We start from the raw sequence: 57,446 nt of genomic DNA, 5'->3' as shown, positions 1-57,446 counted from the left end.
GACCCGCAAGATGCCGACCGGCTGGTCCATGCGCCTGCTGGGCCTTGGCGCGCTTGGCGGGCTGCAGGGCGCCGTGGGCTGGTGGATGGTCGCCTCGGGCCTGACCGGAGAGATGCTGGATGTGGCGAGCTACCGGTTGGCCACCCATCTGGGCCTCGCCTTCGTCATCCTCGGGCTCATCGCCTGGTATGTCTTCCAGCTGGGTCAGCCCGAGCGGGTGCTGATGCAGACGCGCCGGTCGCGCGAGGGCAAGCTGTTCGGCATGTCCACCGGGCTTTTGCACTTTGCCTTTCTGCAGATATTGCTGGGCGCGCTGGTTGCGGGGATCGACGCCGGGCGCAACTATACCGACTGGCCGCTCATGGGCGGCGGGTTCTTTCCGCCGACGCCCTTCGAGATCGAGCCGCTCTGGCGCAATTTCTTCGAGAACGACGCGCTGGTGCAGTTCCTGCACCGCATGGCGGGCTACCTGCTGCTGATCTTTGGCGTGGTGGTCTGGGCACGGTCGCGCAAGTCGCCCAATGGTGACACGCGGTTCCGCTTCAACGCGGTGCTGGCGATGCTGCTGCTGCAGATGGTGCTGGGCATCGTCACGGTGATGTACGGCGCGCCCTGGCACATCGCGATCCTGCACCAGGTGGGGGCGGTGATCCTCTGGGTGCTGATCCTGCGCGCGCGCTTTGGCGCGGGCTATCCCAAGGCGCAATCGGTTCGGGGGGCTGCGGCATGAACGCATTCGACGATCTCATGCGGCATGCCCGCGACACCGCCGCCCTTGGCCAGGTGGCCGGGCGGCTGGGCTGGGACCAGGAGACGATGATGCCGCGCGGCGCCGCCGGCCAGCGGTCGGACGAGATGGCGGCGATGGAGGGCGTGCTGCACGCGCGCCGCACCGATCCGCGCATCGGCGACTGGCTGGCGGCGATCGACGGGGAAACGCTCGACGATGCGGGCCGCGCGCAGTTGCGCGAAATCCGGCGGTCCTTCGAGCGCGCGAACAAGGTGCCGGCGCGGCTCGCGGCAGAGATTGCGCGCGTCACCAGCCAGGCGCAGGGTCAATGGGCCGAGGCGCGGGCGGCGGACGATTTCGCCGCCTTCGCGCCGATCCTGCGCGAGGTGCTGGCCCTGCGCCGCGAAGAGGGGGCGGCGCTGTCCGACGGTGGCGACGTCTACGATGCGCTGCTCGACGATTACGAACCGGGGGCGAAAGCGGCGGAGCTTGAAGCGATGTTCGGCGCGCTGCGGCCGCGGCTCGTGGCGCTGCGCGAGGCGATCCTCGACAAACCCGCGCCGAAGGGGCTGGAGGGCACCTTCGACGAAGGCGCGCAGATGAAGCTGACGCGGCAGATCGCCAAGGTCTTCGGCTACGACATGAGCCGAGGACGGGTCGACAAGGCCGTGCACCCGTTCAGTTCGGGCTCTGGCAACGACGTTCGGATCACCACGCGGACCGCGCCCGAGGATCCGTTCAACTGCCTCTATTCCACCATCCACGAAGTGGGCCACGCCTGTTACGAACAGAACATCGACCAGGCTTACCTTCTGACGCCTCTGGGGCAGGGCGTGTCGATGGGCGTGCATGAAAGCCAGAGCCGGATCTACGAAAACCAGCTGGGCCGCAGCCGGGCCTTTACCGGCTGGCTCTTCGGTCAGATGCGGGACGCCTTCGGGGATATCGGGGTGGCCGACGAAGAGGCGTTCTATGCCGCCGTGAACCGCGTGCACAACGGCTTCATCCGCACCGAATCCGACGAGGTGCAGTACAACCTGCACGTCCTTTTGCGGTTCGACCTGGAACGCGCGCTGATTTCCCGCGCGCTCGAGGTCGAGGACCTGGAAGCCGCCTGGAACGACCGTTTCGCGGCGGATTTCGGCTTTCCGGTCACGCGGCCGTCGCAGGGCGTGCTGCAGGACGTGCACTGGTCGGTGGGACTTTTCGGCTACTTCCCGACCTATACTCTGGGCAATGTCTACGCCGGCTGCCTGCATGCGGCGCTGCGCGACGCGGTGCCTGAGCTCGATGCGCAGCTGGCCCGCGGAGAGTTGGCGCAGGCGACGGGCTGGCTGCGCGACACCGTGCAGCAGCACGGCGGGCTCTGCACGCCGCGCGACCTGATCGCGCGCGCCTGTGGGGCGGAGCCGTCTGAGAAACCGCTGCTGGAGTATCTCGAGGCGAAGTTCGGCGCGCTTTACGGGCTCTGATCCCGGCGTGCGAAAAAAAGGCGCGCCACTCGGGCGCGCCAGTCACGGTGTTCGCATGATCTCCGGCCGCGGTCCGGACCGCCGTTCAGAGATAAGGAGCGGAAAGGTCGCGCCGGGTCGAAGGGACGGGCCAGGGAAACCATTCCGTCCAGACGCAGGCGCCGGGGGTAGAGACCGGCGCCGGGCGTAGCTTTCCTATGCCAAGCCAGAAGGACACACCTTTAACGTGTAGACAATGCGCGATCTTTACAAATCCGCTTTTGCGGAAATGTCGCTAGGCGCAGGTTCGCACGGCCGTGGTTTCGGGCAGATCGTCTGCGGCATCCTGGAAACATTGAAGAATCCAGTCGGCGGTGAGGCGAATGCCGGGATCGGTGCGGCGCGACTCGTGGTACAGCATCCAGATTTCCGCCACCTGCGGCGCCAGGTCCGGATCGAGTTCCGCTAAGTCGGGATCCTGCGCCGCGGTCTGCTCTGCCATCAGACCCGGCAGCCGGGTCGCCTGCATGATGCTGCTGAGCGCGTGCAGGCTGTCGGTGCGGTACCGGGGCGGTTTGCCGAAATAGGCCTGTGCGGTCCGCATGATCGGATGGGCGTCATGCTCTTCGGTCAGTCCGACCCAGTCCGAGCCGGGCGCCGCCTTGCCGTAGCCGTAGACCCGGACGGTGAAGGCGCCGACCTTTCGCGTGATGACCCGCCCCGACGAGGGCGCGCCGAGTTGCAGGACGATGTCGTGGTCGCCAAGCCCGTCGCCGAAGATGCGGTCGTGGAACGAGATCGAGATGCCGGTGAGCGCCTTGGCGTGCCGCTCCAGCCCCGGGACAAGGATTTCGCGGGTCACGATCGGGAAGCAGCCCAGCTTGATCTGCACCGGCGCCGCCTCGGAATGGGTGCCGCGGGCATTCAGGGCCGATTGCAGCAAGCCGTCGAAGTTCTGTGCCAGCTGGATCAGCTTGGCGACCTGCGGCGACGGCTGCCAGCCGTCCGCTGCCTTGACAAAAGCGGGGGTGCCCAGCGTGTCCGACAGCCGTTCTATACGGCGGGACACGGTCGCGGTGTTGGTGCCCAGAAGCCGTGCCGCACCCGACATCGTGCCGGCTTTGGAGACCGCGACGAGGAACCGAAGATCATCCCAATTGGTCATTATTCCGCACCTGTATCGTTTGCTCCGAAGCTTCCATGCTGCGGAGACAGGAAGCAAAAAGAGCGGATCGACATCCGCTCTACGGATACAAGGAAAAGTTGTTTCTAACATAAATCTCTACATCAATCGGAGCCGCTGCACAATACGCGGTGCCTTAGACAAACGTGTAACCCAGCGTAATGAGGCGGTTTTCTGCCCTGTGCCAAAAGGCCTTCTAGACGCGCTATGCGCAGCAGTTCCGACCGGGCCGGAGCGGCCAAGGCCTGCGGATCACCCGATTTTCTGCGCAGTCACGCCACATTGTCGTGCCACGCTCTGCGCGCAGCAGAGGAAAGCCGCATGACCAAACCCGCCACGATGCATCCACCCGTCCACCCCGTTTCCGCAGCGGCGGCAGTCACGACCGTTCGAGAACTTGCCGCCTTCGATGCACTCCGGCCCGCCTGGGACCGGCTGCATGCCGAGGATCCGGATGCCGGCGTTTTCCTCGGTTTCGGCTGGTTGCGGCGGCTCTTTGCGGAAAACCCCGGCGACTGGTGCGTCAAGCTGCTGACCGATCCCCACGACCCGTCCCGGCTGCTGGCGGCGCTGCCGCTGCGCGTGCAACTGCGCTGGAGCCGGTCGCAGAAACGCTTTCAGACCCATTTCGCCGCCGCCGGACGGCTGTGCTTTACCGAGTATACCGGGTTTCTCTGCGCGCCCGATCGCGAGGCCGAGGCGCTCGACGCGCTTGGCCATCATATGGCGGCGCAGCCCTGGACCTCCTTCGCCCTGCGCTATGAGCCGACCGGTCGGCGCCTGCGCGGCTTTGTCCGTGCGATGGAGGGGCAGGCGGCTTTCGATGTGACCTGGCCCGACCACCGGATCAACGGCGGCGAGACCGATCAGCTGATCTGCCCGCAGATCGCGCTGCCCGGCGATTTCGACACCTATCTCGAAGGCCAGAGCCGCAACACCCGCAAGAAGATCCGCAAGACCATGCGGCGCTATTTCGACAGCGGCGAGGTGACGCCGCGGGTATTGGAAGAGGTGCCCTATGAAGAGGTGCGCGATGCGCTGCTGTCGCATTGGGCGGCGCGCTGGCGCGAGGCCAACAGCCCGGAACGGCTGGAGACGGTGGGGGCCAAGTACCGGCGGATGCTGGACCGCGCCCGCGACCTCGGCCTGCTGTACATGCCGTCGCTCTGGCACCAGGGCCGCGTCGTGGGCGCGCTGGGGTTCGTGATCGACCCCGCGAGCGGTGCCTATCACTGCATGGTCACCGGGCGCGACATCGAGGTTCAGGCCATCGACCTCGGCCTGCTGATGCATGCACATGCCATCGAGGATGTGATCGGTCGCGGCGGAACGCTCTACGACTTCGGCCACGGCACCGAGCCCTACAAGTTCCACTACGCCACCTCGACTCTGGAACTGGGCAACCTGGTGATCGAACGCCGCGCGGGCGGGGTCTTCGATCCGGCCATGACCGGCGCCGCGCTGGCCCGCTGCGAACAGATGCTGCGGCGTGGCCAGACCGAAGACCTGGCCCGGGCCCTGCGCCAGCTGCGCAAGGCCGGGGCGGCGGTGGGTTGAAAACCCACCCTACGGGGTGCGCTTGGCCAATGTGACCGATCAGGCCTCTGGCGTCGGCAGATCCTCTTCGTCCGGATCGCCCTGATCGGCGATCCAGGCGACCGACACGACCTCTTCGCCCTTGCCGGTGTTGAACACCTTGACGCCACCCGCACTGCGCGAGCGGAACGAGATGCCGTCGACCGGCACCCGGATCGACTGGCCTTTGGACGTGGCCAGCATGATCTGGTCGTCCATCTCGACCGGGAAGCTGGCGACAATGTCGCCGCCGCGCATGGATTTCTCCCAGGCGGTCACACCCATGCCGCCGCGCCCGCGCACGGGATAGTCATGGCTCGAGCTGAGCTTGCCCAGCCCGCCCGCGGTGACGGTCAGGATCAGGTTCTCGGCCGCCGACATCTCGGCATAGCGTTCGGGCGGCAGCGGCGCGTTGGCATTGCCTTCCTCTTCATCCGTCTCTGTCGTCTCGGCATCGTCGGCAAGACCCGCCATGGCCCGACGCATCTTGAGGTACGAGGCGCGTTCGTCGGATTCCGCGGTGAAGTGCCGGATCACCGACATCGACACGACCTCGTCGCCATTGGACAGCTTGATCCCGCGCACGCCGGTCGAGTTGCGCGAGTTGAACACACGCACGTCCGGCACCCGGAAGCGGATCGCCCGGCCGGAGTTGGTGACCAGCATCACGTCGTCATCCTCGGAACAGATGCGCGCGTTGATGAGCCGTGTGTTCTCGTCCTCGCCTTCGAATTTCATGGCGATCTTGCCGTTGCGCATGACGTTGGTGAAATCCGACAGCCGGTTGCGGCGCACCGATCCCTTGGAGGTGGCGAAAACGATCTGAAGGTCGTCCCAGTCTTTCTCGTCCCGGTCGACCGGCATGATCGCCGCGATCGACACACCCGTGGGAATGGGCAGGATGTTGACGATGGCCTTGCCCTTGGACGTGCGACCCCCCTGCGGAAGGCGCCAGGTCTTGAGCTTGTAGACCATGCCCTCGGTGGTGAAGAACAGCAGCTGCGTGTGGGTGTTGGCAACGAAGAGCGTGGTGACCACGTCGTCCTCTTTCATGCCGCCGCCCGACAGGCCCTTGCCGCCGCGTTTCTGGCTGCGGAACTCCGCCAGCGGCGTGCGCTTGATGTAGCCGGACTGGGTCACGGTCACGACCATGTCCTCGCGCTCGATCAGGTCCTCGTCTTCCATGTCGCCGGACCAGTCGAGGATTTCCGTCCGCCGCGGCACGGCGAAAAGCTCGCGCACCTCGCGCAGCTCGTCGGAGATGATGCCCATGATGCGCTCGCGCGAGCCCAGGATCTCGAGATATTCCTTGATCTTGCCGGCCAGCTCTTCCAGCTCGTCGGTGACCTCCTTCACGCCCAGCTGCGTCAGGCGCTGCAGCCGCAGGTCAAGGATGGCGCGCGCCTGGATTTCACTCAGGTTGTAGGTGCCGTCCTCGTTGGCGGTATGGGTGGGATCGTCAATGAGCTTGATGTAGGGCAGGATCTCCTGCGCGGGCCAGCGCCGCTCCATCAGCTTTTGCCGCGCCTCGGCGGCGTCGGCCGAGGACCGGATGGTGCGCACCACCTCGTCGACGTTGCTGACTGCCACGGCCAGGCCGCACAGCACATGGCTGCGCTCGCGCGCCTTGCGCAGCAGGTAGGCGGTGCGCCGCGCCACGACATCCTCGCGGAAGTCGATGAAGGCGGTGAGGAAGCGGCGCAGCGTCAGGGTCTCGGGGCGGCCGCCGTTCAGGGCCAGCATGTTGCAGCCGAAGGAGGTCTGCATGGGCGTGAAGCGGAAGAGCTGGTTCAGCACCACCTCGGCGGTGGCGTCACGCTTGAGTTCGACCACGACGCGCACGCCGTTGCGGTCGGATTCGTCCTGCACATGCGAAATGCCCTCGATCCGCTTCTCCCGCGCCGCCTCGGCGATGCGCTCGATCATCGTGGACTTGTTCACCTGGTAGGGGATTTCGTCGATGACGATGGCCCAGCGGTCGCGGCGCAGCTCCTCGACCCGGGTCTTGGCGCGGATGATCACCGATCCGCGGCCCTCGAGATAGGCCTTGCGCGCACCGGAGCGGCCCAGCATGTAGCCGCCGGTGGGAAAGTCGGGGCCGGGCACATACTCGATCAGCTGTTCGGAGCTCAGGTCCGGATCCTCGATCAGCGCGAGACAGGCATCGACCACTTCGCCCAGGTTGTGCGGCGGGATATTGGTCGCCATGCCGACGGCGATGCCGCCCGCGCCGTTGACCAGCATGTTGGGAAAGCGCGCGGGAAGGACGGTCGGCTCTTTCTGCTTTCCGTCGTAATTGTCCTGGAAATCGACGGTTTCCTTGTCGATATCGGCCAGAAGATAGGCGGCGGGCTTGTCCATGCGCACTTCGGTGTATCGCATGGCCGCGGCGTTGTCGCCGTCCATGGAGCCGAAGTTGCCCTGGCCGTCCAAGAGCGGCAGAGACATGGAGAAATCCTGCGCCATCCGCACCAGCGCATCGTAGATCGCAGAGTCGCCATGCGGGTGATACTGACCCATGACGTCGCCCACGGGGCGGGCGGATTTGCGGTAGGGCTTGTCGTGACTGTTGCCGGTCTCGTACATGGCGTAGAGGATGCGCCGGTGCACGGGTTTGAGCCCGTCGCGCAGATCCGGAATGGCGCGGCTGACGATCACGCTCATGGCGTAATCGAGGTAGCTCGACTTCATTTCCTCGGTGATGGAAATGCTCGGCCCGTGATGCCGGGGCGGCTCGGGCCGGTTTTCGTCCATGTTCTCAGGGGGTTCTGGCGTGTCGCTCACGTGGCCTGTCCGTCCGTCGTTTTGCTATATCTTGTTGAATTGCTTATATCAGAGGCAGGATATGGGGCGCAATGCCGGGGCGGGCCGCATTTCTGGCAGCCACCGGGAGGGGCTGCTAACATGCTGTTTTTGTTGAAAAGTAAATCTCCGCTTGCCATGATTCCAGCGGGAGGATCCTGAAACAGCGAGGATGCGCGATGCAGGTAAGTGAAACGGAACTGATGCTGCGGGGCTACGGGCTCACCACCGCGGAGTTTTTTTACCGGATGCCCGACTACAAGAACGTCCTGAACACCTTCGTCTGGCAGGAATACGACCTGGCGCCGGATCACCCGAAACTCTTCGAATTCATCGAGTTCTGGCAGGACAGCATCGACGGGCCGCTGCATTCCGTCCGCTACACCCACCGCAAGATGCTGTCGAGCGGCGAGTGGCGCAACATCGTGGGAGAGTTCCACTATCACTGAGAGGGTCGCGGGGGCTCTGCCCCCGTCGCGGCAGGCCGCGTCTCCCCCGAGGGTTATTGGAAACCGGAGAAGGACAAGGCGCCGCGCCCCTGTCTTCTCTGGTTCTCAATACCCCTCGGGGAGCCCGAGGGGCTGGCCCCTCGGTCCGACAGTACCCCCAGGGTTAAAGGTCAGGGAATGATGCGGGTGTATTTCACGCCTTCGAGCGTCGCCCCGGCGCGCAGGCCGGACTGGCCGAAGATCACCGCGATGATCGGCGCGAGCTGCGTGGTGGTTTCCGCTGCCAGCGTCTCGCCCCGGTCCGGGAAGGCGTATTCGATGTTCGCGCCCGCGGCCCAGCCCGGCGAGCGCCGGAAGTTCATCAGCGCATCGTCGGTCATGAAGAACAGCACATGGGCATATTGCTGCGCGCCGATCTGGATGCCGGCGCTGGCCTTGGTGGTGGAGTAGTAGTCCACCGTCGCGCCGCCCACGCGCAGCGCGCCGCGGCCGTAGCCGCCGCCGAGGCCCAGGCCGGCTTCGGTCACCAGCGGCATCACCAGCATGCCTGTGGATTTCGCCTGAAGCGCGCGGGTGTTGGGATATTGCGTGAAGAGTTGCGAAAGGGTGCTGTCGACCCGCGCGTCGATCGTGGCCGGGCCACGGCTGCCGATGCCGTTGCCGCAGGCGGCGAGAAGGGCGCTGCTGCCCAATGCGAGCGTCAGCCCGCGTCGTGTGAATTCTGTCATGGAACCGCTCTTTCGATTGGGTGTCGTCAAGGCCTCGGATCCGGCTGTCCCGCCGGTTGTCCCGTGACAATACCCCCAGATGCGGGGGTTGTCACGCCTCAACGCCCCCATAGGCGGGGGATCGCACAGACGTGAGCCGCTGTGCGGTGCCCGGCCCGCGTCCTCAGCCGTTCAGGAGCCGCGCCGCGGCCGGGGCGAAATAGGTCAGCACGCCGTCGCAGCCGGCGCGTTTGAACGCCATCAGGGACTCCAGCATCACCGCGTCGCCGTCGACCCAGCCGTTCTGCGCAGCACCCGCCAGCATCGCGTATTCGCCCGATACCTGGTAGGCGAAGGTCGGCGCGCCGAAGGTGTCCTTGGCGCGGCGGCAGATGTCGAGATAGGGCATGCCGGGTTTGACCATGACCATGTCCGCGCCTTCGGTCAGGTCGCGCTCGATCAGCCGCAGCGCCTCGTCGCTGTTGGCCGGGTCCATCTGGTAGGTCTTCTTGTCGCCCTTGAGCGCCCCGGAGGCGCCCACCGCGTCGCGGAACGGCCCGTAGAAGGCCGAGGCATATTTCGCCGCATAGCTCAGCAGGCAGACATGGCTGTGGCCCGCCGCCTCGAGCGCCGTACGCAGCGCGCCGATGCGGCCGTCCATCATGTCCGACGGGCCGATGATGTCGGCCCCGGCCTCGGCCTGACTCAGCGCCTGCTGGACGAGGGCGGCGACGGTGGCATCGTTGACCACCTCGCCGTCCACCACGAAGCCGTCGTGTCCGTTGATGTTGTAGGGGTCGAGCGCCACGTCGGTCATCACCGCCATGCCCGGCACCGCAGCCTTGATCGCGCGGGTGGCGCGGTTCGAAAGGTTCTCGGGGTTCCAGGCCTCGGCGCAATCCTCGGTCTTGAGCGCCGGATCGGTATAGGGAAAGAGGCAGATCGCCGGGATCCCCAGCGCATGCGCCTCGACCGCCGCTTCGGCCACCTTGTCGACCGACCGGCGCAGCACGCCGGGCATGGAGGGGATCGGCTCCTCGACGCCTTCGCCATCGCGCACGAAGACCGGCCAGATGAAGTCGCCCGGGCTCAGGGTGGTTTCGCGGACCAGGTCGCGCAGGGCCGGGGTGCGGCGTGGACGCCGCAGCCGCGTGGCGGGATAGGGGGCAATGGTGGGTTTCATCGGCTTGGTCCTTGTAAACGCGATCTTTGGGTGGCATGGAATGCCGAACTTCTCAAGGGCTGCCGCGCCATGGCACCCGGAGTTCCGCAGACGGCGGCCCCCGTGGCGCCGGTGAGTACCTGAAGGGCCGCGCGTTGGACTGGCATCTCATCGTTTTCGAAGTGATCGACATGCGGTCGTTTTCGAACCTGTGGTTCTGGATCGCGCTGGCGGTGATGTGGTCGAGCGCCAGCCACTGGGTACTGGGCGTTCCCTTCGACATGGTGGGCCGTGCGCGCAAGCATGGCGGCCAGTCCGAGATTGACCTCGAGGATATGGTGCGCATCAACGTGAACCGCATCCTCTTCATCGCCTCGGAGGCCGGTTCGGTGGTGCTGGCGCTGGGGTTCTTCGTGGTGACCAGCCTTGCGGTGCTGGGGTTCTATTACTGGGTCGAGATGGCGCAAGCGGTGTTCTTCCTGCTGTTCCCGATGTCGATCGTCGGCCTGCTGAGCGTGTCGACCGCGCAGCGCATCCGCGACGAGGGCGCGCAGGGAGACGCGCTCTGCAAACGGCTCTCGCGGCAGCGCGTCGCGACCCAGATCATCGGCATGATCTCGATCTTCGTGACCTCGCTTTGGGGGATGTACCAGAATCTGTCGTCGAGCTTCCTCGCGATGTGACGTAGCGCCGCCTTGGGGCTGCTTGACGCGCCGGGCAAAGGACGCCATGTGACCCGCCATGCCCGAGACCAAGCCCATTCTGCTGGGCGGCGCGCCCGAGGGGTTCGACGCCCGCCTCATCCTCAAGGAAGCCGCCCGCGCGGGAGGGCCGGTCGTGCATGTCGCCCGCGACGACAAGCGGCTGGTGCAGATGCAGGCGGCGCTCGCGTTCTTCGCCCCCGACATGCCGGTGGTGACCTTCCCAGGCTGGGATTGCCTGCCCTTCGACCGGGTGTCGCCCAATGCCGACATCTCGGCGTCGCGGATGGCGACGCTGGCCGCGCTGGTGCACGGTATGCCGTCGCAATTCGTGCTGCTGACCACGCTCAATGCCGCGACCCAGCGGGTGCCCGCGCGCGAAGTGCTGCGCGAGGCTGCCTTCACCGCCACGGTGGGCGGGCAGGTAAACGAGGAGGCGTTGCGCAACTTCCTGGTGCGCATGGGTTTTTCGCAGGCGCCGACGGTGCTGGAGCCCGGCGACTACGCCATTCGCGGCGGTATCATCGACATTTATCCGCCGGGCGAGGGCGGGCCGGTGCGGCTCGACCTCTTCGGCGACGTGCTGGACGGCGCGCGCCGCTTCGACGCCGCCACCCAGCGCACCACGGAAAAGCTCGAGGTGGTGGAACTGGCGCCGGTCAGCGAGGTCATCCTCGACGAGGCGGCGATCACCCGGTTCCGGCAGACCTACCGCATCGAATTCGGCGCCGCGGGCACCGACGATCCGCTCTACGAGGCGGTGAGCGCCGGACGCAAGCACCAGGGGATCGAGCATTGGCTGCCGTTCTTCCACGAACGGCTCGAAACGCTCTTCGATTACCTGCCAGACGCGCCGGTGTTCCTCGACGATCAGAGCGCGGCGCAACGGCAGGCGCGCTGGGACACCATCGCCGACCAGTACGAAACGCGGCGGCTTGCGATGATGTCCAAGGGTCGGATCGACACGGTCTACAAACCCGCTCCGCCGGGTCTGCTCTACCTTGACGACGCCGCCTGGCAGGCCGCTCTGGGCGCGCGGCGTGTGCTGCAACTGAACCCGCTGCCGCAGGCGCCGGGACCGGGGGCCGTGGATGCGGGCGGCCGGATCGGGCGCAACTTCGCGCCGGAACGGCAGCAGGAAAACATCAGCCTTTTCGGCACCTTGGCGTCCCATGTGAAGGCGAAGCTGTCCGAGGGGCCGGTGCTGATCGCCTCCTATTCCGAAGGCGCGCGGGAGCGTCTGACCGGGCTGATCGAGGACGAGGGTCTGGCCGAGGCCATACCGGTGCCCAACGGCACGCGCATTGGCAAGCGCGGATTGCATCTGGCGGTCTGGCCGCTGGAGCACGGTTTCGAGGGACCTTGGAGCGAGGATGGGAAGCAGCGCCTGACCGTGATCTCGGAGCAGGACGTGCTGGGCGACCGGTTGATCCGCGCGCCAAAGAAACGCCGCCGCGCCGAGAACTTCCTGACCGAAACGCAATCGCTGTCGCCGGGGGACCTTGTGGTGCATGTGGACCACGGCATCGGGCGCTACCAGGGCATGGAGGTCATTACCGCCGCCGGGGCCGCGCATGAATGCCTTCTGCTGGAATATGCCGAAGGATCAAGGCTTTACCTGCCGGTCGAGAATATCGAACTGCTGAGCCGCTACGGTCACGAAGAGGGGCTTCTGGACAAGCTCGGCGGCGGTGCCTGGCAGGCCAAGAAGGCCAAGCTCAAGCAGCGCATCCGCGAGATGGCCGACCGGCTGATCCGGATCGCCGCCGAACGGGCGCTGCGCAAGGCGCCGGTCATGGACCCGCCGCCGGGGTCCTGGGATGCCTTCGCCGCGCGCTTCCCGTACCAGGAAACCGACGACCAGCTGCGCGCCATCGAGGACGTGATGGCGGACATGCAGTCGGGCCAACCGATGGACCGGCTGGTCTGCGGCGACGTGGGCTTCGGCAAGACCGAGGTGGCGATGCGCGCGGCCTTCGTTGCCGCCATGTCCGGCGTGCAGGTGGCGGTGATCGCGCCGACGACACTGCTGGCGCGGCAGCATTACAAGGGCTTTGCCGAACGGTTCCGCGGATTTCCGTTGCAGGTCAGACCCTTGTCGCGCTTCGTCTCGGCAAAGGACGCGCAGGCCACGCGCGATGGCATGGCCCGCGGCACGGTGGATATCGTGGTGGGCACGCACGCGCTCCTGTCCAAAGGGACGCGATTCCAGAACCTTGGGCTGCTCATCATCGACGAGGAACAGCACTTCGGCGTGACGCACAAGGAGCGGCTCAAGCAGCTGCGCACCGACATCCATGTACTGACCCTGACCGCGACGCCGATCCCGCGCACGCTGCAGCTGTCGCTCACCGGCGTGCGGGACCTGTCGATCATCGGCACGCCGCCCGTGGACCGGCTGGCGATCCGCACCTATGTCAGCGAATTCGACGCGGTCACGGTGCGCGAGGCGCTCTTGCGCGAGAAATACCGCGGCGGGCAGGCGTTCTTCGTCGTGCCGCGGATAAGCGACCTGCCCGAGATCGAGGACTTCCTGCGCGACCAGGTGCCCGAGGTCAGCTACCTCGTGGCGCATGGCCAGATGGCGGCGGGCGAGCTCGACGACCGGATGAACGCCTTCTACGACGGCAAATACGACGTGCTGCTGGCCACGACCATCGTGGAATCCGGCCTCGATATCCCCACGGCCAACACGATGATCATCCACCGCGCCGACATGTTTGGTCTGGCACAGCTCTACCAGATCCGCGGGCGCGTGGGCCGGTCCAAGACCCGCGCCTATGCCTACCTGACCACCGAGCCGCGCAAGAAACTGACGGCGACGGCCGAGAAACGCCTGCGGGTGCTGGGGTCGCTCGACACGCTGGGGGCGGGCTTCACCCTGGCATCGCAGGACCTGGACATTCGCGGCGCCGGCAACCTGCTGGGCGAGGAACAGTCCGGGCAGATGCGCGACGTGGGATACGAACTCTACCAGTCGATGCTGGAAGAGGCGATCGCCAAGATCCGCTCGGGCCAGATGGAGGGGCTGGCGGAGGCCGACGAGCAATGGGCGCCGCAGATCAACCTGGGCGTGCCGGTGCTGATCCCCGAGGATTACGTGCCCGATCTCGACGTGCGGCTTGGGCTCTACCGGCGGCTGTCCTCGCTGACCACCAAGGTGGAGCTCGAAGGCTTCGCGGCGGAGCTGATCGACCGCTTCGGCACGCTGCCGCGCGAGGTCAACACGCTGCTGCTGGTGGTGCGGATCAAGGCGATGTGCAAGCGCGCGGGCATCGCCAAGCTCGACGGCGGACCCAAGGGCGCGGTGATCCAGTTCCACAACAACAAATTCGCCTCGCCCGAGGGGTTGGTCGCGTTCATCAAGGATCAGAACGGGCTGGCCAAGGTCAAGGACAACAAGATCGTGGTGCGCCGCGACTGGAAAAAGGATCGCGACAAGATCCAGGGCGCCTTTGCCATTGCCCGCGACCTGGCCGAGAAGGCAGGCGCGATCAAGATCCGCAAGGACGCGTGAGGGGCGCAAAGCTTTTCAGAAAAGCTTTGCCGAGAGTTTTCTGAAAACTCTCGGCCCTGCGCGATCCGCGGGGGCCCGTTTTTCTCGAGAAAAACGGGCCGGAATTCTCGAGAATTCCGGCTCCGACCGGTCAGGCGCGGCGGCGGCGTCCACCGGCGCGACGGCCCCCGGCGCCGCCCTCGGCCGCCCCCGGCAGGCGGTTGAACTTGATCCAGTCGGCGCCCGAAGGATCGTTGTCAGTGAGGAAGTTGGCGGCGCGGATCGCCTCCATCTCCTTGCCCGCGGTGGGTTTGGTCGAACCGAGGCCGAACATCTGGCAAAACGCCTCGTCGTCCATGTCGGGCGGCAGCACGATGCCCGCCGCTTCGACCTGGGCGCGCTTCTCGGCGATCTTGGTGGGGCCGACGGGCAGGGCGATGGGGTTCATGATGGCCGAAGTCATGCCGCAGGCCATGGCCATCGGCAGGAAGGCGTTGTTGATGCCATGCCGGTTGGGCAGGCCGAAGCTGATGTTCGACGCGCCGCAGGTGGTGTTTACGCCCAGTTCGTCGCGCAGGCGCCGCACCAGGGTAAAGACCTGCAAACCGGCTGTCGACATCGCACCAATCGGCATGACCAGCGGGTCCACGACGATGTCATGGGCGGGAATGCCGAAATCCGCGGCGCGTTCGACGATCTTCTTGGCGACGGCAAAGCGCACCTCGGGATCTTCGGAAATCCCGGTGTCGTCGTTCGAGATCGCCACCACCGGCACGTTGTATTTCTTGACCAGCGGCAGCACCAGTTCCAGCCGCTCTTCCTCGCCGGTGACGGAGTTCAGCAGCGGGCGGCCCTCGCAGGCCTCGAGCCCGGCTTCCAGCGCGCCGGGGACCGAGCTGTCGATGCAGAGCGGCACGTCGACGACGGACTGCACGACCTTGATCAGTTGCGGCATCAGCATCGGCTCGACGAAGTTGTTGTCGGCGTAGCGCGGGTCTTCGGCCATCTTGTTGGAGAAGACCGCGCCCGAGTTCACGTCGAGCACCGTCGCACCTGCAGCGACCTGCGCGATGGCATCGGCTTCGACGCGGGAAAAGTCGTCCTGCTCCAGCTCGGCCGCCAGTACCTTGCGGCCCGTCGGGTTGATGCGTTCGCCGATCACGCAGAAGGGTTGATCGAACCCGATGATGGCGGTTTTCGTTTTCGATTCAACGGTGGTGCGGGTCATGCGGTGCGTGCTCCTTGGGTGGTGTCGCGCCGGGCTATGAGGCCGGGCAGCGTGGGGTCGGCGAAATCGGCGATGCTGGCGTCGGCGCCCGCGCGGCGCAGGGCGGCGTCGTCCAGCGACGAACGCAGCCCGATGGTGAGCGCGCCCGCGGCTTGCGCGGCTTTTACCCCGGATGGGCTGTCTTCGAAAGCGATGCTTTGGGCGGCATCGACGCCAAGCGCCGCCATCGCCGCTCGGTAGGGCGCCGGGTCGGGTTTGCCGCGTTCGCATTCGTCGCCGATGATCAGCACCTCGAACCGGTCGCGCAGGCCGATGGCCGACAGCATCGCCTCGGCATTGTCGCGCGGAGCGTTGGTGACGACGGCGCGCGGCCAGCCCATCGCATCGGCGCGGTCGAGCAGATCAACGAGACCCGGCATCGGCTCCGCCTCGGTGCCAAGGCGCTCGCGAAAGGCGGCTTCCTTGGCGTCCGACATCTCTTGCGGATCCGCGTCCGGGAAAAGTTCGGCGAAGATGTCGAGGTTATGCCGGCCGTGGATTTCGCGCATGTAGAACGCCTCGTCGATCTCGCGGCCGCGCTCTGCAAAGAGGTCGATGAACACCGCCACGTGCAGCGGGTCCGACTTCAGCAGCGTGCCGTCGAGATCGAAGAGCAGGGCAGGCGACATGCGGCGGCTTATCCTTGCGCCGCTGCCGGGCGCGCCGCGGCGCCGCCGTTGGCGATGGCCCATTCGGCGCAGGTCTTGATGCCGCCCAGCGGGAAGAAGTGCACCGATTCGATGTTGAAATCGGGATGTGCGGCCTTGTGCGCGGCCAGTTGCGACAACACCTCGGTCGGCTCGTAGGGCAGCAGAAGTTTCGACACGTCCATGGCGCGTTTCTGCAGCACCTTGAGCGAGGGGCCGACGCCGCAGGCGATGGCGAACTTGATCAGCGTCTGCAGCTTCGCCGGGCCGGCGATGCCGATATGCACGGGCAGGGCGATGCCTTCGGCGCGCAGCCGGTCGGCCCAGGCGATGATCGGGCCGGCGTCGAAGGCGAATTGCGTGGCGAGCGCCATCTGCGCATCCGTGCGCTCGGAGAAGGCCTGCTTCCAGCGCAGCGCATCCATCACGTTGGTGTCGGTGCCGTCGAGGTCGATGTCGCGGTTGCCCTCGGGGTGACCCGCGACGTGCAGCCGCTCGAACCCGGCTGCGTCGAAAAGCCCGGTTTCCATGAGCTGCATGGAGGAATGGAAGTTGCCGTGCGGCTGCGACACGCCGCCGGCGAGCAGCAGCGCCTGGCGCACGTCGGCCTCGCCCTGGTAGCGGGCGATCCAGTCCGCCAGGGTGGCGCGGTCCTTGATGATGCGGGCGGGGAAATGCGGCATGACCTTGAAGCCGTCGGCGTTCAGGCGCTTTGCGGTGGCCACCATGTCCTCGATCGGGGTGCCGTCGATATGGGCGATGTAGACGCGGGTGCCTTCGGGCAGCAGGGCGCGGAAGTCCTCGACCTTCTCGGCGGTGCGCGGCATCACCTCGATGGAATAATCCTGCAGGAAGGCGGGGATGTGACCCGAGCCGGTCTGCTGCGGCGCCTCACGTTTCTTGAAGTTCAGAAGTCCCATCACATTCTCCCACAGTCGCATCGGGCGCTCAGGCCCAGCCATCGTTCGCGATCAGGGCCTTGATCCGGTCCTGGTCGTATTCCGCATCCAGACGGGCGGCCTCGGCTGCGGCCACGTCGTCGGGATCTCCTTCGACCGGGTAAGGAGCGGCCTTGCGCCACTCCGCCAGGTAGTCGTCCGTGCCCGCGGCGCCGGTCTTCATGGCGGCGCGGTCGATGGCCTGCTCGAAACGCTCGGGCAGTTGCACTTTCGATCCACGGCGACCCTTGCCCACGATGACCTGGGCCGGGATGTCGCGCCAAAAGACGATGGTGACGTCGGGCATGGATGATTCCCTAAATTCCGGTTCCCGCATCTCTAGGGGTTTGCGAGGCAGGGCCGGGGTTGATTTTCGACTTGTGCGAGGCGTCTTGCGACCTCGGGGCACCATAGGCGGCGCCGCGCCCCGGCGCCACCGCCGCGAAGGTCCAAAGTTCTAACGCAGAATATGAGCGGCATTCATGCGGAACCCGGCGTTGTGCCGTGCGGCCGGCGCGGCTATGCTGCGCCCCACAATCAAGAATGACCAGAGCAGTCCATGGTTATCGCCGTCCACGCCCACAAGATCGCCTACATGGCGCTGCCCAAGGCCGGGTGTTCGACCGTCAAGGCGGCGCTGGCCCAGGTCGATCCCAAGGCCAAGCTGCCGCCCGCCGACAAGATCGACGTGCACACATGGCACGCGCTCTATCCCACCCGCCGGTTCCGCCCGCACCGCTGGGCGCAATATCCCGACTACTGGCGCTTTGCCGTGGTGCGCGATCCGGTCCGGCGGCTGATGTCGGTCTATACCAACCGCGTGGTGGAGATGCAGGACCTGCACAACTGCCGGTCGATCCTGCGCGGCCAGGTCGATCTGCCCAAGGACCCGGACCCGGATTTCTTCTTCTCGCACCTCAAGGCCTACATGAAGGCCTCGTCGATCATCCGGCACCACGTGCTGGGGGCCGAGCTGTTCCTCGGGCCGAAGCCGATGAAATTCGACCGCGTCTACAAGACCGAGGAACTGGGCACCTTCGCCGAGGACCTGTCGCGGATCACCGGGCAGCCGGTCGACCTGCCGCACGAGAACCGCAGCGATCAGCGGCTCAGGCTCGACGATCTGAAATACGGCACCGTGCGCGCCATCCGCGATCTGCTCGAGACCGAGTACCGGTATCTCTCGGGTTTCTACGACAACCCCCTCTGAACGGACCGATGCGATCGGAGGGATCGGACCGGTGCGAACAGGTTCGATGCACTCGGAACTTGCAGGGGGGGCTGCGCCTGCGTATCCTGCCGACAACTTAGACATCGGAAAAGGCGCAAAGAGATGGCGCCAGAGCGTCCCATAGGTGCGGGCGCCTTCCCGAAACCGGTTGAGAGCCCCGCGCCCGACACCCCCGATCCGGGCCAGCTGTACGCAGCGCTGGATCTGGGCACGAACAGTTGCCGCATGCTGATTGCCCAGCCCAAGGGCAACCAGTTCCACGTGGTCGACAGCTTTTCCAAATCCGTGCAGCTTGGCGCGGGTCTGGAAAAGACCGGACGGCTGAGCCGGTCGTCCATGAACCGCACCATCGCGGCCCTGAAGGTTTGCCAGCAGAAGCTCAAGCGGCACCAGGTCACGCGCATGCGGCTGGTGGCGACCGAAGCCTGCCGCCGCGCCAGGAACGCGCGCGACTTCATCCGCCAGGTGCGGCGCGACACCGGACTGCAACTCGAAATCATCCAACCCGAGGAAGAGGCGCGGCTGGCAGTGATCTCCTGTGCGCCGCTGGTCAGCACGAAGACGGATCAACTTCTGGTTGTGGACATCGGCGGCGGATCGACGGAGCTGGTGTGGATCGACATCTCTTCGGTCCCGAACCGCGACCGGCCCAAGGCGATCATGCGGCTGCATGCCGGGTTTCATCCGCCCGAAAGCCCGTTTCCGGCCGCCAAGGTGGTCGACTGGATCTCGGTTCCGCTGGGGGTGGCGACGCTGCGCGATCAGTTCTCTGACGTGGAGGACGACGCGGCGCGCTACGCGCTGATGTCGTGGTTTTTCGAGGAAAACCTCGCCGAATTCGCCCCCTACAAGGACGAGCAGACCCGCGAGGGGTTCCAGATCGTCGGAACCAGCGGGACCGTGACCACCGTGGCGGCCTCACACCTGGGCCTGCGCCGCTACGACCGCACCAAGGTCGACGGGCTGCGCATGACCTCGGACCAGATCGAGACGGTGATCGCGCGCTACCTGGAGCTTGGCCCCGCCGGGCGCCGCCGCGACCCGCGCATCGGTCAGGACCGGCAGGCCCTGATCATGTCCGGCGCGGCCATCCTGCAGGCGCTGCTGCGCTGCTGGCCCACGGACCGGCTGAGCGTGGCGGACCGCGGTCTGCGCGAGGGATTGCTCTATGCGCAAATGTCGGCGGACGGGGTTCTGGAAGACGGGCCGTTCTGAGGGCTTTTGCGTCGGATGCGAGGGGCGCTGCCCCTCGCGCTCCCCGGAGGTTTAATTGGCAAGATGAAGCGGAAATTGGTGGGAACGGCGGCGCGCCGGTGCCGGAGACTATTTGCGCGCGGAGGGCGCCAAGACGGATTGCCCAAGCGCATTCTGGGGGAGCGCTTGCGGCCGGCAACAGGATCGGATCAGGCGCGGGTGACAAGCATCTCGGAAAAGCCGCCGAACATCATGCGTTTGCCGTCGAAGGGCATGTCTCCCATGTCGTCGGCCTCCATCATCTTCGCCCAGCCGGCGTCGCGCACCTCTTTCGACGGCCAGATGACGTAGCCGGCGGCGACGCTCTCGCCGGGCTTCAGCTTGACCGAGAGCGGCAGGGAGGTGACCGTGCCATCGGGCACGTCGTCGCCCCAGAGATCGACCACCTCGAGCGCGCCCAGGTCGCGCATCATCTTGTGCGAGACGTCCAGAAAGGCCGCATAGTCGGCGCGCCTGTCGTCGGCCACGGGGGCCAGGAAGATATCGAAATAGGCCATCTGGCCGGTCTCCTGAAATCGGGTATGACGGGCGCAGCGTAACACGATATTCTCGGATTGCAGCACCACTTCTTGCCGGTCGCCGCGCGCCTCTGGCATCCGGGCGGTTTGGCGCGTATATCCCCCTGAACCCAAGCCGGAACGGACTCATGGCCAAGACACCCAGCGGCAAGAACACCTCGGGGCGCGGGCAGCGCGACCTCAAGGTCAAGGTGAAATCGGCGCGCGGACGCAAGCTCAGCTCGACGCGCTGGCTGCAGCGGCAACTCAACGACCCGTATGTGAAGCGCGCCCAGGCCGAGGGCTATCGCGGCCGCGCCGCCTACAAGATCCTCGAACTCGACGACAAGTTCCGCTTCCTCGTGCCCGGCGCGCGGGTTGTCGACCTGGGTTGCGCGCCCGGCGGCTGGTGCCAGGTGGCCGTCAAGCGCACCAACGCGCTGGGAGAGAAACCGGGCAAGGCGCAGGGCCGCATCCTCGGAATCGACCTGCAGGAGGTCGAGCCGATCGCCGGCGCCGAGATCCACGTTCTGGATTTCCTCGACGACGGCGCCGACGACCAGGTCAAGGAATGGCTGGGCGGTCCGGCGGATGTGGTGATGTCGGACATGGCGGCGTCGTCGTCGGGCCACAAGCAGACCGATCACCTTCGGATCATCACGCTCTGCGAAACCGCCGCCTATTTCGCCTTCGACGTGCTCGAAGAGGGCGGCACCTTCGTCGCCAAGGTGCTGGCGGGCGGGGCCGAGGGCGATCTGCAGAAACTGCTGAAACAGCGGTTCGAGAAGGTCGCGAACGTCAAGCCGCCGGCGTCACGCTCCGACAGTTCCGAGAAATTCGTCGTGGCTACGGGGTTCCGCGGCGCGTCGTGACGGCTCCGGGCGCAGCGACGCGATGGCGCGGCGCTGGAACTGATTTTCAGCCTCGGCCAGAAGCTGCGGAGCGGTTTCGGCGCACATCGCCTGCACCTGCGCCTGGCGGTGCAGTTCGAAGAGGCGCTTGCGCCGTGCGTTGCGGCTTTGCCCGGGTCCGGGCTGGGGAAAGGGCCACATCGGCGACTCCTTGATGTCTGCCCCCGAAGATGCCCGGAGATTGCGGCGGCAATGGCCCGGGTTCGGGGCCATTTTCGACGGCGGAGGTCGCGCGGGCGGTCGCGTCTTGCCAGGACGCTGGCCATGCGGCAGGGTCGCGCGCATGACCGGCGTCGAAGCCGCGTCGACCCCGGAGAACGCCGCCATGCCGCTGACCATGAGCCAAGACGTCTTCATCACCTGCGCCGTGACCGGGTCGGGTGCCACGCAGGACCGCAGCCCGCACGTGCCACGCTCGCCGCGGCAGATTGCCGAGAGTGCCATCGCCGCGGCCAAGGCGGGGGCGGCGATCGTGCATTGCCACGTGCGCGACCCCGAAACCGGCGCGCCGTCGCGCCGCCGCGACCTGTTTCGCGAGGTCACCGACCGCATCCGCGACAGCGGCACCGACGTGGTGCTGAACCTCACGGCGGGCATGGGTGGCGACATCACCTTCGGCCCGGTCGAGTCGCCTTTGCCGGTGTCCCAGGCGGGCACCGATATGGCCGGCGCCACCGAACGGGTGGCGCATATCGCGGAGTGTCTGCCGGAGATCTGCACGCTCGACTGTGGCACGATGAACTTTGCCGAGGCCGACTACGTGATGACCAACACGCCCGGCATGCTGCGCGCCATGGGCCGGATGATGACCGATCTCGGCGTCAAGCCCGAGATCGAGGCCTTCGACACCGGGCACCTTTGGTTTGCCAGGGAACTGGTGAAGGAGGGCGTGCTGGAGGCGCCGGCGCTGGTGCAGCTTTGCATGGGCGTGCCCTGGGGCGCGCCGGACGACCTCGACACCTTCATGGCGATGGTGAACAACGTGCCGCCGGACTGGACCTTTTCGGCGTTTTCGCTGGGGCGGCACCAGATGGCCTATGCTGCCGCCGCGGTGCTGGCGGGCGGGCATGTACGCGTCGGGCTCGAGGACAACCTGTGGCTGGGCAAGGGTCAGCTGGCCACCAATGCAGAGTTGGTGGAGCACGCGGTCGGGATCGTCGAACGCATGGGCGCGCGGGTGATGACCCCTGCCGAGGTGCGGGCCAAGCTGGGCCTTGTCAAGCAAGCGCCGGTGGCGCTGTGATCCGCGCCGGCTGCCTGGTCGCGGTGCTGGCCATCGCCGGCTGCGCGCGTCCTGCGGATCCGGTTGCGGCACCGGTGCCGCTGCGCAATCCGACCGCGCCGGTGGCCTCGCAGGCCGACGTGACCGCGGCGCGGCTGCAGGGCGACTGGATCGTGGTGCAGGGCGCGGGCATCGCGCCCGGGACGGTTGTGCGCGGGACGGCGGACGGGCTGACGGTGCAGGGGGTGGAGTACATTCTCACCGCGCCGGGGCGGCTAAGCAACGCGGACGGACGGCTCTGGGTGCATTGGCTGGACATCGGCGACCGAACGGCGGCGGTGGGCGATCCGGACGGTGGCCGCGTCTGGATCATGGACCGCGAGGCTGGCAGCAGCCCGGACCGGCTGCGCGCGGCACGCGAGATCCTCGACTGGTACGGCTACGACCTGCGGCGCCTGGCGGGCCTGGGTAACGGGATGGGGTCATGAGAACGGCAGCGATCATCGGCGGCGGTGTCATCGGCGGCGGCTGGGCGGCGCGCTTTGCGCTGATGGGATGGCGGGTGCGGGTCTACGATCCCGACCCCGAGGCCGCGCGCAAGATCGGCGCGGTGATGGAGGGGGCCGCACGGGCCTTGCCGATGCTCTACGACGTCGCCCTGCCGCCGCGGGGCGAGATCCGCTTCTGCGAGACCCTGGCCGAGGCGGTCGCGGAGGCCGACTGGGTTCAGGAATCGGTGCCGGAGCGCATCGACCTCAAGACCCGCGTCTTTGCCGAGATTGGTGTCCATGCCCGACCGGACGCGCTGATTGGAACCTCAACATCCGGTTTCAAACCCTCGGAATTGCAGGATAATGCAGGCGCGATCGCGCCGCGCCTGATGGTCGCGCATCCGTTCAACCCGGTCTACCTGCTGCCACTGGTCGAGCTTGTGCCCGGGTCGAACGTTGCGCCGGATATCGTTGAAAAGGCGAAAACTATTCTGACCGGGATCGGCATGTATCCGCTGCATGTGCGGGCCGAGATCGACGCGCATATTGCCGACCGGTTGCTGGAATCGGTCTGGCGCGAGGCGCTCTGGCTCGTGAAGGACGGGATCGCGACCACGGAAGAGATCGACAATTCAATCCGTTACGGCTTTGGCCTCAGGTGGGCGCAGATGGGTCTGTTCGAAACTTACCGCATCGCGGGCGGCGAAGCGGGCATGGCGCATTTCCTCGACCAGTTCGGTCCCTGCCTCGCCTGGCCCTGGAGCCGTCTGACAGAGGTGCCCGACTTCACGCCCGAGCTGGTGCAGTTGATCGCCGGTCAGTCCGACGCGCAGTCCGGTCACCTGGATATCCGCGCGCTCGAACGACAGCGCGACGACAACCTGGTCGCGCTGCTGCGGGCGCTTCGGCAGCAGGGAACGGCGGCCGGCAAGCTGTTGATCGCGCATGAAAAGACGCTGCGGACAGCGCCGTCTTCCTCGGTGCCGATGGTCACACAGACGCGCCGCGTGCCGGTCGACTGGACGGATGTGAACGGACATATGAACGAAGGCCGTTTCGGCCAGGTCTTCTCGGACGCATCCGAAGAGTTGATGCGGAGAATCGGGGCGGACGAGGACTATATCGCCGCCGGGCACAGCTATTTCACGGCGGAGACCACGATCAAGTATCTCGCCGAATGCCACGCCGGCGATGCGGTCCAGGTCACCACGTGCGTGACACTGGGGGAAGGTAAAAAGCTGCGCCTTTTCCACGAGATGCGCCGCGATCCTGAAGGCGATCTGCTGGCCACTTGCGACCAGTTCCTGCTGCATGTCAGCCTGAAGACCCGGCGCAGTTGTCCGCCCTTGCCGGAGGTCGCCGCCCGCCTGGAACGGCTTGCCACGGAGCACACGGGCGCCTGAGCGGCCCTGCGGCCCGCCATCGGTGTCTGGCTCGGTGAGGGCAGGGCATTAATTGCGACGTGTAACATGCTAAAATAAATCGAAAATCGGTTTTGGGTCGCCGATAATCTTACCGCGAACCGGCCTCGTTTTCTTGAGCGTACCGGCCCTCCCGGACGCCATGGCCCGAGACCGGCAACCGTTATCACGGGGCCGCGCGGCGCGCCTCAGAACTCCTTGACCAGGCGGATGTCGAGGTCGGTCTTTGTGGTGTCGTGGAAGGCTGCGTTCGACCTGGTGCGCGTCGCGCGCAGGGACACCTGCGGGGCAAATCCCGCGACCACGAGGTCGCGCTTCGTCACGGTCACGCCAAAGCTCAGCCGCTCGTCCCGGCGCGGGTCGCTGATGCCGGGGAAATCGTCGTGATAGGTCCGCCGCGCCGCGATCACCTCGGCATAGCCCGAGAACCCCATGGGCATCTCGCGGTAATACCCGAGGCCCAGCCGTGCCTCGTCGAAGGAAAAGCGGTCGAGCCGTTTGCGCCCGAACGTGGCCCCCGCGATGAAGCGTACAAAGCTGTCGGGTCCGGCGAACCGGTCCAGCTGCACCGGCAGATCGAAGGTGCTGCCATCCTCGCCGCGGGTTCTGTCATAGGTCTCCTGCCGGTATTCCGGCCCGAAATAGAGCCGCCAGCTATCGCCGATGCGGGTGTTCGTCTCGATCGAGAGGCCGTCGTAGCGATAGGTCCTGTCGCCGTCCTGATGCGCAAGGCCGGTCAGCAGTCGAAACAACGCCTTGCCGCGGGGCAGGCGGTGTTCGACCCCCAGCGACAACTGGCCCGTGGTATTGGTGCGGTCGATGGTGGGAAAGCGCTCGACCCGGCCATCCAGCGCGGCGATGAAGGCGTTGCTGGGCGTCATCTGGTGGCGAAAGGCGACCTGGCCGCCAAGGGCGATGCCCAAGCCGCTCTTGCGGCGTTCATCGTCGGGAATGACGCCGGCGACCGGGCCGATGGCCACGGTCGACCTGTCGGTGCCGTTGTTGACGTTGGTGCTGGGCAGGAAGGAGAGGTAGCCGCGGAAGGTCAGGGGGCGGTTTGCATCGAGTTGGCGCAAAAGGCCTGAGAGCTGGCCGTCGAGCTTGTCGTCGACGCCCGCCGCCACCAGCCGTTCGGCCTGCGCGCGGGCACCGTCGTCGAGGTCGAGCCGGGCCATCGCGCCCACCAGTTGCACCCGCACGAGGTCGAGCTCGGGCCGCTGCGCAAGGATGTTTCGGAAGATGCGCACCGCTTCGACGTCGTTGCCCTCTGCGGCGGCGGCAAGGCCGTCGACATAGGCCACGCGTACCGCGTGATCCGGATGGCCCGGCTCGAAGGCGCGCACCAGCCGCCGGGCGTCGTCGCGCATGCCGTTGGCCAGAAGCAGCCGCACGGTGGTCTGCAATTCGGCCGAGCTGTTGACGGTCACCACTTGGCCGTTAGCCAGACGGGCATTCAACGCGTCGGCAGCACCGGATGTGATCAAGAGGCACGAGGCCGCGACGCACAAGACGTTGCGGCCCCGGCGCAGGAGCTTGAAGGCGCCACGCCGGACCCGAAGGGCCCGACGCGGTGTGTTCAGGATCATGGCTGCTTGTCGCCCACGAAGACGGCGGTCGTGGCGGATTGCTGGCCCTGGATGTTGCCGGTGATCAGCGCGGTCCCGGCGGCCGCTTCGCCGCCCGACCCCATGAACGAGCCGTTGAAGCTGGACGACCCGCCGGAATAGACGGAGGTGCCACCTTCGACCATCCGGGCGGTACCGCCGGTGAAGTCGCTGCCGTTGATCGTGGCGCCCGACAGCACGATGTCAGTGTTGAGGCCGACCCCGTCGGCGCCGCCGGTGCGACCGACGCCGCTCAGACGCCCACTGACGGTGCCGGCGTCGAAATCAGCGGTCAGGGCCACGTCGGCGCGCACGGTCGCATCGACATCCTGACCTGCGGCGATGCTGGTGCCGCGCACGGTGTTGACAAGCGCACCGTCCACTCGGGTGTAGGTGGCCGTGCCGCCGGACTGCAATGCGCTGGTGGGGGTGTAGGTGCCGCCGTAGAAGACGCCGGAGGTTGATCTTTCAGAGAAAGAACTTAGCGTTCCGGCGCCAAGCTGCACCATGAAGAAGTCATCGGTGCCGTCGTTGTCGAGGTCCTCCGCCAGAAGGGAGAACTGATCGCCCGCGGTTGCGGGATTGGGATTGTTATCCGCAAAAATCGCCTGACCGAGGAAGCTGCTGCCGTCGGCGTTGGAGACGCCCGGAGCGCCGGACACGTTGAGCGATCCGGTCCCGTTCGCCTGGAACTGATTTCCGGTCACGGAATCCAGCGTTACGTTCTGCAGATCCAGCACCGCGGTCGTCTGTGCCGTGGTTTGGTTGGGGCCGGTGTCGATGAACGGGTAGGGAGAAGATTCATAAATCGTCGGCGCGCCAGGCACGGGCAGAGAAACCTGCACGTTCTTGTCGGACCGGATGACGACGCCCTTCATCTGGGCGGTGCCGGTGAACCCGGTGCCGGCCGTGCTTCCGCTGCCGCTGCCGCCGGTGCCACCGCCGCCGCCAGAACCTCCGCTGCCACCAGAACCTCCGCTGCCACCAGAGCCACCGCTGCCGCCAGACCCGCCACTTCCGCCGGTTCCGCCACCACCGGCGCCCGCGCCGCCGCCGCCTCCACCGCCACCGTTGCTGCTGCTGGAGCAAGCGCCGAGCGCCACGATCGTTGTCAAAACGAGAAGTGTTTTAAATGTCATTTTTCTGTCCCCGGACAAATCTTTGGCCCGGGAAACCCGGCCCAGGCCGGACTTTTCCCAGCCGCGGATATGCTTAGCGTTCCGGGGGAGACGATCTATCCCCTGTTCAGGGTAGGAGGGCCTTCGGTTGACCCTGTCGGGACAAGGTCTAGCTAATCGTCAAAACCCGGACCGACCAGGCGCGGTCTTTCTTCCCTTTCCCAACAGGACGATCCTCTCATGCGTTTTCACGGACCGAACCGCCATCCCGCCGCCATCGCCTATGCCCAGGAGGTGCAGGACGGCACCTTGTCCCGCCGCGAGTTCCTGACCCGTGCCACCGGGCTCGGGCTCAGCGCCGCCGCGGCCTACGGGCTTCTGGGCCTGACCGCGCCCGCCCGTGCGCAGGACAGCCGCGAACGCCAGGACGGCGGCACGCTGCGCATCCAGCAAGAGGTGCGCTCGCTCAAGGATCCACGCAGCTACGACTGGCCGCAAATGTCCAATGTCACCCGCGGCTGGCTGGAATACCTGGTGGAATACCAGAGCGACGGCACGATCCGCCCGATGCTCCTGGACAGCTGGGAGATCAACGACGACGCCACCGAGTACCTGCTGAACGTGCGGCCGGGCGTCACCTGGCAGGACGGCACGCCCTTCACCGCCGCCGACGTCGCCTTCAACATTGAACGCTGGTGCGACAGCACCGCCGAAGGCAACGCCATGGCCAGCCGCTTTGGCGCGATGATCGACGACAGCACCGGCCGGATGCGCGCGGGCGCGATCGAGGTGGTGGACGACCGGACCCTGCGCCTGATCCTCGACAGTGCGGACATCAGCCTGATCGCGGGCTTTTCCGACTACCCGGCGGCCATCGTTGCGCAGGATTTCGGGGGCGATCCGCTGGCGGCCAAGGGCACCGGACCCTACCGGCCCGAAAGCTACGATGTCGGAATCGAGGCAGTGCTGGTCAAGGCCGAGGATCATGCCTGGTGGGGCGACGAGGTCTTTGGTCCCGCGACGCTGGACCGGATCGTCTTTACCGATTTCGGCACCGATCAGGCGGCGATCTTTGCCGCGGCCGACAGCGACGAGGTCGACATGGTCTACGAAAGCGTCGGTGAGTTCGTGGAGCTGTTCGATACCATCGGCTGGACCCGGTCCGAAACCGTCACCACCGGTACGGTCGTCATCCGCCCGAACCAGTTGGCCGAGGTCGACGGGATGCAGCCCTATGCGGACGTGCGCGTGCGCCGGGCGCTGCAACTGGCCGTCGACAACCAGGTTCTGCTGGATCTGGGTTATGCCGGCCGCGGCGCGCTGGCGGCAAACCATCATGTCGCCGAAATTCACCCCGAATATGCCGATATCGGCCCGTCGGAGTTCGACCCCGAGCAGGCGCGGGCACTGATGGAAGAGGCGGGGATGATGGATTTCGAGCACGAACTGATCTCCATCGACGACAACTGGCGCGCGCCGACCTGCGACGCCATGGCCGCGCAGTTGCGCGATGCCGGCTTCAAGGTGCGCCGCACGGTGCTGCCCGGCAGCACCTTCTGGAACGACTGGACCAAGTACGCCTTTTCCGCCACCGACTGGGGCCACCGTCCGCTGGGCGTGCAGACGCTGGCGCTGGCCTATCGCAGCGGCGAGCCGTGGAACGAGAGCGGCTTTTCCAACGAGGAATTCGACAGCCTGCTGATCAAGGCGCTATCCATCGCCGACCCCGACGCGCGCCGCGAGGTGATGGCGCGGATCGAAACGATCCTGCGCGAAGAGGGCGTGATCACGCAGCCCTACTGGCGCTCGATCTTCCGCCACCACAAGGAAGAGGTGGTGGGCGCCGACATGCACCCTGTGTTCGAAATTCATCTCTACAAGCTCGGCCTCGCGGCCTGAACCCGAAGCCCGGGGCCGTGCGCGCCGCGGCCTCTTCGGCGCTCACTGCGGGGACTGCGGATCGGCGGCAACGATGCGCGGTCTCCAAGACACCGTCTTGGGCAGTTGGGCCGAACCGAACGCAAAGCGCGGAGTGGACCGGTCCTGCGCCGCTGCGACGGCGCTGAGGCACGGCGAGCGGGTCCGCCCGGTATGAGCGGTCCGGCGACCCATGGCGCCCAAGGCGGCCTTGCGGTCCCCGAGCGCAGCCGCGAGTCGCCGTGACCGGGCGTCAGACCCTGTTGTTACGGCTTGCGTCCCCGTTGCCGGGTTGTGCAGTATTCCTTCAAGCGACCGACAAACTGTGGCACTGTGGTTTGCGGTTCATCCCACGGGAGTTTGCGTGACAGACCGTACTGAAATCAGAGGGATCGTCGGGATTGGCGCATCCGCCGGCGGGCTCGAGGCACTGGCCGAGCTGGTCGCGGAAATTCCCGAGCGCTGCGGGCTTGCCTTCGTCATCGTGCAGCATCTGTCGCCCGATCATCCGTCGATCATGCACGAACTGCTCGGGTCGCATACGGCTCTGCAGGTCCGCAAGATCGAACATGGGATGGCGGTCGCGCCGGACACCATATTCGTCATTCCCTCGGGCCAGGCGCTCGAAATCATGAGCGGCCGGTTCCGCCTGAAGCCGCGCGACAATACCGTGGGTGTGCGCACCCCCATCGACGGCTTCCTGACCTCGCTCGCGCGGGCCTACGGCGAAATGGCGAGCTGCGTGATCCTGTCGGGGACAGGCACAGACGGCACGATGGGCCTGAAGGCGATCAAGGCCGCGGGGGGCATCGCGCTGGTGCAGGAAGCCGCCTCGGCCCGTTTTCCCGGCATGCCCGACAGCGCCGCCGCGACCGGTGTGGTCGATGCGCGGCTGGCCCCTGGCGATGTGCCGGCGAACCTCATCTCGATGCTGAACCACCGCGACGAGGTCCGCAACGGCCACCGCAAGGACCATGTCTTTGCCGCGATCGAATCCCGGCTCCCGGACGTGATCGACCTGTTGAACACCCAGGACGGCCAGGACTTTTCGAATTACAAGCCCGGCACTATGGTGCGGCGGATCGAGCGGCGGATGATGCTGCAGCTTCAGACCGACATCGAAAGCTACCTGTCGCTGCTCAGGCGCGACGCGGACGAACGCACCCGGTTGCTGCAAGACTTCCTGATCGGTGTCACGCGGTTCTTCCGCGACCCCAAGGCCTTTGCGGCGCTGACCGAACACGTCATCGAACCGCTGCTGGCGCGCGACCAGAACAGATTCCGAATCTGGGTGCCCGGCTGTTCGACCGGGGAAGAGGCCTATTCCATCGGCATCCTGTTCTCGGAGGCGCTGCGCCAGGCCGACGACCGGCGCGAATTGCAGATCTTCGGCACGGATATCGATCTCAACAGCCTGCGCCATGCCCGGTCGGCCATGTATAGCGACGCCACCCTTGAAAGCGTGCCGGAAGACCTGATCAAGCGCTATTTCATCGCGCATAAGGGCCATTACCAGGTCGCCTCGCGGCTGCGCGAACGGGTCGCCTTCGCGCCGCACAACCTGCTGCGCGACCCGCCGTTCTCGCGCATCGACATCATCTCTTGCCGCAATCTGCTGATCTATCTCAACACCGAAGGGCAGGGTGCGGTGATGCCGCGGTTCCACTACGCGCTGTGCAATTCGGGCTTCCTGTTTCTGGGACCGTCGGAATCCGTGGAAAGCCGGGGCAGCTATTTCAACGTCGTGTCGCGCGATCACCGGATCTACCGGCGCAACGACACGGTGTCGGTCGGTTTCTCGGCCCTGACCGGTCGCCGCCCGCCGCAAAGCACGATGCCCCAGAGGCATATCGACACCACCGACACCGCCCTGTTCGAGGCGCCGTCGGTCACGCCGGATTACGAAACGCAGATCGACCAGTATTTCCTCAACCGGCACGCGCCGCCCTATTTCGTCGTCAACGCGTCCGACGAGGTCAGCTATCTTTCGGGCACGCTCGGGCCCTATGTGCGCCCGGCGAAGGGCGCGCTTTCGGCACGGCTCGAAGACCTGCTGTCGCGCGAAATCAGGTCGGTGCTTCGGCCGCTTCTGGCCCGGGTGCGCGAGGATGGCGGCACGGCTTTCGAAACCGTGTCCCTGACGATCGAGGGCGCCGCGCCCACGGCGCGGATCACCGTCGAATCGCTGCCGTTTGCCGACGGCGACATGATGGTCGTGATCCAGCCCGTCGCGCGGTCCGAGACCGATCCGGGCCAGCCCTCTCCGGAAACGGCGCTGTCCCTGCACAGTGCTGAGGAAGAGCTTGCCCGGGTGCGCCGGCGTCTCAACGCCTCCGAAGCCGGGCACGCGGTCGCCGAGCAGGAGTTGCGCAGCGCCAACGAAGAGCTGCTGTCGATGAACGAGGAGTTGCAGAGCTCGAACGAGGAACTCGAAACCTCGCGCGAGGAGCTGCAATCCATCAACGAGGAGCTCGAGACGATCAACGCCGAGCTGTCCGAGAACAACTCCCAGCTCAACGAGGTGAATTCCGACCTCAAGAACGTGCTCGACAGCACCGATATCGCCAAGCTGATCCTGGCCCAGGGTCTGATCGTGCGGCGGTTCACGCGCACGGCGCAGAACATCCTGCATATCGACGACCGCGATATCGGCCGCAAGGTCACCGATCTGAAGTGGCAGATCGACTATCCGGAGCTTGCCGATGACGTGACCCGCGTCGAGCAGACGTTGCAGGTCGTCGACCGCGAGATCGCCAACCCCGCGACCGGAGTATTCTACCAGGTGCGAGTGCGGCCCTATCGCCGCATCGACGACCGGCTTGACGGCTGCATCATCACCTTCTTCGACGTCACCCGGCGCAAGCGGGCGGAACTCGACCTGCGCGAAAGCCGCGAGCGGCTCGCTGCTGCGCTCGCTGCGGGCAACCTCGGCGTGCATGTCTATTATCCGCAGACCGGCAAGCTGGTCTGGGACGACCGGATGCGCGAGATCTGGAACGTCGGTGCCGATCGCGAGATCGACTACGACCTGTTCATGGATCGCATCCACCCGGACGATCGCGAGGCGACCCAGGCCGCTGTCGATGCCGCCTTCGACCCCCGCGGCGATGGCACGTACAACGCCGAGTACCGCGTGCTGCAGTCGGACGGCGCGCCAATCTGGGTGCGCGCCGACGGCTCCGTGACGCTGGAGAACGGCAAGCCCGTGCGCCTGGTCGGTACGGTGAAGGACATCACGGAACGGCACGAGGCCGAACAGCGGATGCAGGCCTATGCCGCCCGACTCGAACTGACCTACGAGGTCACCGGCATCGGTGCCTGGCAATGGGAGGTGCGGGACGACGTCTCGGTCTGGACGCCCAACATGTTCGATCTTCTGGGCGCCCCGCGCGAGGCAAAGCCGTCGCTGGCCACTTTCGCAAGCTACATCCTGGACGAGGATCGCGATCGCGTGGTCCGGGAACTCGAAACCGCGATGGACACCGGTGCGCTTTTCGACAGCCAGTTTCACATCCGGCGCGGCGACGGCGAAGAGCGCGTGCTCGTCGGCAAGGGCCGCATCATCTACAACCGCAGCCGCGAACCGGAATCCATGATCGGCATCAACTTCGACGTGACCGATGACGTGGAAAAGGAGGCGCGCCGCGACCTGCTGACCAGCGAACTCAACCACCGGGTCAAGAATTCGCTTGCGACCATCCAGTCGATCGCGTCGCAGACGATCCGCCACGCGCCCGACATGGAAAGCTTCAAGCAAAGTTTCATGGGACGGATTCGCGCCATCTCTCGCGCGCACGACCTCTTGATCAATCTCGACGACCGCGAAGGCACGGTGGCCGATCTGGTCGTCTCGCAGGTCGGCCCCTATGCCTCTGAAACCGACCGCCAGTTGCAGGCCCGGGGGCCGCGCATCCAGCTGGGTCCGAGCGTCGCCCACGGGCTGGGCCTCGTCCTGCACGAACTGGCCAGCAACGCGTCGAAATACGGCGCGCTGTCCCGTGAAGGCGGACGGGTCGAAATCGACTGGAGCCGCACCACGCTCGACGATGTTCCCGCCCTGCACCTGGTGTGGCGCGAGATCGGCGGCCCGCCGGTCGAGCCGCCCGAGCGGACCGGGTTCGGAACCGTTCTGATCGCCGACTCGTTGACGCACAGCCTTGGCGGCGCGTCGCGGATCGACTATGCCCGCGACGGTCTGGTTGCCGAAATCGACTGCAAGTTGCGCTCTGGAGACGACGGATGAGGAAATCGGTTCTGGTCCTGGAAGACGAGGCCATCGTCGCGATGGATCTGGCCGCGGAACTCAGTGACGCCGGATGGCAGGTGCTGGGGCCTGCCGGTTCAATTCCCGAAGCGATCCGGCTGATCGAAATTGAACTGCCGGATGCGGCAGTTCTCGATGTGAACCTGTCCGGCACGAAGTCTTTCGACCTTGCCAAGACCTTGCGCGACCGCGGCTGTTCGGTGCTGTTCCTGACCGGCTATGCCAAGGACACGATTCCCGCCCACCTGTCCGACGCGCCGGTCGTCGCCAAACCGGTCGACCCCGCCGCGCTGACCCGGCAACTGGCCGCGATCGGCCGACCCGAGTGATGGCGTCGGCTTTGTTGCGTCAGCAGCTTCGGTCTTCGTCACCACACCGACGGGTGTGCCAGGGTGCGCGCTTGTCGGGGCGTCCCTGATAGGGAGTGCGCCGAAGCGGAAAGCGAAAACACGGAGTCGCGTTGAATCCTTAGGGTCATGCCGGGGGCCGACGGCGGGATATGAGTTTCGCTCAGCTGCGCCTGGTTCAGGTTGGGTCGGCGGCCATCTGTGCGAGCCTATGGCAGCATATGGAGTGCCAATCGAGTGGCCCCGTTTTCCGGAAGCAGGTCATCACTCGTCTTCCCGCCTCTCCGCAGACACCTATTTCGAAGTCATCTGCGGCAGCGAAGAGGGCCTTTGAACCCTGATATCGTCGGAGGCGCAAATCGAACAAGGTGGTCCGACTTTCTCCTCCCTGCGGCGACATTTCCCTCAGTACCTGTACCCCAGCCGCTCCTCGAGCGCCGGGTCGGTCTGACTGCGCAGGAAATCGAGGTCTTCCGCACAGATCGCCTGCGGCGCGGCGGGGCGGGTGTCGATGGCGGGTTTGAACTTCGACCCCAGTCGTTTGGTGACAGGGCTGTAGGGGCCCGTCATCGTGGTCGAGAAGGCGGCGCAGAGGTCGGACAGGAACGCCTCCGGTGCCGCCTGCACGGCCTCCAGCCGTGCCAGGACCAGCGGGCAGCCGCGGTTGCTATAGGACAGCAGGCCCCGCAGCTTCGCGGTCCGCAAGGCAAAGAGGTTGGCGAAACAGGCCCCGGTCAACGGGTCGCGGTCCTGCTGAAGCGGCTGGCCAAGCCCGCCCAGGGCCTCCATCTGCGGGAAATAGCGCGCGCGGTCGGCGACGGTGGCCCATTCGGCGCGGATGAAGGCGGAAAAGTCCAGCGCCTGCATGGCGGGCGGACAGTGCCAGGGCTTGGCGAACATCGACAGCGCCCAGGGGCGCGCGTCGCGCACCACGCAGACCACCGCCACATCCTCGGGCACCGCGATCATCTGGGCAAAACCGTGTTTCCAGCCCAGATCCTCGATAGGCCGCAGCGCGGTGTTCTTGCCGATCAGGCGCTTGACGAAATTCGTCCCCGACGAGCGTTCGCCGAAGACTTGGTACCGCCGCAGCGGCGCCGTCCCCGGCACCATCTGCCAGCCCTTCTCGGAAAACTCCTGCGCGATCACCGGGCCTGCCCCCATTATTATGCTTTGCGCGCAACGATAGGACGGCGCCCGCCAGAATGCGATTCTCTAATGCACCGGCCCACGCTAGGATCGCGAAAAAACAGCGAGGCAGAGCAGATGCAGACGGTGGCAGCCGCCGTGACGATGGTCCGGGACGACGCGTTTTTCCTTAGCGCATGGCTGCGCCATTACGGCGGGCTGCTGGGGCGCGAGAACTGCTATATCGTCAACCACGGCCGCGGCGATGTGGTGGCGGAACTGGCCGCGGGCGCCAACGTGATCGGCATTCCGGGCGACCCCCATGCCAATTTCGACATGAAGCGCTGGCGGCTGCTCAACGGGTTGGTGGCGGGGCTGCGCAGCTACTACAGCCACGTCATCGTCGGCGATGTCGACGAGCTGGTTGTGGTGGACCCCGAGGCCGGGCAGGACCTGCTCGACTTCCTCGCGGCGCAGCCCATCCGCCGCGTCCTCACGCCTGTCGGGCTCGAAGTCATTCACCGCATCGATATCGAGGACACGCCGATCACCGATCGTATCCTCGGGCCGCGGCGGCACGTGCGACTCGCGCCGCATTATTCCAAACCCTGCATCCTGAGCCTCGGCACCAAGATCGCGCGGGGCGGGCATTTCACCCAAGCGTCCAAGCTCTTCACTCCCGATCCGCTCTACCTGCTGCACCTCAAGTTCTGCGATTTCGGCAATTACGTCACGGTGATGAACCAGCGCAACGCGGTGACCGAAGCGGTGGGCGTCGGCGTCAGGGACGCCTCCATCGGCCGTCACTGGTTCGCGGAAGCGCGGGGCGAGGATCGTGCGGTGTTCGAAGGTTTCGCAGAGCTGGAAATGCAGGAGGGGTTCGACCTTGGCTGGGTGCGCAAGCGGATGCATCGGACCTGGAAGGCGCGCGGGGAAACCGGCTATTGGCAATTCGACCGCCCCGATCATGCGCTGCAATATCGCCTGCCGGAGCGGTTTACCGGCCTGATCTGAGCCGTCACGGCAGGTTCAGAATGAATTTGCGCAGCGTCTGCGCCGTCTCCTGCGGCGACTGGTCGGGGAAGAAATGCCCGCCCGGGATGGCTTCGTGGCGCATGTCGGCCAGCCGCGGCGCCCAGGTGTCGGGCACGTCCATCGCCTGCGCCATGGCGCCCTCGGCGCCGTAGAGCACCAGCGCGGGCGCGGTGACCTGCCGCGCGAGGTCCGCGGCGTCGTGGCCGAAGTCGATGTCGATGGCGGCGCGGTAGTCGTTGCACATGGCCCGGATCGCCGCCGGATCGCGCCAGGCGGTGCGGTAGGCCACGAGCATCTCGGCGTCGAAATCCGAAAGCTGCGCCTTGCCGAAGCCCAGCAGGCAACGTTCGAAATAGGCGTCCGGGTCGTGCCCGATCAGCGTTTCGGGAAAGGGGGCGGGCTGGGCCAGGAAAAACCAGTGGTAATAGGCCCGTGCCACAGGTGTGGTAAGCTGGTCGAGCAGGTGATGGGTGGGCACGATGTCCATGACGGTGAGGCTTTGCACTGCCTCCGGATGGTCGAGCGCCAGCCGGTGCGCCGTGCGCGCGCCGCGGTCGTGACCGACGAGGTGGAACCGGTCGTGCCCCAGCGCCTGCATCAGCGCCACCATGTCCGCCGCCATGGCACGAAAGCTCATCTCGGGCAGGGTCTCGGGTTTGGAGCTGTCGCCATAGCCGCGCAGATCGGCGCAGATCACCCGGAAATTTGCGGCCAGCACCGGCGCGATCCGGCGCCACATCGCGCGGGTCTGAGGAAAGCCGTGCAGGAGCAGCACCGGAGGGCCGTCGCCTTGTGCGTCATAGGCGATGCTCTGTCCGTTGACGTCGCGGGTTGTGAGGGGGGCGGCAGGCTCGGGGATCATTGCCCGAGTGAGGTTACCAACGCCACTTTGTCCCAGTCAACGCCCGGGACCGAGCTCTTGACCGTGGAATGCGCCGCAAGGATCAGCGAGCGCGAATTCTCGTCCATCATGCCGAGTCCGGCCTGGAACACGCTGGGCGGCGTGTAGACCAGCGCCAGCGCCGCGGTGGCGCCCATCAGCAGATTGCGGCTGTTGGTGCGCCTGGGACCGGATTTCAGGAAGAACCGCACGAGGTGCAGCAGGATCATCACCCCCGACACGGCAAGCAGCGCGCCGAGGCCCGAGACCACAAGGTCCTGATGCTGGGGCGCCAGGCTGCCCTGCAGCAGGCTGTCCTGAATATACGCCTTGTTGCGGGCGATGCCGATGACCAGGTAGAACCAGCCAAAGCCCGCAAGGGCGCAGAGGATCGGACGCTCGGGTGTGGTGTCCTTTTGATATGCCTTGTGCCCGTGCTTGGAAAAAGCCGGGTCCAAACGCTTCAGCCGACTGTCGAAGTCGCTGCGGGTCTGTTTTCTGAAAGCATATTTCCTCATGCGCTAAGGCCTAAGAGGCAAATGTGGCGGAGTTGTGGATAAATGACGGTGCGGCACGTCCAGAATAGCGAAAAATAAACGAAAAACTAAGGATTTCGGAACTTTCCTTAAACTCTATCCGGCTTTTTGTCACTCTATCTGTCCGTCGCGGCCTCAGACCTTTGCGATTGCATTCAGGATTCGCGCCCAGCTGCGCGTGCCCTTGTGAAAGCTTTCCAGATCATATTTCTCGTTCGGCGAATGGATCGCGTCATCGTCCTTGCCGAAGCCGATCAGCATCGCATCCATCTGCAGAATATCCTGGAAATACCCCGCAATCGGGATCGACCCGCCCGATCCGATATAGGCGGCGGGATCTGGCCATTCGTCCGACAGGGCTTCGCGCGCCGCTTCGAAGGCCGGATGGGTGATCGACATGGTCGAGGCAGGCGATGCACCGTGGCCTTGGAAGTCCGCTGTGCAGTCGGGCGGCAACTGTTCCTCCACCCAGCCGCGGAAACTTTCGCGGATGGCGTGCGGGTCCTGCTGGCCGACAAGGCGGAAGCTGATCTTGGCGCTGGCCTTGGACGGCAGGACGGTCTTGAAGCCGTCGCCGGTATAGCCGCCCTTGATCCCGTTCGCCTCGCAGGTGGGGCGCGACCAGATCATCTCGAGCGCCGAGCGCCCCTGTTCGCCCGCCGGGGTGCCGAGTCCGACATCGCCGAGAAACGCCGCGTGGTCGAAGCCCAGGGCTTCCCACTGCGCGGCGATCTCGGGCGAAAGCTCGGGCACGCCGTCGTAGAAGCCCGGCACGGTGACGCGGCCGGTGTCGTCGTGCAGGCCGGCGATGATCCGGCTCAGCACCCTTATCGGGTTCATCGCGGGGCCGCCGTACATGCCCGAATGCAGGTCCTTGGAGGGCCCGGTGATCGTGACCTCTTCGCCCAGCAGGCCGCGCAGGGTGGTGGTGATCGCCGGCACGCGGCTGTCGAAAAGCCCGGTGTCGCAGATCAGCGCGACGTCCGCCTTCAACTCATCGGCATTGTCCTTGAGGAACGGCACCAAGGAGGGCGAGCCCGATTCCTCCTCTCCTTCGAACAGGAAGGTGATCTTGCAGGGCAGGGCGCCGTTCACCGCCTTCCAGGCGCGGCAGGCCTCGACAAAGGTCATCAGCTGGCCCTTGTCGTCGGAACTGCCGCGGCCTCGGATCACCTTGCCTTTGGCGGTGTCCTCGACCTGCGGGTCGAACGGGTCGCGGTCCCAAAGCTCCAGCGGGTCCACCGGCTGCACGTCGTAATGGCCGTAGAACAGAACGTGCGGCCCGGGCCCGTCGACGTGGCCCACGACCATCGGATGCCCCGGTGTCGGCCGCTTCGACGCCTCGACCCCGATCGACGCGAGATCGGCCACCAGCCAGTCGGCGGCGGCGTCGCAGTCCGCCTTGTAGGCCGGATCGGTCGAGATCGACGGGATGCGGAGCAGCGCCTTGAGCCGGTCGGTGGCCTCGGTCAGATCGGTGTCGATGCGGGACAGAACGGGATCGAGTGACATGGGCGCGGCCTTGCGATTGGGAGAGGACTTGCGCGCGACGGTATCAGGCTCGCGTCCGGTGTCCAGCGGCTCAGATCGAGATTGTCACCAGCCCCGCGATCACCAGTCCGGCGCCCATGCCCTGGCGCCAGGTGAAGGCATCGCCGATGCTGGCGGCATAGCCCAGCACCAGCAGCGTTTCTGCGGCAACGATGGCGACATAGACGACCGACAGGCTGGTCTGGCGCAGCAGGTGCACCTCGGACCAGACCGCGATGGCAAGGCCGGTCAAGAGAAGGGCAAGACCGGCAGGGATGGCCCCGACGGACATGGCCTTCATGCCGACGGCGGACAGGGCATAGCCCAGTGCAGAGACCAGCACGAGGCCGGGCAGGCTGAACAGCAACAGACTCTGGGTCATCGGAAACACTCGGACACGGGCGCGTCACAGCGCGTTGAAATGTGCAGGCAGAAGAAAGTCTTTGATCAATCCGCGCAGTTTGCGGCAAAGCGGTCCTGCTGTACAGGCCGGAATTCCTTGCCTCCGGGCCGCGGCAACGTACCTTTGTCGGTGTGGTTGATATGGATCAAGGCTGCGACGGTTGGTCGTAACCTAAACGGTTGCGAACCCGGTGAGTGACCTATATCCATTCACGAACTTGAATGCGGGATGCCCCCCGCACCGACGGCCGCCTCGAACGGCCCGCTAAAGACAGGAGGCGCCGGTGGACTACACCGCGAAACTCGACCAAGCCCTGAACCGCCTGCACGAAGAAGGCCGTTACCGGACCTTCATCGACATCGAGCGCAAGCAAGGTCAGTTTCCGCATGCCACCTGGCGCAAGTCCGACGGCTCCGAGTGCCCGATCACCGTATGGTGCGGCAACGACTATCTTGGCATGGGGCAGCATTCGGCGGTCCTGAAGGCCATGCACGAGGCGCTTGACGCCACCGGCGCGGGCTCCGGCGGCACGCGCAACATCTCGGGCACCACAGTCTATCACAAGCGGCTCGAGGCCGAGCTGGCTGACCTGCACGGCAAGGAAGCGGCTCTGCTCTTCACCTCGGCCTACATCGCCAACGACGCGACGCTCTCGACCCTGCCGAAGCTGTTTCCGGGGCTGATCATCTATTCCGACGCGCTCAACCATGCGAGCATGATCGAGGGCGTGCGCCGCAACGGCGGGGCCAAGCGCATCTTCCGTCACAACGATGTCGCGCACCTGCGTGAACTGCTCGAGGCCGACGATCCCGCGGCGCCGAAGCTGATCGCCTTCGAATCGATCTATTCCATGGATGGAGATTTCGGTCCGATCGAGGCGATCTGCGACCTCGCCGACGAATTCGGCGCGCTGACCTATATCGACGAGGTTCACGCCGTCGGCATGTACGGACCGCGCGGCGCCGGGGTGGCCGAACGCGACCGGCTGATGCATCGGCTCGACATCATCAACGGTACGCTGGCAAAGGCCTATGGCGTGATGGGCGGCTATATCGCCGCATCGGCCAAGATGTGCGATGCGATCCGGTCCTATGCGCCCGGGTTCATCTTTACCACATCGCTGCCGCCCGCCGTGGCCGCCGGGGCCGCGGCATCTGTCGCGCATCTCAAGCGCGACCAGGAGCGCCGCGACCAGCATCAGACCCAGGCGAAGATCCTGAAAACCCGGCTCAAGGCCATGGGCCTGCCGCTCATCGACCACGGCAGCCACATCGTCCCGGTGATCGTCGGCGACCCGGTGCACACCAAGCAATTGTCGGACATGCTGCTGGACGGCTACGGCATCTACGTGCAGCCGATCAACTATCCGACGGTGCCGCGTGGGACCGAGCGTTTGCGCTTCACCCCGTCGCCGGTGCACGGTCCGGACGAGATGAACACGCTGATTCATGCGATGGACGAACTGTGGTCACATTGTGCGCTGAATCGTGCCGAACTGGCCGGATAGCCCTCTAAATCGTGTATTGAACCTTGCGATGTGTTAAGCTCGCCGTAATAAGTGCGCGACTCGAATCGTCATGTGTCGCGACAGGGCAGAAGCGGGGCAGGGCATGGATCACATGGGGCAGGTGTCATGATTGGGCGCAAGTCACAGCGCAAGGAGACGTTTGAGGACGCAAAGCCGATGGGCTTTGACGACTTCGAACTTCGCCTCGGTGACGTCATGCGCGGCGAGCGGGCGACGCTCGGCAAATCCCTTCTCGACGTGCAGCGCGAACTCCGCATCAAGGCGAGCTACATCGCCGCGATCGAAAATTGCGACCCATCCGCTTTCGACACGCCGGGTTTCATCGCCGGCTACGTGCGGTCCTACGCGCGCTATCTCAACATGGATCCCGACGACACGTTCGCCGCTTTCTGCGCCGAAAGCGGGTTCGCCACCGCACATGGCATGTCGGAAAAGGCGTCGGTGATCAAGAAACGCGAAGAGCTGTCCGGCGCGCCCAAGCCCAAGGCGCGCGACCCCTTCGCCCAGCCCAGCATGTCCTTCGTCCCGCAGAACGACAGCCTGCTGTCGCGCATCGAACCGGGGGCCATCGGGTCGTCGCTGGTGCTGCTGCTGCTGATCGGCGGCATCGGCTTCGGCGGCTGGTCGGTCCTGCAGGAAGTGCAGCGCGTGCAGCTTGCGCCGGTGGAACAGACACCGGTGGTGCTGTCGGACCTCGACCCGCTGGACGGCGCGGTGCGCGGCAGTGACGCCGGCGAAAGCACCGAAGGCGAGACCGAGGTCGCGGGCGTCTTCACCCCGCCGTCGAACGAGGCGCTGGACCGGCTCTACCGCCCGCAGGCGCTGGACGTGCCGGTGCTTGTGGCGCGCGATGCGCCGATCTCGACCCTCGACCCCCGCAGCGTCGGAGCCTTTGCCGAGGCCGCGCAGCGCGATCTGCCGGAGATGTCCACGCCCGACGGGTCCGACACCCGCGCCATCGACCGCGCCCTGGCAGAGGCGGTGGGCGGCGAGGTCCCAAGCCCGCAGGTGCTCGAGGACAGCGCGCCGGGTGTGACCATGCTGGCCGTGCGGCCCGCCTGGGTGCGCGTGCGCGCTGCCGACGGCACGGTGATCTACGAGGCGATCATGAACGCCGGCGACACCTACCAGATCCCGCAGACCCAGGACCCGGCGACCCTGCGCGTGGGCGAATCGGGCGCGATCTATTTCGCCATGGGCGGCCAGACCTACGGCCCCGCCGGCGCCCGCGGACAGGTGACGTCGAACCTCTCTCTGTCGGTGGCGAACCTGACCGATGCCTATTCCGTAGCGGCCATCGAGCAGGACCAGGACCTCGCGCGCGTCGTCGCCGAACTCAACGCGCCGGACCCGGTCGCGGAGCAGTGACCGCGCGCCGCGGTTGAACCGGGCCCATTCCAGCGTTAGCTATTGTGAAAGGGCAGGCGCGACGCCTGCCCGATCCGCGTTCTGAGGGAGCCCGGCCATGAGCCTCAACCACGTCCGCCCGTGGCGCAACATCTACCGCCGGACATCGCGCCAGATCATGGTCGGATCGGTCCCGGTCGGTGGCGATGCGCCGATCACCGTGCAGACCATGACCAACACGCCGACGCCCGACGTCAAGGCGACCGTGGCCCAGGTCCAGGCCGCCGCCGATGCAGGCGCCGACATCGTGCGCGTCTCGGTCCCGGACGAGGCCTCGTCGAAGGCGTTGAAGGAAATCGTCCGCGAAAGTCCGGTGCCGATCGTCGCCGACATCCATTTTCACTACAAGCGCGGCATCGAAGCGGCCGAGGCGGGCGCGGCCTGTCTGCGCATCAACCCCGGCAACATCGGCAGCAAGGAACGCGTGCGCGAAGTGATCCAGGCCGCGCGCGACCACGGCTGTTCCATGCGCATCGGCGTCAATGCGGGCAGCCTGGAAAAGCACCTGCTGGAAAAATACGGGGAGCCGTGCCCGGATGCGATGGTCGAAAGCGGGCTTGAGCATATCCGCATCCTGCAGGACAACGATTTCCACGAGTTCAAGATCAGCTGCAAGGCCTCCGACGTCTTCATGGCCGCCGCGGCCTACCAGCAGCTGGCGGAACAGACTGACGCGCCCATCCACCTCGGCATCACCGAGGCGGGCGGGCTGACGTCCGGCACGATCAAGTCCGCCATTGGCCTTGGCAACCTGCTGTGGATGGGCATCGGCGACACGATCCGCGTGTCGCTCTCGGCGGACCCGGTCGAAGAGGTCAAGGTCGGCTACGAGATCCTGAAATCCCTGGGCCTGCGCCACCGCGGCGTCAACATCATCTCCTGCCCCAGCTGCGCACGACAGGGGTTCGACGTGATCAAGACCGTCGAGGCGTTGGAAAAGCGGCTGGAGCACATCAAGACGCCGATGAGCCTGTCGATCATCGGCTGCGTGGTGAACGGCCCCGGCGAGGCGCTGATGACCGACGTGGGTTTCACCGGCGGCGGCAGCGGCGCGGGTATGGTCTACCTCGCCGGCAAGCAGAGCCACAAGCTCAGCAACGACGAGATGATCGACCACATCGTCGAGCAGGTGGAAAAGAAAGCCGCTGAACTCGAGGCGGAAGAGGCCGCAACGCAAGCGGCCGAGTAAGGGTCGGGGCCCGGCCGTGCCGCTGTGCCCGGCTTTCGAAACGCGCCGCCCGCATCAGCTGTCATGCCGCCTCCGGCGGGAGTTTATTGGCAAGATGAAGCCGGATCGCGCGGCGCTTCAGGCTTCATCTTGCCCCTAAATCTCCGGGGAGTGTGAGGGGCTGGCCCCTCACTCCCGAACCATCGGCCGGGCGCGGCGATCGGATCAGGAGCGTTCCTGCGCCACGATCTGCTGCATCGCGTCGAGCGGCACGTAGCCGCGCACCAGCTCGTCTCCCATGACGAACGTGGGCGTGCCGTTGATGCTCAGCTTCTGCGCCAGCGCGCGGGTGTCGGTGATCACCTGCGTGATCTCCTCGCTGTCCATCTCGGCCAGCACCGCGTCCGCATCGACGCCGAGCGACTCCGCCAGCCGCCGCATCACCGGCTCGCTCATGTCGGAATTGAGCGCGATCAGCGCGTCATGGGCGGCCTTGTAGGCGTCGTCCCCCGCCACTTCTCGCACGGCGAGAGCAAAGCGCGAGCTCAGCACCGAGGCTTCGCCCAGGATCGGGAATTCCTTGACGATGAAGCGGATGTTGCCGTCGCTGGCGATCAGTTGCTCGACCTCTTCGGCGGCGCGCCGGCAGTAGCCGCAGCGGTAGTCGAGGAATTCGACCACGGTGATATCGCCGTCGGGATTGCCGCCGACCCATGAATAGCCGTCGTCGAAGATCGCATCGGCATTGTCGGCCACCAGCGCCTCGTCCGCGGCGGCCTGCTGATCGGCCTGCTGTTCCTCGAGCGCGGTCACCGCGTCGAGGATCACCTGCGGGTTCTCCATCAGATAGTCCCGCACCTCCTGTCCGAAGGCCTCGCGCTCGGCCTCGGTCATGGCCGAGATGTCGAAGGACAGCGCAGGGCCCGCGGCGAGGCTTGCAGCCAGGACGGCGGCGGTCAGGGATCGGGTCATCGGTGTCTCCTTGGTCAGAATTATCTCGCGGCGCGTTCCGCCGCACTTAGCACATCCTGCGAGCGTTGCCATGCCGCCGATCCGCGCGGCAAGAGGCCCATGGCGCGGGTGGCGTGGATGCCCGCATCCTTGAGCCGCCCCTGCAGCGCATAGCGTTCCGCGGTCACCGCCGAGGCCATTCCGGGCTGGCCGGTCTGGGCATAGGCGGCGGCGAGGTCGCGCAGCACCCGGGCGTCGCGGAAATCCCGCGATCGGGACTGTTCCAACGCCTGCAGCGCCGCCTGCGGGTTGCCTGCGGCCAGCAGCGCCCGGCCCAGCCCGCCGAGGATCAGCGCATGGCCGGGCGCGAGGCTCACGGCGTTCTGGTAGACCTGCACTGCCGGGCCGGCGCGGCGGTTCTCCAGCAGGATCTGGCCCTTCAGCTCCATCAGGTAGGGATCGCGCGGACGCAGGGCCAGCGCGCCGTCGATGGCGGCCAGCGCCCGGCCCAGGTCGCTTTGCCGGTGGTGCGCCGCCGCTTCGCGCATCAGCGCGATGTCGCGGCTGGGGCTGCTGCCCGCACGGCGCAGCGTCCAGGACGGCGCGCGGGTGAAGGCCGAAATCTTGCCCTGCACCCGCGCGAACCAGTAGGCCGCGGTGGGGTCGTCTGGCAGGGATTTGCCATAGGCGGCGACGAAGCCTTCGAGCGCGCGCATGCGGTCGCGGGTCAGCGGATGGGTCTGCATGTAGGGATCCTGCCGCCCGACCGACAGCGCCTCCTGTCCGCGGAAGATCTCGAACACCTCGACCGCGCCGCGCGGGTCGATCCCGGCGCGTACCATCGCGCGAACGGCGCTCTGGTCGGCGGCGGCCTCCTCGGCGCGGGTGTGCGACAGGAAGCGGCGCATGGCGGAGGAACTGGTGCCCGCGGCCACGCCCACCGCCGCTTCGGCGCTGCCGGTCGCGGCCCCGGCGGCCAGCGCCAGCGCCATGCCAAGGCCCGTCGCGGTGCGGGCGTTGCGCATGTTGCCAAGCCGGCGGGTGATGTGGCCGTTGGTGATATGCGCGGCCTCGTGGGCGATCACCGATTGCAGCGCGCCCGCGGACTCGAGCTTCAGGATCATGCCGGAATTGATGAAGATATGCTGCGTGTCTGCGACAAAGGCGTTGAGCCCGGTGTCGTCCACCACCATCACCCGTACCTGGTTGGGGCTGAGACCAGCCCCGCGCAGCACCGGGGCGGCCAGCTGCGCCAGGCCGTATTCCACGTCCGCGTCGCGCAGCAGGTCGACGGCACGGGCGGGCAGGGCACCGGCCAGAACCAGCGCCAAAGCGCAGACAATCCATTTAAGCTGGGCCATTGACGCGTCGTCCCGTTCGTCCTTTAACCCCGGGACATCACCCGGCAGGCGCACTTTACGGAGGACCGCATGAAGAACTCAAGACGCGGGGCCGTCGATCCCTTCATTGTGATGGACGTGATGGAGGCCGCCCGGCAGGCCGAGGACGCGGGCCGCCACATCATCCACATGGAGGTCGGCCAACCCGGCACGCCCGCGCCCGCCGCCGCGCGCGACGCATTGGCGCAGGCGATGCAGAGCGATGCGTTGGGCTATACCGTGGCGCTGGGTCTGCCGGCGTTGCGCGCGCGGATCGCGCGGCTTTACGGCGACTGGTACGATGTCGACCTCGATCCCGCGCGCGTGGTGGTGACGCCGGGGTCGTCCGGCGGTTTCATCCTCGCCTTCTCGGCCCTGTTCGACGCGCGCGACCGGGTGGTGCTGGGGGCGCCGGGCTATCCGTCCTACCGGCAGATCCTCAAGGCGATGGACCTGGTGCCGGTGGAGGTGCAGACCGCGCCCGAGAACCGCCTGCAACCGGTGCCGTCGGACCTCGAGGGTCTCGACTACGACGGGCTGATGGTCGCCTCTCCGGCCAATCCCACGGGCACGATGCTGGACCGCGACGCGATGGCGGCGCTGATCGAGACGTGCCACGCGCGCGGCGCGACCTTTCTGTCGGACGAGATCTATCACGGCATCGAATACGACAAGAAGGCGGTGACCGCGCTGCAGATCAGCGACGATGTCTGCGTGATCAACTCGTTCTCCAAGTATTTCAGCATGACCGGCTGGCGCGTCGGCTGGCTGGTGGTGCCGCCCGCGCAGGTGCGGCAGGTCGAGCGGCTGGCGCAGAACATGTTCATCTGCGCGCCCCACGCGGCGCAGGTGGCGGCCCTGGCGGCGATGGATGCGCCCGAGGAATTGCGGGCCAACATGGATGTCTACCGGGCCAACCGTGCGCTGATGCTCGAGGGATTGCCAAAGGCCGGTTTCGACCGGATCGCCCCGCCGGACGGCGCCTTCTACGTCTACGCCGATGTGTCGCACCTGACCGACGACAGCCGCGCCTTCGCCGCCGAGATCCTCGACAAGGCGGGCGTCGCAGTGACGCCCGGGCTGGATTTCGATCCGGAGCGCGGCGCGGGCACCCTGCGGTTTTCCTACGCCCGCAGCACCGAGGATATCCGCGAGGGGCTGGCGCGTCTCGCGGCCTTCATGGCGGCAAGGTGAACGCCCGAGGGGGTGCGAATCTGCGCGCTTGCGGCTAGTCTGGGCGAAACAAGCCGGGACAATGGCGGATGAGCAGGATCAGGACAGTCGGCGCGGCGCTTCTGGCGCTGTGGATCGGAACCGGCGCGGTGGCGCAGGAGGCCGCGGGCAGTGGCCTTGCGCGGTTCGAGGAGGGCCGTTTCGTGGACCGCGGCGGCGGCGCCGAACTGAGCCTGTCGCTGAGCCAGGGCGTGCCGTGGCGCGTCTTCACGCTGACCGACCCGAACCGGCTGGTGGTAGATTTCCGCGAGGTCGACTGGCAGGGCGCGGACGCGGAGGAAATCGACCGTTCCGAGGCCGTGGCCGACATGCGCGTCGGCGCCTTCCGTCCGGGCTGGTCGCGGCTGGTGGCTGCGCTGGCGAAGCCGCTGGCGCTGGACGAGGCGGAGTTGCGGGTCGATCCGCAGGACGGCAGCGCCGCGCTGCGGATCGCATTGGCGCCGGTGAACCAGGCGGCTTTTGACGCCAGCGCCGGCGCACCGCGTGACCCGCGCTGGGATCTGCCCGCCGCCACCGCCCGCGCGCCTGAGCCGAGCGGCGATGGCGCGATCCGGGTGATGATCGACCCCGGCCACGGTGGCATCGACCCCGGCGCCGAGGCCGGCGGTATTAACGAAGCGGACCTGATGCTGACCTTCGCCCGCGAATTGCGCGACGTGCTGCTGCGCGCCGGCGGCTACGAGGTGGTGCTGAGCCGGGACGCGGATGTCTTCGTGTCGCTCGAGGCGCGGGTGGCGCTGGCGCACGAGACCGACGCGGATGTGTTCCTGTCGCTGCATGCGGACGCGCTCGACGAGGGCATCGCGCGCGGCGCGGCGATCTACACGCTGGCCGACGAGGCGTCGGACGCGGCCTCGGCCGCGCTGGCGGAACGCCACGACCGCGACGACCTGCTGGCGGGGCTGGACCTCTCGGGCACGGACGACCGGGTTGCGGGGGTTCTGCTGTCGCTGGCGCGGCTCGACAACAATCCGCGCAGCGCCGCGCTCGCCGACAACCTGCTGGGCGGCATCCGCAACGCCGTCGGACGCGTGCACAAGCGTCCGCGGCGGCAGGCGGGCTTCTCGGTGCTCAAGGCCGCCGACATCCCGTCGGTGCTGATCGAACTGGGGTTCCTGTCGACCGAGGCGGACCTCGATAACCTGCAGGATCCGATCTGGCGCGCCGGCATGGCGGCGGGCATCCGCGACGGTCTGAACGCCTGGGCGCTGGAGGATGCGGCGCTGTCTCGCCTGCGTCGCCAGTAGACCCCGCCGCGCCCGTCACGGGGATGCGCGGGATGCAGCCAACACACGCAACGTTGTGTTTTGACCGCGCCGCCCATGCGGTATAGTGAATGCGCGCAAACCCATGGGGGCATACGCTTTTGACCAGATTCATCCTGTCTTTCTTCGGTGCGATCTTCAGCCTCGTCACGCTGGGGCTGATGATGACCGCGATCACCATCGGTGCGGTGTTCTGGATGTACGGCCGCGATCTGCCCAGCCACGAGCGGCTGGCGCAGTACACGCCCCCGACGATCAGCCGGATCTATTCGGTCGAAGGCAAGATCATCGACGAATTCGCGCAGGAACGGCGCCTGTTCACCCCGGCCAAGGAAATTCCCGACCTCGTGAAGCAGGCGTTCATCAGCGCCGAGGACAAGAATTTCTACATCCACGACGGCTATGACCTGCGCGGCATCGCGGCGGCGGCCTTCGACGCGGTGCGCTCGCGCGGGCAGGACGTACGCGGCGCCTCGACCATCACCCAGCAGGTGATGAAGAACTTCCTTCTGGGCGGCGACCGCCGGGCCGAGCGCAAGATCAAGGAGATCATCCTGGCCAGCCGCGTCGAATCCGCGCTGAGCAAGGAAAAGATCCTCGAGTTGTATCTCAACGAGATCTTCCTCGGACAGAATTCCTACGGCGTGACCGCCGCGGCGCAGACCTATTTCAACAAGACGCTGAGCCAACTCGCGCCGCACGAGGCGGCGTTCCTCGCCTCTCTGCCTAAGGCCCCGTCGGATTACCATCCCGTCCGCGAGAAGGAGCGTCTGATGGCGCGCCGGAATTTCGTGCTGCGCGAGATGAACGAGAACGGCTATATCGACGACGCCACCTATGCCGCCGAGCGCGATGCGCCGCTACGGTCGGTGCAGAACGGGGATTTCGAGCCGTTTCAGAAATCCCTGCCGCCGCGCGACTACTTCACTGATGAAATCCGCCGGCAGCTGAGCCGGGACCGCGGCGAAGAAGATTTCTTCTCGGGCGGCTACTCGGTCCGGGCGACGCTGGACCCAGAGATGCAGGTGGTCGCGGCGGAGGCGCTGCGCCGCGCGCTCGAGCAATACGACCGGAGCCTGGGCGTCTGGCGCGGCACCGGCAAGAGCATCCCCGAGGACCAGCTCGGATCGGAAGAGGCATGGCGTGCGGCGCTGGCCTCCGTCGATGTGGCGCGCGACATCGACCTCGAAAACCCCTGGTATCCGGCGGTGGTGCTCGAGGTCGGCGCCAACGAGGCGCGGATCGGGATCGAAGGTGTCGAAAACGACGAAGACGGTCACTGGATCCCCGCCAACGACGTGCAATGGGCGCGCAAGCGCAATTCCGACGGCCGCCTCGGCCCCCGGGCGCAGGTGGCGGACGATCTGCTGGACGTGGGCGAGGTGGTGCATGTGCGCCGCATGACCGCCGATGCGGACGGGTCCTTCATCCGCTGGACCCTGCGGCAGGTGCCCGAGGTCGAAGGCGGCTTCATGGCGATGGACGTCAACACCGGCCGGGTGCTGGCGATGCAGGGCGGGTTCAGCTATCAGCATTCTGTCTTCAACCGCGCCACGCAGGCCAAGCGACAGCCGGGGTCGAGCTTCAAGCCCTTTGTCTATGCCGCGGCGCTGGATTCGGGCTACAGCCCGGCCACGATCGTCGTGGACGCGCCGATCGAGATCGACACGCCGCAGGGCGTCTGGCGCCCCAAGAACGCCAGCAACCAGTTCTACGGGCCGACGCCGCTGCGGACGGGCATCGAACGGTCGCGCAACCTGATGACCGTGCGCCTGGCGCAGGAGGTGGGCATCGACGTGGTCGGGCGCTACGCCGAGAAATTCGGCGTCTACGACCGCATGAGCCCGGTGCTGGCCAATGCGCTCGGCAGCCAGGAGACGACGATCTTCCAGATGGTCGCGGCCTATGCGATGTTCGCCAATGGCGGCGAACGGGTGGAACCGACCCTGGTCGACCGGGTGCAGGACCGCTATGGCAACACCGTCTACCGGCACGACAAGCGCGACTGCGTCAACTGTGGCGATCCGGGCATCGCGCCCGACAGCAGCCCGCGCATCGTCAGCAACCGCGAACGGGTGATGGACCCGGTCACCGCCTACCAGCTGACCTCGATGATGGAAGGTGTCGTGCAGCGCGGCACCGCCAGCGGCACCGTCAACCTGCCGGTGCCCACTGCGGGCAAGACCGGCACCACCAACGATGCCAAGGACGTCTGGTTCGTCGGATTCACCAGCAACATCGTCGCCGGCTGCTACATCGGTTACGACCAGCCGCGCAGCCTGGGCAGCGGCGCGTCGGGCGGCGGGCTGTGCGGTCCGGTGTTCCAGCGCTTCATGTCCGAGGCGGTCAAGAAATACGGCGGCGGCAAGTTCAAGGTGCCCACGGCCTGCCAGTTCATCAACATCGACCGCTTCACCGGCGCGCGGCTCAGCGACGGCGCCTCGGGCGCGAATGTCGTGGCCGAGTGTTTCCGCGAAGGCGAAGAGCCGATCTTTGGCATCCAGTTCGACGGCGGCTTTGCCATGGGCGGCAATTTCGACGTGATCCAGCCGGGCGGCCAGGCGCGCGAGGTGACCACCTCGACCGGGCGCAAGGCGGTGGTGGGGCCGAAGGCCAACTTCGGCACGCTGAGTTCGGGCGGACTCTACTGACCGGCGGGATCGCCCGGGCAATGCGAGGACCGCCGTCCGAGGCGCTCTTGCGGATTGGCGCATTAGGATCGCCCTTCGGGCGATACGAGAGACCAGTCTCTCGTGCTCTCTGAGGGTTATTGTAAACCGAAGAAGGGGCGGGCGCCGGGTTGCCGTTCAGCGATGATCTTGTCCCTTCCTCCGGGGCTTGCTATCACGCGGGTCTCAACAGGCAGGCAGGATTTGGCAATGCGCGCAGAGCTTCAGAACAGCGTTGAAAAGATCGAGAAATCGCTCGATCTGCTGCGTCAGCGGCTGGACTGGGACACCGCCCAGCACCGGCTGGAAGAGTTCAACGCGCGGGTCGAGGACCCGGACCTCTGGAATGATCCCGAGGCGGCGCAGAAACTGATGCGCGACCGGCAGATGCTGGTCGATGCCATGGGCACCTACACCTCGATCAAGCAGGAACTGGCGGACAATCTCGAGCTGATCGAGCTTGGCGAGATGGAGGACGACACCGAGGTCGTGGCCGATGCCGAGGCGGCGCTGAAGGCGCTGGAGAAAAAGGCCGCGGTCAAGGAGCTCGAGGCGCTGCTCGATGGCGAGGCCGATGGCAACGACACCTTCCTCGAGATCAACGCAGGCGCCGGCGGCACCGAAAGCTGCGACTGGGCGAGCATGCTGGCGCGGATGTACGTCCGCTGGGCCGAGAAGAAGGGCTACACGGTCGAGTTGCAGTCCGAGAGTGCCGGCGACGAGGCGGGCATCAAATCCGCCGCCTACAAGATCAGCGGGCCCAACGCCTACGGATGGCTCAAGTCCGAGAGCGGTGTCCACCGTCTGGTGCGCATTTCGCCCTACGATTCGGCGGCCAAGCGCCACACCTCGTTCTGTTCGGTCTGGGTCTACCCGGTCGTCGACGACAATATCGAGATCGAGGTCAACCCGGCCGATATCCGCATCGACACCTACCGGTCCTCGGGCGCGGGCGGGCAGCACGTGAACACCACCGATTCCGCGGTGCGGATCACCCATGCGCCCACGGGCATCGTCGTGACCAGTTCCGAGAAATCGCAGCACCAGAACCGCGACATCGCCATGAAGGCGCTGAAATCGCGGCTTTACCAAATGGAGCTGGACCGCCGCAACGCCGACATCAACGCCGCCCACGAGGCCAAGGGCGATGCCGGCTGGGGCAACCAGATCCGGTCCTACGTCCTGCAACCCTACCAGATGGTCAAGGACCTGCGCACCCATCACGAAACCTCGGACACCAAGGGCGTGCTGGACGGCGATCTCGATCCGTTCATGGCGGCGACGCTGGCGCTGAACGTCTCGGGCAAGAGCCGGGCAGACGCGCGCGCCGACTGAAGCGTGAAAGTCATATCTCAATCACAGGTTTTCGCAGGTTTTCCAAGCGGTTAAGCTGGGTCAAAACGCATGCGAGGGACGATGTCGGACGCGCCTCAACCCGGTGTTCCGCCGCTGCGGAACGTCTCCGTTTCAGATCTGAAGACCGCGCTGATGCGCGGGCTGGGCGACATGCGCGCCACGCCCGGCTATGCGCTGCTCTTCGGCGGCGCCTGCGCCCTGGTGGGCTGGGCGATGGTCTGGGTCACCTGGGCCACCGGCACGACCTTCTGGCTGGTGCTGGCGGCGATCGGATTTCCGCTGCTGGGGCCCTTCGCTGCCGTGGGCTTTTACGAGGTCAGCCGCCGCCGCGCCCGCGGACTGGCGGTGCCGCCGGGGCCGGTGCTGGGTGTCGTGCTGCGGCAGTCAGGGCGGCAATTGCCGTCGATCTGCGCGGTCATGGCGCTGGTGTTCCTGTTCTGGTTCTTTCTCGGGCACATGATCTTCGCGCTGTTCCTGGGCCTCAGTCCGATGACCAACGTGCATTCGGCGCTGGATGTGTACCTCTCGCCCGAGGGGCTGGGGATGCTGGCCACGGGCACGCTGGTGGGGGCGATGTTCGCGGCGCTGGTCTATGCGCTCACGGTGCTGGCGCTGCCGATGTTGCTGGACCGGGAGGTGGATTTCGTCACCGCGATGATCGCCAGTTTTCAGTATGTTGCGGCGCATCCCGGCCCGATGCTGGGCTGGGCGGCGCTGATCGCCATGGCGACCTTTGCCGGGCTTGCCGCGGGCTTTCTCGGGCTGATCCTGGTGTTGCCGATGCTGGGGCACGCCAGCTGGCACCTCTACGATCTCCTCTCCGAGGAGCGGATCATGTGAAGGGGGTGTCGGGCCGCAGCTGCGTGCGGTGGAAGGGCGGCAGGTCCTCGAGCTTGCAGAACCCGGCCTGGCGTGCGGCGGGCAGGATCGAAGCCGGGTCGCGCCCCAGATATTCGTAGACCAGCCGTGCCACCCGGCGGCCGGTTTCGGTTTCGCGCACCGTGCGCGCCGCATATCCCACCCAGTAGTTGTTCTGGAACGACGGGATCTGGGCGAGGTAGTTGAACGAGGTGGTCAGGGAATTGCGGCGGCTGACGAGCGCGGCGATGCCGCCTTCCTGCGGCATCAGGAAGCCGCGGAATTCGCGGGTCTTCGGGTCGGCCGGCATGCCCTGCGCGCGCATCGCCTCCTTGGCCTCGAATCCGCGGATGAAGGTGTAGGCGTCTTCGCGGTAGATATAGACAAGCCCCTGCACGAACTGACTGTCGTCCATGAAGCTCCGGCGCGAGAAGCGGTAGAAACCGGAGGGAAACTGTTCCTCGGGCAGGGCGATGCTGCCGGCGCCGACAAAGCGTTCGATCGCGGGATGGTGCAACAGGTCGCGGCGCTGGCTTTCGATCTCTTCGACCGGTTCCAGCAGGATGCGCGCGTCCACGTCGAAAAAGCTGCAAATCCGGTGCAGAACGTCGGGCCGCGGAAAGCTTTCCCCGGCCAGGTAGCGGTTGAACTGGGTCCGGTTGATCCCGAGATCGCGACACAGGGCAGAGATCGACACGGCGCCGCGCGTCAGCCGACGCAAATTCGCGCCAAGCATGCTTCGTAACTCTGCCGGGCTGGGCGAGGGCGCGCCGGACTTTCGGGTATTTGGCATCGGATGTGATTTCTTTATGGTTGATATTATCTATTACAACTCACCTGAAGCGCGAAAACTTGGAAAGAAGCGGTCGCGCCTGACACTAATCAGCGTCACAATTGATGCCGATACGCTTCAAAGCTGACGGCAATCGACACAAAATGCAAGATGGAGTCGCGGCAAAATCCGTGGGCCTGTCGCAGGTTTTACGAGAATGTGGATAAATACTGCACTGGAAAGGCAAATTTGATGTCCAGCAACAGCATGTACGGGGTCGTTCTGTGGACGGATACCGCTGACAGCAGGGCGATCATCTGGTGCGAGGATCACGGCGATCTCGCCTTCTACACGTCGAACGGTGTCAGCGCGCATGACGGTCTGTCGCTCGATGCGGGCGACCTGGTGCAATTCGACGTCACGCAGGAAAACAATCTGCGCCTGGCGCGCAACCCGCAGCTGGTGGCGCAATCACATTCGCAGGGCCTGATCCAGAAATTGTCGCGCGGCAGGACCGCGCCTCAGGCTGCGGGGGGTGCCAATGTCGTGTCGCTCGACCGATTTCGCCGCGGCGGCGACGGCCTGAGCCTCAGGTGCCGCGGCTGAGCGCCGCGACGCCGGTGCGGGCCACTTCGATCAGACCCAGCGGGCGCATGAGGTCGGCGAAGGCATCGACCTTCTCGGGTGTGCCCGTCAGCTGAAAGATGAAACTTTCCAACGTGCTGTCGACCACCTGCGCGCGGAACACGTCCGCGAGGCGCAGCGCCTCTACCCGATTGTCGCCCTTGCCCGCGACCTTGAGCAGCGCAAGTTCGCGTTCGACCGATCCGCCTTCGACCGTCAGGTCATGCACCTCGTGCACCGAAACGATGCGGCCCAGCTGCGCCTTGATCTGCTCGATCACCTGTGGAGTGCCGGTGGTGACGATGGTGATGCGGCTCAGGTGGCCCTTGTGGTCGACTTCGGCCACGGTGAGGCTGTCGATGTTGTAGCCGCGCCCGGAAAACAGACCGATGACGCGGGCCAGCACGCCCGGTTCGTTCTCGACCAGCACGGCGAGGGTGTGGGTTTCCTGCACGTCCGAAAAGGTGGGGCGCAGGTTGTAGGCCGAATGCTTGGACGAGCCTTTTTTGATTTGTAGGGCGGACATCTTCGTGGTTCCTTTGTCTGGGGCGCCGAGACTTTTCAGAAAAGTCTCGGCAAAAGTTTTCTGAAAACTTTTGGCTCCTGGTCAGACCATGACCGCGCCCTTGGTTCCGATGGCGTCCTTGGTCGAGGCCTCGCCCAGCAGCATCTTGTTGTGTGGCTCGCCCGACGGGATCATCGGGAAGCAGTTCTCGTGCTTTTCCACCAGGCAGTCGAAGATCACCGGACCGTCATACTCAAGCATCTCCATGATCGCGTCGTCCAGATCCGCCGGGTCCTTGCAGAGGATGCCCTTGGCGCCGAAAGCCTCGGCCAGCTTGACGAAATCGGGCAGGGCTTCGGACCACGAATGCGAATAGCGCTCGCCGTGCAGCAACTCCTGCCACTGGCGCACCATGCCCAGACGCTCGTTGTTGAGGATGAACTGCTTCACCGGCAGTCGGTACTGGATCGCGGTGCCCATCTCCTGCATGTTCATCAGCCAGGACGCCTCTCCGGCTACGTTGATCACCAGCGCATCGGGATGGGCCACCTGCACGCCGATCGAGGCGGGAAAGCCGTAGCCCATGGTCCCCAGCCCGCCGGAGGTCATCCAGCGGTTCGGATCCTCGAACCCCAGATATTGCGCTGCCCACATCTGGTGCTGGCCGACCTCGGTGCAGATGTAGCGGTCGCGGCCCTTGGTCAGAGCTTCGAGCCGGGCCAGCGCGTGCTGCGGCTTGATGCTGCCCTGCGACGGCTTGAACTTGAGGCAATCGACCTTCTTCCACTCGTCGATGCGCTTCCACCACTTGGCCAGCGCTTCGCGGTTGACCTTGCGGCCGCGCGCCTTCCAGACCTTGAGCACATCCTCGAGCACATGGCCCACGTCGCCGATGATCGGCATGTCGACGCGGATCACCTTGTTCACCGAAGAGGGGTCGATGTCGATATGCGCCTTACGCGATTTCGGGCTGAACGCATCGAGCCGCCCGGTGATCCGGTCGTCGAACCGCGCGCCGATGTTGATCATCAGGTCGCAGCCGTGCATGGCGAGGTTCGCCTCGTACAGCCCGTGCATGCCCAGCATGCCCAGCCAGTGCTTGCCCGAAGCCGGGTAGCAGCCCAGCCCCATCAGGGTCGAGGTGATCGGGATGCCCGTCGCGTCCACCAGTTCGCGCAGCAACTGGCTGGCGGCGGGGCCGGAATTGATGACGCCGCCACCGGTGTAGAACACCGGGCGTTCGGCGGTCTCGATCGCCTCGACCAGTTCGGTGATCGTCTCCATGTCGCCCTTGACCTGCGGCTGGTAATGGCTGACCGGCGCCTTGGCCTTGGGTGTGTAGTCGGCGCTGGCGAACTGCACGTCCTTGGGGATGTCGACGAGCACCGGGCCGGGGCGGCCCGAGGTGGCGACGTGAAACGCCTGGTGGATTATGCCCGACAGCTTCTCTGTGTCCTTGACCAGCCAGTTGTGCTTGGTGCAGGGGCGGGTGATGCCGACGGTGTCGGCTTCCTGGAAGGCGTCCGATCCGATCATGAAGGTGGGCACCTGGCCGGTCAGGACCACGAGCGGGATGGAATCCATCAGCGCGTCGGTCAGGCCGGTGACCGCGTTGGTGGCCCCGGGGCCCGAGGTCACGAGCACCACGCCGGGCTTGCCGGTGGCGCGGGCGTAGCCTTCGGCGGCATGGACCGCGCCCTGTTCATGACGGACCAGGAAATGCCGGATGCCGTTCTGCTGAAAGATCTCGTCGTAAATCGGTAGCACGGCGCCGCCGGGATATCCGAATACCGTGTCCACACCCTGATCCTTCAGGGCCTGAACCACCATTTTCGCTCCGGTCATCTGGCGTGTCATCGTGTTCTCCGTTTACGATGTTGCGTCTTTGGCGCACAAAAAAGCCCCCGTGGGGTTCGGGGGCGCATGGGGTACCGTTATGGCGTCCGTCACCGGCCCATGCGCATTGTTCCTACGATGTCGACTAGCGGATTCACTGGTCGGGACTCCCTTGCGTGCGTGGGCGGGACATTATGGCGGGGGGCCGGGGGCGTCAACCGCACTTTTCCCGGAAAAGTTACCGGATAGGCGATTAATTTTTTCATTAATTTCGTTTGAGCCGCTTCCGGCGATACTTTTGGCCGCAGCCGCGCCGATGGCGGGCAGAGATCCGCCCTGACACATTCTGCGCGAAGTCGTGATTTGCACGTGACGTCGAAACCGGCGCTAAATGAACCGATGAGTTCAGCGACACCGGGAGGCTGCGATGCCCCGCCATCTGACGTTCAGAGATTTCACCCTGTGCCAGGCTTTCCTGCTGGCGGCATTGATCGGGATCGGCTTCGCCGCCGCCCGCGGCGAGGGGCTGCATGCCGGCACCGATGCGGACGACGTCGGATTTCACGGCGGTCAGGTGCAGTTCATCGACTGGGACTGCCAGGATCCGCCGGTCTTTGCGCCGATGATCTGAGCCGTCGCGACGACCCGTGCGCAAAGCGGGCTTTCGCAGGCTCTTGGCCCGCGCCGATCGCGACGTTTCGAATCGCGGAATGCTGTCAACGCGCCGGGCGGATGGGGTGTGATGCCGCGTAAGCGGTACCGCTCGCAGATTGCGTGCCGTCAGCCCTTTACCCCGGTGCCCTGCAACACGCCATGTTCCAGTGCATAGCGCGTCAGACCGGCGGTCGAGCTGATCCCGAGCTTGCGCTTGATGTTCTTGCGGTGGGTTTCGACCGTGCGGACGGAAATATCGAGCGCCAGACCGACTTCGCGGTTGGACTTGCCCTGCGCCAGTTGCAGCAGGATCGTCTGTTCACGGTTGGTCAGCTGTTCGCGCG

Annotated in this window: 49 protein-coding genes (2 of these 49 cut by a window edge); 26 read left to right on the top strand and 23 right to left on the bottom strand. The window is 66.1% G+C overall.

Annotated features, from left to right (window positions below):
- Together ctaA and DU478_RS09100 are read left to right on the top strand one after the other, a co-directional pair.
- Positions 1-730, top strand: the 3' portion of a protein-coding gene (gene ctaA, locus DU478_RS09105; protein WP_114510640.1) for a heme A synthase. The gene continues 419 nt to the left of window position 1, outside the view; the window shows 730 of its 1,149 coding nt (coding positions 420-1,149); its start codon lies beyond the left edge, outside the window; it ends in the stop codon at positions 728-730.
- Entirely contained in the window at positions 727-2,202 is a 1,476-nt protein-coding gene (locus tag DU478_RS09100) for a carboxypeptidase M32 (RefSeq protein ID WP_114510639.1), read from the top strand. Before ctaA ends, DU478_RS09100 begins: the two co-directional genes overlap by 4 nt.
- Before the next feature lie 274 nt (positions 2,203-2,476).
- Here the strand turns inward: DU478_RS09100 and DU478_RS09095 are convergent, their stop codons facing one another.
- Positions 2,477-3,346, bottom strand: a complete 870-nt coding sequence (locus DU478_RS09095) for a LysR family transcriptional regulator (protein ID WP_114510638.1) — start codon at positions 3,344-3,346, stop codon at positions 2,477-2,479.
- A gap of 339 nt (positions 3,347-3,685) precedes the next feature.
- On the opposite strand from DU478_RS09095, the gene DU478_RS09090 reads away from it, so the two are divergent.
- The gene (locus tag DU478_RS09090) at positions 3,686-4,921 is read left to right on the top strand and encodes a GNAT family N-acetyltransferase (RefSeq protein ID WP_158545761.1); all 1,236 of its coding nucleotides are present in this window, start codon (positions 3,686-3,688) and stop codon (positions 4,919-4,921) included.
- 39 nt (positions 4,922-4,960) lie between these two features.
- Here the strand turns inward: DU478_RS09090 and gyrA are convergent, their stop codons facing one another.
- Complete coding sequence (gene gyrA, locus DU478_RS09085) at positions 4,961-7,723, bottom strand: DNA gyrase subunit A (RefSeq protein WP_199488312.1); 2,763 nt, start codon at positions 7,721-7,723, stop codon at positions 4,961-4,963.
- Positions 7,724-7,920: 197 nt separating this feature from the next.
- On the opposite strand from gyrA, the gene DU478_RS09080 reads away from it, so the two are divergent.
- Positions 7,921-8,190, top strand: coding sequence for an usg protein (locus tag DU478_RS09080; protein ID WP_114510635.1), 270 nt, complete (start codon positions 7,921-7,923; stop codon positions 8,188-8,190).
- A gap of 170 nt (positions 8,191-8,360) precedes the next feature.
- Here the strand turns inward: DU478_RS09080 and DU478_RS09075 are convergent, their stop codons facing one another.
- Positions 8,361-8,918 (bottom strand): lipid-binding SYLF domain-containing protein, encoded by a 558-nt coding sequence (locus DU478_RS09075; RefSeq protein ID WP_114510634.1) that lies wholly within the window; start codon positions 8,916-8,918, stop codon positions 8,361-8,363.
- 163 nt (positions 8,919-9,081) lie between these two features.
- Entirely contained in the window at positions 9,082-10,080 is a 999-nt protein-coding gene (hemB, locus tag DU478_RS09070; protein WP_114510633.1) for a porphobilinogen synthase, read from the bottom strand.
- 134 nt (positions 10,081-10,214) lie between these two features.
- On the opposite strand from hemB, the gene DU478_RS09065 reads away from it, so the two are divergent.
- Both DU478_RS09065 and mfd read left to right on the top strand, forming a co-directional pair.
- Positions 10,215-10,742 carry a component of SufBCD complex gene (locus DU478_RS09065; RefSeq protein ID WP_114510632.1) on the top strand — a complete coding sequence of 176 codons (528 nt, stop codon included), beginning with the start codon at positions 10,215-10,217 and terminating at the stop codon, positions 10,740-10,742.
- Positions 10,743-10,800: 58 nt separating this feature from the next.
- Positions 10,801-14,277, top strand: a complete 3,477-nt coding sequence (gene mfd, locus DU478_RS09060; protein WP_114510631.1) for a transcription-repair coupling factor — start codon at positions 10,801-10,803, stop codon at positions 14,275-14,277.
- 130 nt (positions 14,278-14,407) lie between these two features.
- Here the strand turns inward: mfd and DU478_RS09055 are convergent, their stop codons facing one another.
- Genes DU478_RS09055 through DU478_RS09040 form a run of 4 tightly spaced genes read right to left on the bottom strand, consistent with a single transcriptional unit; the run spans position 14,408 to position 17,415 of the window.
- Complete coding sequence (locus DU478_RS09055) at positions 14,408-15,484, bottom strand: methyltetrahydrofolate cobalamin methyltransferase (RefSeq protein ID WP_114510630.1); 1,077 nt, start codon at positions 15,482-15,484, stop codon at positions 14,408-14,410.
- Positions 15,481-16,152, bottom strand: coding sequence for an HAD family hydrolase (locus DU478_RS09050; RefSeq protein WP_114510629.1), 672 nt, complete (start codon positions 16,150-16,152; stop codon positions 15,481-15,483). Before DU478_RS09050 ends, DU478_RS09055 begins: the two co-directional genes overlap by 4 nt.
- An 8-nt stretch (positions 16,153-16,160) precedes the next feature.
- Positions 16,161-17,090 carry a methylenetetrahydrofolate reductase gene (locus DU478_RS09045; RefSeq protein WP_114510756.1) on the bottom strand — a complete coding sequence of 310 codons (930 nt, stop codon included), beginning with the start codon at positions 17,088-17,090 and terminating at the stop codon, positions 16,161-16,163.
- A 28-nt stretch (positions 17,091-17,118) separates the two neighbouring features.
- A complete protein-coding gene (locus tag DU478_RS09040; RefSeq protein WP_114510628.1) occupies positions 17,119-17,415 on the bottom strand; it encodes a virulence factor in 297 nt (98 codons plus the stop codon).
- Between the two features lie 252 nt (positions 17,416-17,667).
- Here DU478_RS09040 and DU478_RS09035 point away from each other — a divergent pair, with 252 nt between their 5' ends.
- Positions 17,668-18,318: a sulfotransferase family 2 domain-containing protein gene (locus DU478_RS09035; RefSeq protein WP_114510627.1), complete on the top strand. Its 651-nt coding sequence runs from the start codon at positions 17,668-17,670 to the stop codon at positions 18,316-18,318.
- Positions 18,319-18,441: 123 nt separating this feature from the next.
- Positions 18,442-19,554, top strand: a complete 1,113-nt coding sequence (locus DU478_RS09030) for a Ppx/GppA phosphatase family protein (RefSeq protein ID WP_114510626.1) — start codon at positions 18,442-18,444, stop codon at positions 19,552-19,554.
- 188 nt (positions 19,555-19,742) lie between these two features.
- Here DU478_RS09030 and DU478_RS09025 read toward each other — a convergent pair whose 3' ends face one another.
- Entirely contained in the window at positions 19,743-20,090 is a 348-nt protein-coding gene (locus tag DU478_RS09025; protein ID WP_114510755.1) for a DUF1428 domain-containing protein, read from the bottom strand.
- Positions 20,091-20,239: 149 nt separating this feature from the next.
- Between DU478_RS09025 and DU478_RS09020 the strand changes: the two genes are divergently transcribed.
- Entirely contained in the window at positions 20,240-20,962 is a 723-nt protein-coding gene (locus tag DU478_RS09020) for an RlmE family RNA methyltransferase (protein ID WP_114510625.1), read from the top strand.
- Here DU478_RS09020 and DU478_RS22665 read toward each other — a convergent pair.
- Complete coding sequence (locus DU478_RS22665) at positions 20,903-21,142, bottom strand: hypothetical protein (RefSeq protein ID WP_147276329.1); 240 nt, start codon at positions 21,140-21,142, stop codon at positions 20,903-20,905. The two genes, DU478_RS09020 and DU478_RS22665, sit on opposite strands and share 60 nt — an antisense overlap.
- Positions 21,143-21,326: 184 nt before the next feature.
- Here DU478_RS22665 and DU478_RS09015 point away from each other — a divergent pair, with 184 nt between their 5' ends.
- From DU478_RS09015 to DU478_RS09005, 3 genes are read left to right on the top strand one after another with little or no spacing between them, the layout of a single operon-like run.
- Entirely contained in the window at positions 21,327-22,244 is a 918-nt protein-coding gene (locus DU478_RS09015; protein ID WP_114510754.1) for a BKACE family enzyme, read from the top strand.
- Positions 22,241-22,711, top strand: a complete 471-nt coding sequence (locus DU478_RS09010; RefSeq protein WP_233501176.1) for a lipocalin/fatty acid-binding family protein — start codon at positions 22,241-22,243, stop codon at positions 22,709-22,711. The genes DU478_RS09015 and DU478_RS09010 overlap by 4 nt, the downstream gene beginning before the upstream one ends.
- Entirely contained in the window at positions 22,708-24,117 is a 1,410-nt protein-coding gene (locus tag DU478_RS09005; protein WP_114510624.1) for a carnitine 3-dehydrogenase, read from the top strand. Before DU478_RS09010 ends, DU478_RS09005 begins: the two co-directional genes overlap by 4 nt.
- A 206-nt stretch (positions 24,118-24,323) precedes the next feature.
- Here the strand turns inward: DU478_RS09005 and DU478_RS09000 are convergent, their stop codons facing one another.
- Both DU478_RS09000 and DU478_RS08995 read right to left on the bottom strand, forming a co-directional pair.
- Positions 24,324-25,562, bottom strand: a complete 1,239-nt coding sequence (locus DU478_RS09000; protein ID WP_158545760.1) for a surface lipoprotein assembly modifier — start codon at positions 25,560-25,562, stop codon at positions 24,324-24,326.
- 155 nt (positions 25,563-25,717) lie between these two features.
- Complete coding sequence (locus DU478_RS08995; protein WP_199488311.1) at positions 25,718-26,878, bottom strand: HupA family protein; 1,161 nt, start codon at positions 26,876-26,878, stop codon at positions 25,718-25,720.
- Between the two features lie 219 nt (positions 26,879-27,097).
- On the opposite strand from DU478_RS08995, the gene DU478_RS08985 reads away from it, so the two are divergent.
- The 3 genes from DU478_RS08985 (at position 27,098) to DU478_RS08975 (ending at position 33,367) form a co-directional block, all read left to right on the top strand.
- Positions 27,098-28,756 (top strand): ABC transporter substrate-binding protein, encoded by a 1,659-nt coding sequence (locus DU478_RS08985; RefSeq protein WP_114510620.1) that lies wholly within the window; start codon positions 27,098-27,100, stop codon positions 28,754-28,756.
- A 382-nt stretch (positions 28,757-29,138) separates the two neighbouring features.
- A complete protein-coding gene (locus tag DU478_RS08980; RefSeq protein WP_158545759.1) occupies positions 29,139-33,017 on the top strand; it encodes a CheR family methyltransferase in 3,879 nt (1,292 codons plus the stop codon).
- Complete coding sequence (locus DU478_RS08975; RefSeq protein ID WP_114510618.1) at positions 33,014-33,367, top strand: response regulator; 354 nt, start codon at positions 33,014-33,016, stop codon at positions 33,365-33,367. The genes DU478_RS08980 and DU478_RS08975 overlap by 4 nt, the downstream gene beginning before the upstream one ends.
- Before the next feature lie 423 nt (positions 33,368-33,790).
- On the opposite strand, the gene DU478_RS08970 is transcribed toward DU478_RS08975, so the two are convergent.
- Positions 33,791-34,549: a hypothetical protein gene (locus DU478_RS08970; RefSeq protein WP_233501175.1), complete on the bottom strand. Its 759-nt coding sequence runs from the start codon at positions 34,547-34,549 to the stop codon at positions 33,791-33,793.
- Between the two features lie 102 nt (positions 34,550-34,651).
- Here DU478_RS08970 and DU478_RS08965 point away from each other — a divergent pair, with 102 nt between their 5' ends.
- On the top strand, positions 34,652-35,527 hold the full coding sequence (locus DU478_RS08965; RefSeq protein ID WP_114510617.1) for a glycosyltransferase family 2 protein: 876 nt from the start codon (positions 34,652-34,654) through the stop codon (positions 35,525-35,527).
- Between the two features lie 4 nt (positions 35,528-35,531).
- Here the strand turns inward: DU478_RS08965 and DU478_RS08960 are convergent, their stop codons facing one another.
- The 4 genes from DU478_RS08960 to DU478_RS08945 all read right to left on the bottom strand — a co-directional run bounded on the left by DU478_RS08960 (position 35,532) and on the right by DU478_RS08945 (position 38,876).
- The gene (locus DU478_RS08960; RefSeq protein WP_114510616.1) at positions 35,532-36,410 is read right to left on the bottom strand and encodes an alpha/beta fold hydrolase; all 879 of its coding nucleotides are present in this window, start codon (positions 36,408-36,410) and stop codon (positions 35,532-35,534) included.
- Entirely contained in the window at positions 36,407-36,946 is a 540-nt protein-coding gene (locus DU478_RS08955; protein ID WP_199488310.1) for a hypothetical protein, read from the bottom strand. Before DU478_RS08955 ends, DU478_RS08960 begins: the two co-directional genes overlap by 4 nt.
- 153 nt (positions 36,947-37,099) lie before the next feature.
- Positions 37,100-38,476 carry a M20/M25/M40 family metallo-hydrolase gene (locus DU478_RS08950; RefSeq protein ID WP_114510615.1) on the bottom strand — a complete coding sequence of 459 codons (1,377 nt, stop codon included), beginning with the start codon at positions 38,474-38,476 and terminating at the stop codon, positions 37,100-37,102.
- A 70-nt stretch (positions 38,477-38,546) separates the two neighbouring features.
- Positions 38,547-38,876 carry a 5-aminolevulinate synthase gene (locus DU478_RS08945; protein WP_114510614.1) on the bottom strand — a complete coding sequence of 110 codons (330 nt, stop codon included), beginning with the start codon at positions 38,874-38,876 and terminating at the stop codon, positions 38,547-38,549.
- Positions 38,877-39,180: 304 nt separating this feature from the next.
- Between DU478_RS08945 and hemA the strand changes: the two genes are divergently transcribed.
- The 3 genes from hemA (at position 39,181) to ispG (ending at position 43,021) form a co-directional block, all read left to right on the top strand.
- Positions 39,181-40,404 carry a 5-aminolevulinate synthase gene (hemA, locus tag DU478_RS08940; RefSeq protein WP_114510613.1) on the top strand — a complete coding sequence of 408 codons (1,224 nt, stop codon included), beginning with the start codon at positions 39,181-39,183 and terminating at the stop codon, positions 40,402-40,404.
- 177 nt (positions 40,405-40,581) lie between these two features.
- On the top strand, positions 40,582-41,793 hold the full coding sequence (locus tag DU478_RS08935; RefSeq protein WP_407703155.1) for a helix-turn-helix domain-containing protein: 1,212 nt from the start codon (positions 40,582-40,584) through the stop codon (positions 41,791-41,793).
- A gap of 97 nt (positions 41,794-41,890) precedes the next feature.
- Positions 41,891-43,021, top strand: coding sequence for a flavodoxin-dependent (E)-4-hydroxy-3-methylbut-2-enyl-diphosphate synthase (ispG, locus tag DU478_RS08930; RefSeq protein WP_114510611.1), 1,131 nt, complete (start codon positions 41,891-41,893; stop codon positions 43,019-43,021).
- Between the two features lie 204 nt (positions 43,022-43,225).
- Here the strand turns inward: ispG and DU478_RS08925 are convergent, their stop codons facing one another.
- Both DU478_RS08925 and DU478_RS08920 read right to left on the bottom strand, forming a co-directional pair.
- Positions 43,226-43,972 carry a DsbA family protein gene (locus DU478_RS08925; RefSeq protein ID WP_114510610.1) on the bottom strand — a complete coding sequence of 249 codons (747 nt, stop codon included), beginning with the start codon at positions 43,970-43,972 and terminating at the stop codon, positions 43,226-43,228.
- Positions 43,973-43,992: 20 nt separating this feature from the next.
- Positions 43,993-45,312, bottom strand: a complete 1,320-nt coding sequence (locus tag DU478_RS08920; RefSeq protein ID WP_114510609.1) for a M48 family metalloprotease — start codon at positions 45,310-45,312, stop codon at positions 43,993-43,995.
- Between the two features lie 69 nt (positions 45,313-45,381).
- Here DU478_RS08920 and DU478_RS08915 point away from each other — a divergent pair, with 69 nt between their 5' ends.
- From DU478_RS08915 to DU478_RS08895, 5 genes are all read left to right on the top strand, one after another.
- The gene (locus tag DU478_RS08915; protein WP_114510608.1) at positions 45,382-46,524 is read left to right on the top strand and encodes a pyridoxal phosphate-dependent aminotransferase; all 1,143 of its coding nucleotides are present in this window, start codon (positions 45,382-45,384) and stop codon (positions 46,522-46,524) included.
- A 68-nt stretch (positions 46,525-46,592) separates the two neighbouring features.
- Positions 46,593-47,810: an N-acetylmuramoyl-L-alanine amidase gene (locus tag DU478_RS08910; RefSeq protein WP_114510607.1), complete on the top strand. Its 1,218-nt coding sequence runs from the start codon at positions 46,593-46,595 to the stop codon at positions 47,808-47,810.
- Positions 47,811-47,929: 119 nt separating this feature from the next.
- Positions 47,930-50,479 carry a penicillin-binding protein 1A gene (locus DU478_RS08905; protein ID WP_114510606.1) on the top strand — a complete coding sequence of 850 codons (2,550 nt, stop codon included), beginning with the start codon at positions 47,930-47,932 and terminating at the stop codon, positions 50,477-50,479.
- Positions 50,480-50,707: 228 nt separating this feature from the next.
- Complete coding sequence (prfB, locus tag DU478_RS08900; protein WP_114510605.1) at positions 50,708-51,832, top strand: peptide chain release factor 2; 1,125 nt, start codon at positions 50,708-50,710, stop codon at positions 51,830-51,832.
- 81 nt (positions 51,833-51,913) lie between these two features.
- Positions 51,914-52,693: a DUF2189 domain-containing protein gene (locus tag DU478_RS08895; RefSeq protein WP_114510604.1), complete on the top strand. Its 780-nt coding sequence runs from the start codon at positions 51,914-51,916 to the stop codon at positions 52,691-52,693.
- On the opposite strand, the gene DU478_RS08890 is transcribed toward DU478_RS08895, so the two are convergent.
- On the bottom strand, positions 52,686-53,447 hold the full coding sequence (locus tag DU478_RS08890; RefSeq protein WP_114510603.1) for a helix-turn-helix domain-containing protein: 762 nt from the start codon (positions 53,445-53,447) through the stop codon (positions 52,686-52,688). The genes DU478_RS08895 and DU478_RS08890 overlap by 8 nt on opposite strands.
- A gap of 288 nt (positions 53,448-53,735) precedes the next feature.
- On the opposite strand from DU478_RS08890, the gene DU478_RS08885 reads away from it, so the two are divergent.
- Entirely contained in the window at positions 53,736-54,089 is a 354-nt protein-coding gene (locus tag DU478_RS08885; protein ID WP_114510602.1) for a hypothetical protein, read from the top strand.
- Here the strand turns inward: DU478_RS08885 and ilvN are convergent.
- Positions 54,073-54,633, bottom strand: coding sequence for an acetolactate synthase small subunit (ilvN, locus tag DU478_RS08880; protein WP_114510601.1), 561 nt, complete (start codon positions 54,631-54,633; stop codon positions 54,073-54,075). The genes DU478_RS08885 and ilvN overlap by 17 nt on opposite strands.
- A gap of 81 nt (positions 54,634-54,714) precedes the next feature.
- Entirely contained in the window at positions 54,715-56,469 is a 1,755-nt protein-coding gene (locus DU478_RS08875) for an acetolactate synthase 3 large subunit (RefSeq protein ID WP_114510600.1), read from the bottom strand.
- Positions 56,470-56,875: 406 nt separating this feature from the next.
- Here DU478_RS08875 and DU478_RS08870 point away from each other — a divergent pair, with 406 nt between their 5' ends.
- A complete protein-coding gene (locus tag DU478_RS08870) occupies positions 56,876-57,079 on the top strand; it encodes a hypothetical protein (protein WP_114510599.1) in 204 nt (67 codons plus the stop codon).
- 149 nt (positions 57,080-57,228) lie between these two features.
- Here DU478_RS08870 and DU478_RS08865 read toward each other — a convergent pair whose 3' ends face one another.
- A protein-coding gene (locus DU478_RS08865) for a response regulator transcription factor (RefSeq protein ID WP_114510598.1) crosses the window boundary here: on the bottom strand, positions 57,229-57,446 show its end. The gene runs 427 nt beyond the window's last position; 218 of the gene's 645 nt are visible here — the last part of the coding sequence; its start codon lies beyond the right edge, outside the window; its stop codon occupies positions 57,229-57,231.

This window comes from Thalassococcus profundi, assembly GCF_003344785.1.
GTDB classification, from domain to species: domain Bacteria; phylum Pseudomonadota; class Alphaproteobacteria; order Rhodobacterales; family Rhodobacteraceae; genus Puniceibacterium; species Puniceibacterium profundi.
Note: the sequence above shows the minus strand (reverse complement) of the source record. Positions and strands in the feature narration are given on the sequence as shown.

Coding starts and splice junctions, on each gene's coding strand:
- DU478_RS09035 (WP_114510627.1), top strand. CDS start 17,668: ATGGTTATCGCCGTCCACGCCCACAAGATCGCCTACATGGCGCTGCCC.
- DU478_RS08955 (WP_199488310.1), bottom strand. CDS start 36,946: ATGAGGAAATATGCTTTCAGAAAACAGACCCGCAGCGACTTCGACAGT.
- DU478_RS09100 (WP_114510639.1), top strand. CDS start 727: ATGAACGCATTCGACGATCTCATGCGGCATGCCCGCGACACCGCCGCC.
- DU478_RS09075 (WP_114510634.1), bottom strand. CDS start 8,918: ATGACAGAATTCACACGACGCGGGCTGACGCTCGCATTGGGCAGCAGC.
- DU478_RS09045 (WP_114510756.1), bottom strand. CDS start 17,090: ATGGGACTTCTGAACTTCAAGAAACGTGAGGCGCCGCAGCAGACCGGC.
- DU478_RS09030 (WP_114510626.1), top strand. CDS start 18,442: ATGGCGCCAGAGCGTCCCATAGGTGCGGGCGCCTTCCCGAAACCGGTT.
- DU478_RS08890 (WP_114510603.1), bottom strand. CDS start 53,447: ATGCTTGGCGCGAATTTGCGTCGGCTGACGCGCGGCGCCGTGTCGATC.
- ispG (WP_114510611.1), top strand. CDS start 41,891: ATGAGCCTCAACCACGTCCGCCCGTGGCGCAACATCTACCGCCGGACA.
- DU478_RS08925 (WP_114510610.1), bottom strand. CDS start 43,972: ATGACCCGATCCCTGACCGCCGCCGTCCTGGCTGCAAGCCTCGCCGCG.
- DU478_RS08970 (WP_233501175.1), bottom strand. CDS start 34,549: ATGGGGGCAGGCCCGGTGATCGCGCAGGAGTTTTCCGAGAAGGGCTGG.
- DU478_RS08885 (WP_114510602.1), top strand. CDS start 53,736: ATGTCCAGCAACAGCATGTACGGGGTCGTTCTGTGGACGGATACCGCT.
- DU478_RS09040 (WP_114510628.1), bottom strand. CDS start 17,415: ATGCCCGACGTCACCATCGTCTTTTGGCGCGACATCCCGGCCCAGGTC.
- DU478_RS09025 (WP_114510755.1), bottom strand. CDS start 20,090: ATGGCCTATTTCGATATCTTCCTGGCCCCCGTGGCCGACGACAGGCGC.
- DU478_RS08950 (WP_114510615.1), bottom strand. CDS start 38,476: ATGTCACTCGATCCCGTTCTGTCCCGCATCGACACCGATCTGACCGAG.
- DU478_RS09095 (WP_114510638.1), bottom strand. CDS start 3,346: ATGACCAATTGGGATGATCTTCGGTTCCTCGTCGCGGTCTCCAAAGCC.
- DU478_RS09015 (WP_114510754.1), top strand. CDS start 21,327: ATGCCGCTGACCATGAGCCAAGACGTCTTCATCACCTGCGCCGTGACC.
- DU478_RS08935 (WP_407703155.1), top strand. CDS start 40,582: ATGGGCTTTGACGACTTCGAACTTCGCCTCGGTGACGTCATGCGCGGC.
- DU478_RS08975 (WP_114510618.1), top strand. CDS start 33,014: ATGAGGAAATCGGTTCTGGTCCTGGAAGACGAGGCCATCGTCGCGATG.
- DU478_RS09090 (WP_158545761.1), top strand. CDS start 3,686: ATGACCAAACCCGCCACGATGCATCCACCCGTCCACCCCGTTTCCGCA.
- DU478_RS09055 (WP_114510630.1), bottom strand. CDS start 15,484: ATGACCCGCACCACCGTTGAATCGAAAACGAAAACCGCCATCATCGGG.
- DU478_RS09080 (WP_114510635.1), top strand. CDS start 7,921: ATGCAGGTAAGTGAAACGGAACTGATGCTGCGGGGCTACGGGCTCACC.
- ilvN (WP_114510601.1), bottom strand. CDS start 54,633: ATGTCCGCCCTACAAATCAAAAAAGGCTCGTCCAAGCATTCGGCCTAC.
- DU478_RS08985 (WP_114510620.1), top strand. CDS start 27,098: ATGCGTTTTCACGGACCGAACCGCCATCCCGCCGCCATCGCCTATGCC.
- DU478_RS08875 (WP_114510600.1), bottom strand. CDS start 56,469: ATGACACGCCAGATGACCGGAGCGAAAATGGTGGTTCAGGCCCTGAAG.
- DU478_RS09050 (WP_114510629.1), bottom strand. CDS start 16,152: ATGTCGCCTGCCCTGCTCTTCGATCTCGACGGCACGCTGCTGAAGTCG.
- DU478_RS08920 (WP_114510609.1), bottom strand. CDS start 45,312: ATGGCCCAGCTTAAATGGATTGTCTGCGCTTTGGCGCTGGTTCTGGCC.
- hemB (WP_114510633.1), bottom strand. CDS start 10,080: ATGAAACCCACCATTGCCCCCTATCCCGCCACGCGGCTGCGGCGTCCA.
- DU478_RS22665 (WP_147276329.1), bottom strand. CDS start 21,142: ATGTGGCCCTTTCCCCAGCCCGGACCCGGGCAAAGCCGCAACGCACGG.
- prfB (WP_114510605.1), top strand. CDS start 50,708: ATGCGCGCAGAGCTTCAGAACAGCGTTGAAAAGATCGAGAAATCGCTC.
- DU478_RS08895 (WP_114510604.1), top strand. CDS start 51,914: ATGTCGGACGCGCCTCAACCCGGTGTTCCGCCGCTGCGGAACGTCTCC.
- DU478_RS08870 (WP_114510599.1), top strand. CDS start 56,876: ATGCCCCGCCATCTGACGTTCAGAGATTTCACCCTGTGCCAGGCTTTC.
- DU478_RS09020 (WP_114510625.1), top strand. CDS start 20,240: ATGGCCAAGACACCCAGCGGCAAGAACACCTCGGGGCGCGGGCAGCGC.
- DU478_RS08915 (WP_114510608.1), top strand. CDS start 45,382: ATGAAGAACTCAAGACGCGGGGCCGTCGATCCCTTCATTGTGATGGAC.
- DU478_RS08960 (WP_114510616.1), bottom strand. CDS start 36,410: ATGATCCCCGAGCCTGCCGCCCCCCTCACAACCCGCGACGTCAACGGA.
- DU478_RS08965 (WP_114510617.1), top strand. CDS start 34,652: ATGCAGACGGTGGCAGCCGCCGTGACGATGGTCCGGGACGACGCGTTT.
- DU478_RS09005 (WP_114510624.1), top strand. CDS start 22,708: ATGAGAACGGCAGCGATCATCGGCGGCGGTGTCATCGGCGGCGGCTGG.
- DU478_RS08995 (WP_199488311.1), bottom strand. CDS start 26,878: ATGACATTTAAAACACTTCTCGTTTTGACAACGATCGTGGCGCTCGGC.
- mfd (WP_114510631.1), top strand. CDS start 10,801: ATGCCCGAGACCAAGCCCATTCTGCTGGGCGGCGCGCCCGAGGGGTTC.
- DU478_RS08945 (WP_114510614.1), bottom strand. CDS start 38,876: ATGACCCAGAGTCTGTTGCTGTTCAGCCTGCCCGGCCTCGTGCTGGTC.
- DU478_RS08910 (WP_114510607.1), top strand. CDS start 46,593: ATGAGCAGGATCAGGACAGTCGGCGCGGCGCTTCTGGCGCTGTGGATC.